The 54439-nt window shown below is 68.8% G+C and carries 54 protein-coding genes and 1 tRNA gene (2 of these 55 running past the window's edge); 26 read left to right on the top strand and 29 right to left on the bottom strand.

All coding sequences use genetic code 11. The features are described 5' to 3' along the window. Positions 1 to 334: the 3' portion of a phosphoribosyl-AMP cyclohydrolase gene (gene hisI / locus ACQE3M_RS02590; RefSeq protein WP_430503905.1), read on the top strand. 83 nt of this gene lie to the left of the window's left edge; the window shows 334 of its 417 coding nt (coding positions 84-417); its start codon lies off the left edge, out of view; it ends in the stop codon at positions 332 to 334. Between the two features lie 3 nt (positions 335 to 337). Further along, positions 338 to 1576 carry a DUF7118 family protein gene (locus ACQE3M_RS02585; protein ID WP_430503904.1) on the top strand — a complete coding sequence of 413 codons (1239 nt, stop codon included), beginning with the start codon at positions 338 to 340 and terminating at the stop codon, positions 1574 to 1576. 35 nt (positions 1577 to 1611) lie between these two features. Here ACQE3M_RS02585 and glmM read toward each other — a convergent pair whose 3' ends face one another. Continuing rightward, complete coding sequence (gene glmM / locus ACQE3M_RS02580) at positions 1612 to 2970, bottom strand: phosphoglucosamine mutase (protein WP_430503903.1); 1359 nt, start codon at positions 2968 to 2970, stop codon at positions 1612 to 1614. 115 nt (positions 2971 to 3085) lie between these two features. Here glmM and ACQE3M_RS02575 point away from each other — a divergent pair, with 115 nt between their 5' ends. The 3 genes from ACQE3M_RS02575 to ACQE3M_RS02565 all read left to right on the top strand — a co-directional run bounded on the left by ACQE3M_RS02575 (position 3086) and on the right by ACQE3M_RS02565 (position 7074). After that, entirely contained in the window at positions 3086 to 3679 is a 594-nt protein-coding gene (locus tag ACQE3M_RS02575; RefSeq protein ID WP_430503902.1) for a hypothetical protein, read from the top strand. An 898-nt stretch (positions 3680 to 4577) separates the two neighbouring features. After that, entirely contained in the window at positions 4578 to 5939 is a 1362-nt protein-coding gene (locus tag ACQE3M_RS02570) for a 5'-deoxyadenosine deaminase (protein WP_430503901.1), read from the top strand. Positions 5940 to 6114: 175 nt separating this feature from the next. Continuing rightward, positions 6115 to 7074, top strand: coding sequence for a succinylglutamate desuccinylase/aspartoacylase family protein (locus ACQE3M_RS02565; protein WP_430503900.1), 960 nt, complete (start codon positions 6115 to 6117; stop codon positions 7072 to 7074). A 586-nt stretch (positions 7075 to 7660) separates the two neighbouring features. Here ACQE3M_RS02565 and ACQE3M_RS02560 read toward each other — a convergent pair. The 3 genes from ACQE3M_RS02560 to ACQE3M_RS02550 form a co-directional block, all read right to left on the bottom strand. Then, positions 7661 to 8152 (bottom strand): Tfx family DNA-binding protein, encoded by a 492-nt coding sequence (locus tag ACQE3M_RS02560; RefSeq protein WP_430503899.1) that lies wholly within the window; start codon positions 8150 to 8152, stop codon positions 7661 to 7663. An 81-nt stretch (positions 8153 to 8233) separates the two neighbouring features. Continuing rightward, positions 8234 to 8692: a TRAM domain-containing protein gene (locus tag ACQE3M_RS02555; protein ID WP_430503898.1), complete on the bottom strand. Its 459-nt coding sequence runs from the start codon at positions 8690 to 8692 to the stop codon at positions 8234 to 8236. Between the two features lie 369 nt (positions 8693 to 9061). Next, positions 9062 to 9409 carry a hypothetical protein gene (locus ACQE3M_RS02550; RefSeq protein WP_430503897.1) on the bottom strand — a complete coding sequence of 116 codons (348 nt, stop codon included), beginning with the start codon at positions 9407 to 9409 and terminating at the stop codon, positions 9062 to 9064. Between the two features lie 171 nt (positions 9410 to 9580). Here ACQE3M_RS02550 and ACQE3M_RS02545 point away from each other — a divergent pair, with 171 nt between their 5' ends. The 4 genes from ACQE3M_RS02545 (at position 9581) to ACQE3M_RS02530 (ending at position 13647) form a co-directional block, all read left to right on the top strand. Continuing rightward, complete coding sequence (locus ACQE3M_RS02545) at positions 9581 to 10051, top strand: hypothetical protein (protein WP_430503896.1); 471 nt, start codon at positions 9581 to 9583, stop codon at positions 10049 to 10051. 45 nt (positions 10052 to 10096) lie between these two features. Continuing rightward, complete coding sequence (locus tag ACQE3M_RS02540) at positions 10097 to 11215, top strand: tRNA (guanine(26)-N(2))-dimethyltransferase (RefSeq protein ID WP_430503895.1); 1119 nt, start codon at positions 10097 to 10099, stop codon at positions 11213 to 11215. Positions 11216 to 11350: 135 nt separating this feature from the next. Continuing rightward, a complete protein-coding gene (locus ACQE3M_RS02535; RefSeq protein WP_430503894.1) occupies positions 11351 to 12703 on the top strand; it encodes a YihY/virulence factor BrkB family protein in 1353 nt (450 codons plus the stop codon). 2 nt (positions 12704 to 12705) lie between these two features. Further along, the gene (locus ACQE3M_RS02530; RefSeq protein WP_430503893.1) at positions 12706 to 13647 is read left to right on the top strand and encodes a phosphatase PAP2 family protein; all 942 of its coding nucleotides are present in this window, start codon (positions 12706 to 12708) and stop codon (positions 13645 to 13647) included. A gap of 23 nt (positions 13648 to 13670) precedes the next feature. On the opposite strand, the gene ACQE3M_RS02525 is transcribed toward ACQE3M_RS02530, so the two are convergent. Further along, positions 13671 to 14099: an SRPBCC family protein gene (locus tag ACQE3M_RS02525; protein WP_430503892.1), complete on the bottom strand. Its 429-nt coding sequence runs from the start codon at positions 14097 to 14099 to the stop codon at positions 13671 to 13673. An 865-nt stretch (positions 14100 to 14964) separates the two neighbouring features. Between ACQE3M_RS02525 and ACQE3M_RS02520 the strand changes: the two genes are divergently transcribed. Continuing rightward, positions 14965 to 15342 (top strand): hypothetical protein, encoded by a 378-nt coding sequence (locus ACQE3M_RS02520; protein WP_430503891.1) that lies wholly within the window; start codon positions 14965 to 14967, stop codon positions 15340 to 15342. Positions 15343 to 15351: 9 nt separating this feature from the next. On the opposite strand, the gene glnA is transcribed toward ACQE3M_RS02520, so the two are convergent. Next, positions 15352 to 16719 (bottom strand): type I glutamate--ammonia ligase, encoded by a 1368-nt coding sequence (gene glnA / locus ACQE3M_RS02515; RefSeq protein WP_430503890.1) that lies wholly within the window; start codon positions 16717 to 16719, stop codon positions 15352 to 15354. 126 nt (positions 16720 to 16845) lie between these two features. Between glnA and lrp the strand changes: the two genes are divergently transcribed. Then, positions 16846 to 17304 carry an HTH-type transcriptional regulator Lrp gene (gene lrp, locus ACQE3M_RS02510; RefSeq protein ID WP_430503889.1) on the top strand — a complete coding sequence of 153 codons (459 nt, stop codon included), beginning with the start codon at positions 16846 to 16848 and terminating at the stop codon, positions 17302 to 17304. 59 nt (positions 17305 to 17363) lie between these two features. Here lrp and ACQE3M_RS02505 read toward each other — a convergent pair whose 3' ends face one another. The 4 genes from ACQE3M_RS02505 to ACQE3M_RS02490 all read right to left on the bottom strand — a co-directional run bounded on the left by ACQE3M_RS02505 (position 17364) and on the right by ACQE3M_RS02490 (position 21544). Further along, a complete protein-coding gene (locus ACQE3M_RS02505) occupies positions 17364 to 17753 on the bottom strand; it encodes a TRAM domain-containing protein (RefSeq protein ID WP_430503888.1) in 390 nt (129 codons plus the stop codon). 98 nt (positions 17754 to 17851) lie between these two features. Further along, positions 17852 to 18004 carry a hypothetical protein gene (locus tag ACQE3M_RS02500; protein ID WP_430504032.1) on the bottom strand — a complete coding sequence of 51 codons (153 nt, stop codon included), beginning with the start codon at positions 18002 to 18004 and terminating at the stop codon, positions 17852 to 17854. Between the two features lie 216 nt (positions 18005 to 18220). Further along, entirely contained in the window at positions 18221 to 20314 is a 2094-nt protein-coding gene (locus tag ACQE3M_RS02495) for a hypothetical protein (protein WP_430503887.1), read from the bottom strand. Between the two features lie 150 nt (positions 20315 to 20464). Beyond that, positions 20465 to 21544: an aminopeptidase gene (locus ACQE3M_RS02490; protein ID WP_430503886.1), complete on the bottom strand. Its 1080-nt coding sequence runs from the start codon at positions 21542 to 21544 to the stop codon at positions 20465 to 20467. Between the two features lie 182 nt (positions 21545 to 21726). Between ACQE3M_RS02490 and ACQE3M_RS02485 the strand changes: the two genes are divergently transcribed. Further along, positions 21727 to 22704, top strand: coding sequence for a M48 family metallopeptidase (locus ACQE3M_RS02485; protein WP_430503885.1), 978 nt, complete (start codon positions 21727 to 21729; stop codon positions 22702 to 22704). Positions 22705 to 22756: 52 nt separating this feature from the next. On the opposite strand, the gene uppS is transcribed toward ACQE3M_RS02485, so the two are convergent. Then, positions 22757 to 23710: a polyprenyl diphosphate synthase gene (gene uppS, locus ACQE3M_RS02480; RefSeq protein ID WP_430503884.1), complete on the bottom strand. Its 954-nt coding sequence runs from the start codon at positions 23708 to 23710 to the stop codon at positions 22757 to 22759. Positions 23711 to 23815: 105 nt separating this feature from the next. Here uppS and ACQE3M_RS02475 point away from each other — a divergent pair, with 105 nt between their 5' ends. The 3 genes from ACQE3M_RS02475 (at position 23816) to ACQE3M_RS02465 (ending at position 24734) form a co-directional block, all read left to right on the top strand. Then, positions 23816 to 24091: a 4a-hydroxytetrahydrobiopterin dehydratase gene (locus ACQE3M_RS02475; protein WP_430503883.1), complete on the top strand. Its 276-nt coding sequence runs from the start codon at positions 23816 to 23818 to the stop codon at positions 24089 to 24091. Positions 24092 to 24094: 3 nt separating this feature from the next. Further along, entirely contained in the window at positions 24095 to 24460 is a 366-nt protein-coding gene (gene lwrS, locus ACQE3M_RS02470) for an LWR-salt protein (protein WP_430503882.1), read from the top strand. A gap of 130 nt (positions 24461 to 24590) precedes the next feature. Then, complete coding sequence (locus ACQE3M_RS02465) at positions 24591 to 24734, top strand: hypothetical protein (protein WP_430503881.1); 144 nt, start codon at positions 24591 to 24593, stop codon at positions 24732 to 24734. Between the two features lie 45 nt (positions 24735 to 24779). Here the strand turns inward: ACQE3M_RS02465 and ACQE3M_RS02460 are convergent, their stop codons facing one another. Further along, entirely contained in the window at positions 24780 to 25904 is a 1125-nt protein-coding gene (locus tag ACQE3M_RS02460; RefSeq protein ID WP_430503880.1) for a phosphoribosylaminoimidazolesuccinocarboxamide synthase, read from the bottom strand. A 181-nt stretch (positions 25905 to 26085) separates the two neighbouring features. Here ACQE3M_RS02460 and ACQE3M_RS02455 point away from each other — a divergent pair, with 181 nt between their 5' ends. The 5 genes from ACQE3M_RS02455 (at position 26086) to ACQE3M_RS02435 (ending at position 31344) form a co-directional block, all read left to right on the top strand. Further along, positions 26086 to 27327: an ornithine cyclodeaminase, nickel-pincer nucleotide-dependent gene (locus ACQE3M_RS02455; protein ID WP_430503879.1), complete on the top strand. Its 1242-nt coding sequence runs from the start codon at positions 26086 to 26088 to the stop codon at positions 27325 to 27327. Between the two features lie 963 nt (positions 27328 to 28290). Further along, complete coding sequence (gene purS, locus ACQE3M_RS02450; RefSeq protein ID WP_430503878.1) at positions 28291 to 28542, top strand: phosphoribosylformylglycinamidine synthase subunit PurS; 252 nt, start codon at positions 28291 to 28293, stop codon at positions 28540 to 28542. After that, positions 28539 to 29216: a phosphoribosylformylglycinamidine synthase I gene (gene purQ / locus ACQE3M_RS02445; protein WP_430503877.1), complete on the top strand. Its 678-nt coding sequence runs from the start codon at positions 28539 to 28541 to the stop codon at positions 29214 to 29216. Before purS ends, purQ begins: the two co-directional genes overlap by 4 nt. 117 nt (positions 29217 to 29333) lie before the next feature. Next, positions 29334 to 31112, top strand: a complete 1779-nt coding sequence (gene ilvD, locus ACQE3M_RS02440; RefSeq protein ID WP_430503876.1) for a dihydroxy-acid dehydratase — start codon at positions 29334 to 29336, stop codon at positions 31110 to 31112. An 85-nt stretch (positions 31113 to 31197) separates the two neighbouring features. Next, positions 31198 to 31344, top strand: a complete 147-nt coding sequence (locus tag ACQE3M_RS02435; protein WP_430503875.1) for a hypothetical protein — start codon at positions 31198 to 31200, stop codon at positions 31342 to 31344. Between the two features lie 62 nt (positions 31345 to 31406). Here the strand turns inward: ACQE3M_RS02435 and ACQE3M_RS02430 are convergent, their stop codons facing one another. After that, the gene (locus ACQE3M_RS02430; RefSeq protein WP_430503874.1) at positions 31407 to 32345 is read right to left on the bottom strand and encodes a CPBP family intramembrane glutamic endopeptidase; all 939 of its coding nucleotides are present in this window, start codon (positions 32343 to 32345) and stop codon (positions 31407 to 31409) included. Between the two features lie 121 nt (positions 32346 to 32466). Further along, the gene (locus tag ACQE3M_RS02425; protein WP_430503873.1) at positions 32467 to 33012 is read right to left on the bottom strand and encodes an NUDIX hydrolase; all 546 of its coding nucleotides are present in this window, start codon (positions 33010 to 33012) and stop codon (positions 32467 to 32469) included. Positions 33013 to 33430: 418 nt separating this feature from the next. Here ACQE3M_RS02425 and ACQE3M_RS02420 point away from each other — a divergent pair, with 418 nt between their 5' ends. Then, complete coding sequence (locus tag ACQE3M_RS02420; protein WP_430503872.1) at positions 33431 to 34444, top strand: transcription initiation factor IIB; 1014 nt, start codon at positions 33431 to 33433, stop codon at positions 34442 to 34444. A gap of 173 nt (positions 34445 to 34617) precedes the next feature. Here the strand turns inward: ACQE3M_RS02420 and ACQE3M_RS02415 are convergent, their stop codons facing one another. The 6 genes from ACQE3M_RS02415 to ACQE3M_RS02390 form a co-directional block, all read right to left on the bottom strand. Beyond that, positions 34618 to 35421, bottom strand: coding sequence for an aldo/keto reductase (locus ACQE3M_RS02415; RefSeq protein ID WP_430503871.1), 804 nt, complete (start codon positions 35419 to 35421; stop codon positions 34618 to 34620). 185 nt (positions 35422 to 35606) lie between these two features. Beyond that, positions 35607 to 36461 (bottom strand): ZIP family metal transporter, encoded by an 855-nt coding sequence (locus ACQE3M_RS02410; RefSeq protein WP_430503870.1) that lies wholly within the window; start codon positions 36459 to 36461, stop codon positions 35607 to 35609. 148 nt (positions 36462 to 36609) lie between these two features. Further along, positions 36610 to 37242: a DsbA family oxidoreductase gene (locus ACQE3M_RS02405; protein ID WP_430503869.1), complete on the bottom strand. Its 633-nt coding sequence runs from the start codon at positions 37240 to 37242 to the stop codon at positions 36610 to 36612. Positions 37243 to 37321: 79 nt separating this feature from the next. Continuing rightward, positions 37322 to 38077, bottom strand: a complete 756-nt coding sequence (locus tag ACQE3M_RS02400) for a DICT sensory domain-containing protein (RefSeq protein WP_430503868.1) — start codon at positions 38075 to 38077, stop codon at positions 37322 to 37324. A gap of 117 nt (positions 38078 to 38194) precedes the next feature. Then, entirely contained in the window at positions 38195 to 40855 is a 2661-nt protein-coding gene (locus ACQE3M_RS02395; RefSeq protein ID WP_430503867.1) for a heavy metal translocating P-type ATPase, read from the bottom strand. 132 nt (positions 40856 to 40987) lie between these two features. Then, entirely contained in the window at positions 40988 to 43603 is a 2616-nt protein-coding gene (locus ACQE3M_RS02390) for a heavy metal translocating P-type ATPase (RefSeq protein ID WP_430503866.1), read from the bottom strand. Positions 43604 to 43761: 158 nt separating this feature from the next. Between ACQE3M_RS02390 and ACQE3M_RS02385 the strand changes: the two genes are divergently transcribed. The 3 genes from ACQE3M_RS02385 (at position 43762) to ACQE3M_RS02375 (ending at position 46237) form a co-directional block, all read left to right on the top strand. Then, entirely contained in the window at positions 43762 to 44175 is a 414-nt protein-coding gene (locus ACQE3M_RS02385) for an EamA family transporter (RefSeq protein ID WP_430503865.1), read from the top strand. 201 nt (positions 44176 to 44376) lie between these two features. Continuing rightward, the gene (locus ACQE3M_RS02380; protein WP_430503864.1) at positions 44377 to 45867 is read left to right on the top strand and encodes a YegP family protein; all 1491 of its coding nucleotides are present in this window, start codon (positions 44377 to 44379) and stop codon (positions 45865 to 45867) included. Positions 45868 to 45988: 121 nt separating this feature from the next. Beyond that, entirely contained in the window at positions 45989 to 46237 is a 249-nt protein-coding gene (locus ACQE3M_RS02375; RefSeq protein WP_430503863.1) for a DUF8066 domain-containing protein, read from the top strand. Between the two features lie 157 nt (positions 46238 to 46394). Here ACQE3M_RS02375 and ACQE3M_RS02370 read toward each other — a convergent pair whose 3' ends face one another. From ACQE3M_RS02370 to trmY, 5 genes are all read right to left on the bottom strand, one after another. After that, positions 46395 to 46751 carry a hypothetical protein gene (locus ACQE3M_RS02370; RefSeq protein WP_430503862.1) on the bottom strand — a complete coding sequence of 119 codons (357 nt, stop codon included), beginning with the start codon at positions 46749 to 46751 and terminating at the stop codon, positions 46395 to 46397. A gap of 117 nt (positions 46752 to 46868) precedes the next feature. Continuing rightward, positions 46869 to 47846, bottom strand: a complete 978-nt coding sequence (locus ACQE3M_RS02365; RefSeq protein ID WP_430503861.1) for a bile acid:sodium symporter family protein — start codon at positions 47844 to 47846, stop codon at positions 46869 to 46871. A 202-nt stretch (positions 47847 to 48048) separates the two neighbouring features. After that, positions 48049 to 48121: transfer RNA gene (locus tag ACQE3M_RS02360), tRNA-Pro, on the bottom strand. A gap of 95 nt (positions 48122 to 48216) precedes the next feature. After that, positions 48217 to 48621, bottom strand: a complete 405-nt coding sequence (locus ACQE3M_RS02355; RefSeq protein WP_430503860.1) for a CHY zinc finger protein — start codon at positions 48619 to 48621, stop codon at positions 48217 to 48219. Then, positions 48621 to 49214: a tRNA (pseudouridine(54)-N(1))-methyltransferase TrmY gene (trmY, locus tag ACQE3M_RS02350; RefSeq protein WP_430503859.1), complete on the bottom strand. Its 594-nt coding sequence runs from the start codon at positions 49212 to 49214 to the stop codon at positions 48621 to 48623. Before trmY ends, ACQE3M_RS02355 begins: the two co-directional genes overlap by 1 nt. A gap of 51 nt (positions 49215 to 49265) precedes the next feature. On the opposite strand from trmY, the gene ACQE3M_RS02345 reads away from it, so the two are divergent. Next, positions 49266 to 49439: a hypothetical protein gene (locus ACQE3M_RS02345; RefSeq protein WP_430503858.1), complete on the top strand. Its 174-nt coding sequence runs from the start codon at positions 49266 to 49268 to the stop codon at positions 49437 to 49439. Positions 49440 to 49505: 66 nt separating this feature from the next. Here the strand turns inward: ACQE3M_RS02345 and pyrF are convergent, their stop codons facing one another. After that, positions 49506 to 50348, bottom strand: a complete 843-nt coding sequence (pyrF, locus tag ACQE3M_RS02340; RefSeq protein WP_430503857.1) for an orotidine-5'-phosphate decarboxylase — start codon at positions 50346 to 50348, stop codon at positions 49506 to 49508. A gap of 113 nt (positions 50349 to 50461) precedes the next feature. Between pyrF and ACQE3M_RS02335 the strand changes: the two genes are divergently transcribed. Continuing rightward, positions 50462 to 51061: an archaellin/type IV pilin N-terminal domain-containing protein gene (locus ACQE3M_RS02335; RefSeq protein ID WP_430503856.1), complete on the top strand. Its 600-nt coding sequence runs from the start codon at positions 50462 to 50464 to the stop codon at positions 51059 to 51061. Positions 51062 to 51122: 61 nt separating this feature from the next. Here the strand turns inward: ACQE3M_RS02335 and ACQE3M_RS02330 are convergent, their stop codons facing one another. The 3 genes from ACQE3M_RS02330 to ACQE3M_RS02320 all read right to left on the bottom strand — a co-directional run. Next, a complete protein-coding gene (locus ACQE3M_RS02330) occupies positions 51123 to 51971 on the bottom strand; it encodes a phosphatase PAP2 family protein (RefSeq protein WP_430503855.1) in 849 nt (282 codons plus the stop codon). Continuing rightward, positions 51968 to 53758, bottom strand: coding sequence for an ABC transporter substrate-binding protein (locus tag ACQE3M_RS02325; protein WP_430503854.1), 1791 nt, complete (start codon positions 53756 to 53758; stop codon positions 51968 to 51970). Before ACQE3M_RS02325 ends, ACQE3M_RS02330 begins: the two co-directional genes overlap by 4 nt. An 87-nt stretch (positions 53759 to 53845) precedes the next feature. Then, positions 53846 to 54439 carry the 3' portion of a DsbA family oxidoreductase gene (locus ACQE3M_RS02320; RefSeq protein ID WP_430503853.1) on the bottom strand. 42 nt of this gene lie beyond the right edge of the window, so 594 of the gene's 636 nt are visible here — the last part of the coding sequence; its start codon lies beyond the right edge, outside the window; its stop codon occupies positions 53846 to 53848.

Below are 54439 nucleotides of genomic sequence, written 5' to 3'. Positions count from 1 at the left end.
GAACGGGCTCGTCCCGGCGGTCGCCCAGGACGCCGAGACCGGCGAGGTGCTGATGCTCGCGTACGTCTCGCCCGAGGCGCTCGAGCAGTCGCGCGAGACGGGGCTGGCCCACTACTACTCCCGCTCGCGCGACGAGCTCTGGAAGAAGGGCGGCACGTCCGGCAACGTCCAGCGGATCGAGGAGATCCGGGTCGACTGCGACGCCGACAGCCTCCTCTACCTCGTCGACCAGGACGGCGGCGCCTGTCACACCGGCTTCCACTCCTGCTTCCACCGGACCATCGATGGTGAGGAGGTCGGCGAGCGCGTGTTCGACCCGGACGAGGTGTACTGACTGATGGACGACCCCGAGTCGAAGTCGGAGTCGGCGTCGGCGTCGACGTCGACTTCGGCGACCTCGCAGTCGGTGGAGTCCAAATCCGCGGACGCGGACGCTCCACCACTCCCGGAGGACGGCCCGATCCGGACGGCCCGGGACGCCGCGGCGACCCTCCGGGAGCGCTACGACGAGGTGGAGCGCATCGAAGCCCGTATCGAGCGCCTCGGCCAGGACCGCGTCGAGGCGGCGGCCGACACGTACCGGCGCGCGCATCGCGTGCTTGACCAGTACGAGGACGACGCGACCGGCACCGGCGACTTCGGCTCGTACGTCGAGTTCGAGGGCGAGTTCTCCGACGCCGTCGACGTCGACGACGACGCGCTCGCCGCCGACGCCTTCGCGGCCGCCGACGAGGCGGTCGACAAGCGCCGGCTCTCCACCGACGACTTCGACGCTGCCCGCGACGCGCTCGACCCGGCCGGGGAGTACGTCACCCTGCTCGAGCGCCGGGACGACGCCGTCGACGACTACCGGATCGCCCGTCGCGACCTGAAGAAGGCCCGCGACGACCTCGAAGACCGGATCGAGGAGCTCGAGGCAGTCGCCGAGTACGCCGACGTCGACCTCACGGTGCCACTCGAAGAGCTTCGCGAGCAGTTCGAGGGCTACAACGACGCGGTTCGCGAGGCCTTCGACGAGTTCCTGAAGACGGCGAGCGCCCGCGAGACGTTCGACTTCCTGGAGGCGACGGAGCGGTACCCCCTCGTCGACTTCGACGCGCCGCCGCGGGACCTCTCCGAGTACGTCGACGAGTACGCGGCCGGCGAGGAGCCGCTGCCCCAGCTGCTCGAGTACGCCGACTACTCGCAGTCGAAGCTCGACCACTACGTCGAGGATCCCGGGGCGCTCCGGACCGCGGTCGCCGTCCACCGGACGTGGATCGAGCGACTCGACGGCGAGCCGCTCACGCTCGGGTGGCCGCCCGAACCGGCCGACGAAATCCAGTACCGCGTGCAGGAGCTCACCTCGCTCGTCTCTCGCGTCGCCGACGAGGACGTCGTCGCGGATCTCCGCGCCATCGGCGACCGAAGCCGGAAGGACGACTACGAGACGTGCCGCCGTGCGGCAAAAGTGACCGAGGAGTTCGACGAGCGGGAGCAGGCGCTGATCGAAGCCAACGCTGCCGGGGACCGGCTCGCCGAGGCGGAGGAGACGCTGGCGCTGGTCGAGGAGATCCTGACAGAAACCGAGCGCTGAGGGGTCCTTCGCTGTCGCCTTCTCTCCTGTTCTTCCTATTCGTCGGTAGCGACGGCGTCGACGACGTCCTCGACGAGCTGGTTCGCGCGGTCGGCGTCGCGGGCCTCGGCGTAGACGCGGACCTTCGGTTCCGTGCCCGAGGGACGGACGAGCACCCACGCGTCCCCGTAGTCGAGGCGGTAGCCGTCCGTCGTGTTCGGCTCCGCGTCGGCGGAGAGGGCGTATTCCTCCGCGGCGTCGAGCATCTCGGTCAGCTCCGATTCCGAGTCGTACCCGAGGTTCCGGCGCTCGTTGTGGTACGCCTGGTACGGGGCGACGACCTCGCTGGCAGCGGTCCCGTCGGCGAGCAGCTCGAGGAACTTCGCGCCGATGTAGGCGCCGTCGCGAGTCAGGCGGTACGGCGGGAAGAAGATCCCCCCGTTGCCCTCGCCGGCGATGGGGACGCGTTTGCCCGTGCGCTGGAGCTCCCGGATGCGGGTGATGATGTTCGTCGCGCCGATGGCCGTCAGCTCGAGGTCCGCGCCGACGTCGTCACAGACGTCGACGAGGCGCTGGGAGACGTTGACCGCGGCAACCGTCGCGTCGCCGGGTTCGAGTGCCTCCGCGGCGAGGGCCGCGAGCGACGCGTCGCCCTCGATGTACTCGCCGGTTTCGTCGACGAAGACGGCGCGGTCGGCGTCGCCGTCGTGGGCGATCCCCACGTCGGCGTCCGTCGTCCGGACGAGCCGCTGGAGGTCGTCGAGGTGCTCGGGGACCGGCTCGGGCAGTCGCCCGGGGAAGTGGCCGTCGGGCTGGGCGTTGACCGTGACGACGTCACAGCCCAGCTTCCGGACGAACTCGGGGTTCGAGAGCGCACCGGCGCCGTGGCCGGGGTCGACGGCGACGGTGAGCTCCGCGGCGGCGATGGTGTCGCGGTCGACGGCGGCGAGCAGCTCGTCCACGTAGTCGTCGACCGCGTCGTCGACGCGGCGCTCGGTGCCGGCCTCGTCCCACTCGACCTCCGCGAACTCCTCGCCAAGGATGTGGTTCTCGACGCGCTCGAGGTCCTCCGTCGAGAGCTCGACGCCGTCCGGGCCGACGAGCTTGATCCCGTTGAACTCGGGCGGGTTGTGGGAGGCCGTGACGACGACGCCCGGAATCCCCTCGACTTCGCAGTAGCGGCCGGCGGCGGGCGTCGGGGCGACGCCGAGACGGTCGACGTCGCAGCCGACGGCCGCGAGGCCGGACGCCGCGGCGTTCGCGAACAGTTCGCCGGTGGTTCGGGTGTCCCGGACGACGGCGACGCGGTCGGCGTCCCAGAGCGTCCCCGCGGCCTTCGCGACGCGCAGCACGAACTCGGGCGAGAGGTCCGAGATGGCGACCCCGCGCGTCCCGCTGGAGCCGAACAGTTTCATATCGAGACCCTCGCTCGCCTCCGGGAAAGCGGTTCCGAACGCCGGCGCGACTGGGTGTGAACCTCCCGCGCGGGCGTCTCGTGAGGTTGAAACCCGCCGAGTGGCAAACGTCGCTATGCAGTGTTCTCGACGGTCGTTGCTCGCCTCGCTGGGGACCGGCGGCGTCGTCGGCACGGCCGGCTGTCTGGACTTCGCCGCGGGGGAGGGACCGCAGGGGCCGGACGGCCGCCCGACGACGCTCAGCTGTCCGAACGAGGAGTTCCGCCGGCTCGACCAGCGGTTCGCCGAGGAGGACCTCCGCTTCGTCTCCGCGCGCACGGCCGACGACGTGAAGTTCGAGGTCGCCGCGCAGGGGCGGACGAAGACGTACGGAAGCGAGCTGCGGATCGTTCTCCGGAACCTCGACCAGACCGAGACGACCATCGGGAGCAGCGAGCGCATCGCGATCCAGCGCGAGACCGGCCAGGGCTGGGTCGACGTCCGCGGCACGCCGGACGGGAGCGAGGTCTCGTACCCGGAGGAGCCGAAGACCGTCGGATCCGGCGGCGGCCACGTGTGGTCGTTCACCCTGCGCGAGGAGCCGATCGCGAACACGCTCTCGACGGCGGACCTGACCGTCTGTCCGCAGCTGGGCGCCGGCACCTACCGCTTCGTCTACTGGGGCCTCGACGGCGCCGCGATCGGGACCGAGTTCGAGATCATCGACTGAGCGCTTATTTCCGAACTTCCCCGGCTGCTCTTTATAAGCGAATTTGAACGGTTGACACGGGCTTGCTCTTGACAGCACCGCAAACACCCAGAAAGCCCTCGGCCGCTCTTGCTCATAAACTGGATGCACGGGTGCAGACGCTGTTGCGCTTGACAGCACCGCAAACACCTCGAAAGCCCTCGGCCGCTCGCGGTCGCTCCGCGACATATCCGCGGCTCTCAGCAAGGCCCGCCGCGGATAGGGGTCGACGGAGCGACTCCGTTACACCGCGACCGGCCGTCGCCCTTTCAGTCCGCCAGGACCGCAACCGCAACCGCAACCGCGACAGCACCGCAACCGCGTTCCTCAGCCCTCCCCAGCCTCGGCCGGGGCGCGCCGGCTCCGCAACGCACCGCTCGGCGCGCCCCGCCCTCCCTCGCACGCGTTGCTCGCGCGCGCCGACCGCCCCACACCGCACGCCGGCCAGCCGGCGCGAACGACGCCCGGCCACCACTCCGGGGCGGGACTGAAAGGGGCAGCCGCTGCGCGGGACGCCCTGCGAAGTAAGCACTGAGCCAGCGAACGAGCGAAGCGAGTGAGCTGGCGAGGCGCGCAGCGAGCAGCGCGACCGCTCAGCGGCTGGGGCTTTCTGGGTATGCCGAGTGGTGTCGTCAGCGACGTCATCTGAGCCCATTTACAAGCGCGAGCGCTCAGCGGCTGGGGCTTTCGAAGCATGCTGAGTGGTGTCTGCGACGTCGATAATCGATCTGACTTAAAAGAGCGAGTGCTAAGCAACGAGGAGTTTAAACGAAATGGGAAGATCACCCGATCAAAAACCCGACCTCTGAGTCCAAACGCCGTCATCGAACGCCGACACCACGCACACCCTCTTGTCGCTGGCTGGCGAGATGGACCACTAATGGGAACGCTGATAGCCGGGACCGTCGTCGCCGACCCGGAAACGGTCATCGAGGACGGCGCGGTCGTCGTCGAGGGCGACGCGATCACCGCCGTCGGCGACCGCGAAACGCTCGCCGACCGCTACCCCGATCACGAGCACCGCGAGTTCGACGTCGTCGCGCCGGGGCTCGTCGACGCCCACGTCCACTCGGTCCAGTCGCTCGGGCGCGGGCTCGCCGACGACGTCGCGCTCGACGAGTGGCTCTCGGAGTACGTCCTCCCGCTCGAAGCGGCGATGGACGCCGACGCGATGCGAGCCGCCGCCGAACTCGGCTACCTGGAGTGTCTCGAATCGGGGACGACGACGGTGCTCGATCACCTCTCAGTGCACCACGCCACGGCGGCCTTCGAGGCGGCCGCCGACCTCGGGATCCGCGGCCGGCTCGGGAAGGTGCTGATGGACCGCAACGCGCCGGACGCGCTCCGGCAGCCGACCGAGGTCGCCGTCGAGGAGTCCGAGTCGCTGCTGCGCGAGTACCACGGCGCGGCCGACGGGCGGCTGCGCTACGCCGTGACGCCGCGGTTCGCGCGGTCGTGTACGGCGGACTGCCTCCGGGCCTGTCGCGATCTGGTGGACGAGTACGCCGAAGCGAGGGGAGAGAAGGGGAACGAGCCCGGCAGCAAGTACGACGACCTGCGGATCCACACCCATGCGAGCGAGACGGCTGCGGGGGTCGCCGCCGTCGAAGCCGAAACCGGCAAGCGGCCCATCGAGTGGCTCGACGAGGTCGGACTCACCGGGCCGGACGTGACGCTCGCCCACGGCGTCCACCCCAGCGAGGCTGAGCGGGCCATTCTCGCCGACACCGACACGGTCGTCACGCACTGCCCGTCCGCGAACATGAAGCTCGCCTCCGGCGCCGCGCCGGTGGCCGACTATCTCGACCGGTCGGTTACGGTCGCCCTCGGGAACGACGGTCCACCCTGTAACAACGCGCTCGACGCGTTCACGGAGCTCCGACAGGCGAGCCTCCTCGGGAAAGTCGCCGGCGACGACCCGGCCCGGCTCCCGGCCGAGGCGGTGTTTCGGATGGCGACGGCGGGCGGCGCGAGGGCGACGGGATTCGACCGGATCGGGGCGCTCCGGGCGGGCTACCGCGCGGACCTCGTCGGGCTCTCCACGGCGACGGCCCGCGCGACGCCGGTCCACGACCCCCTCTCGCACCTCGTCTACGCGGCACACGGCGACGACGTCGCGTTCACGATGGTCGACGGCGACGTGGTGTACGACGGCGGCGAGCTGGTCGCGGCCGACGTCGACGCCGCGGCGATCCGCGAGCGAGCGGCGCGACACGCCGACCGGCTCACGGAGAGGCTGTAAGCCAGTGAGCCGCCACTCCGCGCCTCCGCCACTACGCACCTCCACCGCTCCGCGCCTCCGCCACTACGCACCTCCACCGCTCCGCGCCTCCGCCACTACGCACCTCCATCGCTCCGCGCCTCCGCCACTCGCCGGCACCCTCGTTTATAAGCGGTCGGCGGCGGATCGGTCGCGTATGCACGAGTCCGAGCGCATCACGCTCGCGCGGCTCCCCTCCGGGGTGCCGATCGAAACGACGGTCCACACGTACGGCGAGGGCGACCCGGTCGTCTACGCGCAGGCTGCCCAGCACGGGCGCGAGGTGAACGGGAGCGAGGTGCTCCGACGTCTCCACGAGGTCCTCGTCGACGCCGACGAGGAGTTCGAGGGGACGCTCGTGGCGGTGCCCGTCGCCGACCCGCTCACGTTCGACCGGGTCTCCTACACGACGCCGGAGGGGCTCGACTCGGTGAACGCGAACATGAACCGCTGCTGGCCCGGCGACCCGGACGGCACGCTCCACGAGCGCATGGCCGCCCGGCTCTGGGAGTACGCGGGCGACGCTGACGCCATCGTCGACCTCCACACGGGGTCGCCGACGATGCTCACCCACACGGTGTACATGGCGGGCGACGAGGACTGCCGCGGGCTCGCGGAGGCGTTCGGCACGGACCTGTTGCTTGCGGAAGCGGCCGGCGACGACGCGGATACGGAGTGGGCCGAGCGCGACTTCGGCGGGAAGCTCCGCGTCGCCGCGACGCGGGAGGACATCCCGACGATCACGCCCGAGCTGGCGCACAACAAGCAGGTCGTCGAGGAGGCTGTCGAGACCGGCGTCGCCGGGATGCTCGACGCGCTCCGGCACGTCGGCGTCCTCGCGGGCGAGCCCGCCGGCTGGGACGGCACCGTCGCGCGCAACCACCTCGGGCGCGTCCGCGCCGACGACTCCGGCCTCTTCGTCCCGGACACCGGCGTCGCCATCGGCGACTCGGCGACCGAGGGCGACGAACTCGGGACGCTCTACGATCCGACGACCTACGAGGAACTGCAAACTGCCGTCGCCGACCGCGACGGGATCGTCTACTCGATCGCTCGCGAAGCGACCGTCACGGCGGGGGAAACGCTCGTCGGCGTCGCGGAGATCGTCGAGCAGTAGGAACGCGAGCAAGGTTTATCATGGTCGGATTCGACGGAGTAGCTGTGCCGACCTCGCCAGTTTCGATTGGTTTTGGTCGGCCTAAACCATAACAGTTTAATGGGTTTAGGCCAACCTAAACGATATGGTCGCCCCACTCTCGGACTGGTCGACCACCGATCCGACCGAACCTCGGAGGTGGTCGCGAGGATAGGCGCAGTCAGAGGCACACTTGCGACAGCGGACCACCCTTCCGACTCGTTCGGGCTGCTGGGCGAGTCGGTTCGGCGGCACGCCGCCACGTGTCGCCGGTCGCGAGGGTTCTGTCCCCCCTCGCGGTCTCCGTCACACCGGGAACACCGTGGGCACGGACGTTCCCGTCCGATGTGCCCATCCCGGCGGTGGGGCGCACGTCCCCGCGTCGTCGGTTCCGGCGTTCCGGCCGTCACTGTCCCCGACGGCACCGGACGCCGACCCGACTGCCACCGCCGGCGGCACATCAGCCGTTTTCTCTTCGCGAACCACGTTCCGACAGTGGCCACGCTGGTCGCCGCACCCGACAGCAGCGACGCTCGTCACCGCGCTCGGCCTCGTCAGCCCGCGCCGGTCAGGGCCGTCGCACGCGGACCGTTCCGTCGCTGTCGACGGTGACGAACAGGCGCTGGCGGACCTGCCGCCCCTGGACGGCGTCGCCGGCGGCCTCGCCGACGATCCGCATCAGCTCCGGCGCCGTGTGGTTCACCTTGACGCCGGCCTCGTCGCAGGCGTCGTACACCTGCGTCGGCACGTCGTAGAGGTCGGTCGATTCGCCGATCTCGACCCGAACCGGCGCGGCGAGGGCCTCGGCGAACGCGACCGTCTCGCGGGCCTTCTCGACGTTCTCGCGGGCGCTCGCCTCGACGCTCGACACGTTCGCCCGGGAGGTGCCCAGCCGCTCGGCGATGACGGACTGCTTCAGCCCGCGCTCGCGCAGCGCGAGGACCTCGGCCTGGCGACGCGTTAACACCCCTGCGCTCGGGTCGAAGCCCGCCCGTTCGAGCACGGCGTCGACGTCGACCGCGTCGTCGGGCGACGAGTCGGCGTCGTCGTCTGCAGCCATGTCTGGACGGAAGTGATGTGGCCGGAAAAAGGTATAGTGCGGACTGTCCGAGGCGCCGGTCGACTCCGGGGGAGCGAGCCGCTAGCCCCAGAAGTTCTCGCGGCTGCCCAGCTGCTCGCGGTCCGGGCCGCGGGTCGACGACCCTTCCTCTTCATCCTCGTCTTCGGCTTCGCCTTCCTCGCCCGCCTCGCCCTCTTCCTCCTCGAGAGGCAGGCGCTCGACGATCTCCTGGGCGCGCGCGGAGTTCGACTTGACCGTGTGGATGCGGACCTTCGCGCGGGCCGGCGGGAGCAGCCCGTCGACCATCACGATGAAGCCGTCGTCGGTGCGGCCGACGCCGGCACCGCTCTCGTGGATGTCGTCGACCTCGACGACGACCTCCTCGCCCGGTTTGACGGGCTGCTGCTTCAGGTCGCTGATCGGCATATCGTAGTGCTGACACCACTCGGCCCCGCCGCGGTTGCCGTAGTGCTGACAGCCCATTCCCTCGATGCGCTCCTCGAAACTTGGGCAGTCGTCAGCCAGTGGACAGTCCGGCATACAGGAAGCTACCCGGCGGGCGCTCTAAACGTTTCCGACTACCGGTGAGGGACCGCCAGACGGCGGCGAGCCGGCGGGAAACCCCGCCCGGACCACCGCAGGGAGAGGCGGTTGCGCCCAGTTGACGGCGCCGGAAATTCCCCCACCGTGTTGGGCGGCGCGTCGCCGGCGACGTCCGGCTCCTCGCGATCGTCCTCGGGCTCGCGGAGACCGAGTCGTGGCAGTGTTGCAGCAACCGGCGCCGTTTATATGCCTCTCAACAACATGTTACATGGGAGCCACGAGTTCCGGGTGGTTCCGGGATTTCCACGGGTCTGTGTATCCGGCTCCCCGTTTTCCACGGGCAGGACGGCCACCTCGCCGGAGCTGCTACAGGAACTCGCGTACTTCCGAGTACCACATGTCGTGCTCGTCGACGCGGCCGATGCGCTCGGCGATTTCGACGGCGAGCGCGTGCCAGCACCGCTGGTCGGGGTCGTCCGTGTCGAGGTTGTAGGTCGCGTCCGCGCAGTCGCAGTCGCCCTCCTCGATGATGTACTCGTCCTCGTGGCCCACGACGACGGTGAAGTCCTTGTACTCCTTCACGCGCTCCTCGGCGACGGCCTCGATCGCGCGCTTGCCGCGGTCCCCGTGCTGGTCGACGATGGCGGCGGCTATCGGCGCCTCCAGCTCCCCGGCCTCGGCCAGGGCCGCCCGCCAGTCGTCGACCTCGCTCACAGACGCGATAGACGAGGGCGCTCCAAAACTGCGTCGGTGCAGCAGTCGAGCGTCCGACGGTGGCACAGGACGAGTTCGAGGGCGCCCGATCGCGGAGCCACCGGCTGCAGGATGCTCCGCCGTCGGCCGCGGAGCGGCACACCTTTGTGTGGGATCCCCATACCTCGGCGCATGCTCGATGGTGTTCGCCGTCGCGTCGACGGTCGGCTCGACGCGATGCGCCAGGAACTCGGCAGCCTGCCGCGCGGGGTTCGCGTCGCCGGCGCGATCTTTCTCGTCGTGATGTGGGTGCTCGGGGTCCAGTACCTCGCGGCCGACGTCGGTATCCCACTCGCGAGGGCGCTCGGCGCGTCCTCCAACGCCGCGCTGTCGGCGGCGTACCTCGCCACGTTCGGAGTTCTGCTGCTCACGCCGTTCGTCGTCCTCCTCGACTGGGAGTTCGGCAACTCCGCGCGCAGCGCGGCGGGCATCCTCCTCCTGATGGCGTGGTTCGTCGCCGCCGACCGGCTCGCGGACGGCGTGGCGGCCGCGTTTGGACTGCCCTACACGCCCGTCGTCGTGGCGGCGTTTCTCCTGCCGGTGCTCGTCGTCGGCGGGTATCGGTTCCGGAAGCTGGGCGGTGCCGGTCCGGGGGCCGGGTGACCCCTGGAACACGGCGCTTTTAGGCCGCCTCGGCGAACGCGACGTATGGACGTGGAGGAAGGCGACGTGACGGTCGAGGTTCCGGAATCGCGCGACGGCGCCAGCGAGGGCACCGGCGGCGGCGTGTTCTTCAACCCCGAGCAGGAGCTGAACCGCGACGTCACGGTGGCGACCCTGCGCGCGTACCACGACCGGGAGCCGCGCGCCGAGTCGTACCTCGACGCGATGGCCGCCTCGGGCGTCCGGGGCGTCCGCGCGGCCAACGAAGGCTACGACGTCACCTGCGCCGACGTCGACCCCGACGCCGTGGAGCTCGCGGAACGGAACCTCGCGCGCAACGACCTCCCGGGGGAGACGGTCCACCGCGACGTCAACGCGCTCATGCACGAGGAGGTGTTCGACGTCATCGACCTCGACCCCTACGGGACCCCCATCCCCTTCGTCGACGCGGCGATGGCGAACGGCCGGAACCTCGTCTGCGTCACCGCGACCGACACCGCGCCGCTCTGTGGCGCCCACCTCAACAGCGGCATTCGGAAGTACGGCGCCGTCCCCCGGAACACGGACTATCACCCGGAGATGGGGCTCCGGACCCTGCTCTCGGCACTGGTCCGGACCGCCGCCCGCTACGACAAGGCCGCCAGACCGATCCTCTCGCACGTGTCGCGCCACTACGCGCGGGCGTACCTCGAACTGGAGTCCGGCGCGCAGGCCGCCGACAGCTGCATCGACGAGCTGGGCTACCTCTACCACTGCGAGGACTGTCTCCACCGCTACACGGAGCACGGCCTCATCGCCGACCCGCCCGAGGCCTGTCCCGCCTGCGGGAGCGACCGGACGCTGACGGCGGGCCCGCTCTGGCTCGGTGCCGTCGCCGACAGCGACTTCGCCGAGGCCGTCCGCGCGAACGTCTCCGACGACATGGGCGAGGCGAAGCGCGCCCGGAAGCTGCTCGGTCGCGTCGCCGACGAGCTCGACACGCCGACGCATTACGACCAGCACCGCCTTTATAAACAGTGGAGCGAGCCCGCCATCGGCATGGACGACTTCATCGCGCAGCTCCGCGAGGCAGGCTACGACGCGACGCGCGCCCACTATCACGGGACCGCGTTCAAGACGACGGCCGACGTCGACGAGATCCGCGACGCGATCCTCGAGGAATAGCCGCCGGGTCGCAACCGACGGCCTCCCCTCTCGTGGCAGACCGACGGCCTCCCCCTCCATGGCCGACCGACGGCCTCCCCTTCCATGGCCGACCGACGGCCTACCCTTTTGTAGTCGACTTGCGAACGTACTGGCGTGCGAAGCGACATCGCGTCACTCGTCTCGACGGTTCGGCAGGTGGTCTCCCTGGTGCAGTCCGGCCGGGTGACCTTCCTCGCCGCGGGCGTCGCCTACTACGCGTTCATCTCGCTGATCCCCGCGCTCCTGCTGCTGGTCGTCGTCGCCAGCACGGTCTTCGGCGAGGCGTTCGCGGCGACCGTGCTGGCCGCGACGCGCCAGTTCCTCGCGCCGGCCGGCCAGGAGGCGATCACGACCGCCGTCGCCTCCGCCGAGGGACGCGGCGGCGCGACCGTCTTCGGCGTCATTGTCCTGCTCTGGTCGACGCTGAAGGTGTTCCGGGGGCTCGATACGGCCTTCCTGGAAGTGTACGGCGTCGAAGCCGACGTCGGCTTCCTCGCGCAGCTCCGGGACGCGACGACGGTCGCGGTCGGGCTCGGGGTCGGCCTCGCCGCCATGGTCGTGGTCGGGACGGTCGTCGCGGCCGTCGACGTCGGGCCGCTCGTCGACGTCGTCAGCATCCTCCTGTTGCCCGCGCTGCTGACGCTGGTCTTCCTCCCCATCTACTACGTCCTCCCGTATCCGCTGGTCACCCTCCGCGAGGCGTTGCCGGGCGCCGTCGTCGCCGCGGTCGGGTGGACGGCGTTGCAGGCGATCTTCCAGCTGTACGCCGCGGGCGCCGAGCAGTACCAGGTGTACGGCGTCATCGGCGGCATTCTGCTGCTCGTGACGTGGCTGTACGTCGCCGCGCTCGTCGTCATCGTCGGCGCCGTCGTCAACGTCGTCCTCTCGGAGCGGCAGGAGGTCGGTATCGAGCCCGGTGAGCCGATGGCGTCGGCGGGCCGGGGAGCAGCGAGGGCCGCAGCCGCGACCGGATCCACCGTGGAAAACGGCGTGGACCGGCAGCTACAACAACGCCCGGGGCTACCCACGGATATGGGCGAACGAGACGGATCGACTGCGACCGAGTCGGAGCGCGGGGAGCGCCCCCGCGGCGCTCCGGACGTGGCCGAGCTCGAATCGGAGGTCAGTCGGCTCCGGGCCGAGCTGGAGTCCTTCGAGGAGGACGTGGAGGAGCGGACCGTCGACCGACCGCAGCTGAAGACGGAGCTGCAGGCGTACGTGCGCGACCGCATGCGCCGCGGGCACGCTCGCGGCTGGGGGCCGTACCTCGTCCTGCTGTACGGGACCGTCATGACCCTCGGGGCGTTCTACTTCCTGCAGGGTATCTACGCCATCGCGGCGATGATCGTCCTCGGGCTCTCGACGCTCGGCCTCTACACGCTGTTCCTGGTCGTCGGCGTGGGGCTCAACGCGGCGGGTGTCCCGGGCAAAGCGTTCGACTACGTCCGCAGTCGAGGTGACGACTGACGATGCGCGGGCTCGGCGAAATCGCGATCGCGGACGCGTTACCGGAGGCCATCGTCGTCCTCTTCGCGGTCGTCACGACGCTCGCGGACACCTGGTTCGTGTTCGGCGTGCTGACGCTGGGCTACTGGTTCCTCCCGGCACGCTGGATCCCCCAGCCGCGTCGCCGGATGGCGACACTGATAGCGCTCGCGACCTGCACGCTGGCGGCGGTGACGGCGCTCAAACACGGCTTCGCCGTCCCGCGACCGGGCGGCGCCGCGACCCCCGAGTGGCTGCCCAGCCTCGCCGCGGCGTGGTTCGAGAACACGGTCAGCGCCGACGGCTTCGGGTTCCCCAGCGGCCACGCGGCCGGCGCGACGATCCTCTACGGCGGCCTCGTCTTCGTCCTCGACTGGGCTGACCGCCGGCGACGGGCCATCCTCTTCTGCACCGTCGCCGTCGCCGTCGCGTTCTCCCGGGTCGCGCTGCAGGTCCACTACCTCGTTGACATCGTCGCCGGCGCGGTTCTGGGCGTCGCCGTCCTCTTCGGCGGGCTCCGGCTCGCCGGCGCCGACGTCCGGCGGCTGCTCGCTGGCGGCGACATCTCGGACAACCTCGCCACGACCGACCCCCTGGCCGATCTGGACCCGACGCCAGTGTTCCTCGTCGCGAGCGTCATCGGCGCTGGCGGCGTCGTCGTCTCCATCGTCGGCGGCTACCACGAGGGCGTCCTCGAGGGGGCGATGGCGATCGGGACGGCACTCGGCGGCGCGGGCGCGTGGCGGCTCGTCGACAGCGACGAGCCGACCGTCCGGCCGACCGTCGCGGTCCCCGGCTTCCTCGTCGCGGGCGGCCTCTGGTTCGGCGCGCTGGGGCTGGAGCCGCCGGTCCTCGTCGCCGGGATCCTGGCGGCAGTCGGTGTCGGGGTCATCGTCGGGCTACCGGCGCTCCAGCGCCGCATCTGAGGGGGCGTCGGCGCGGCAATTCCTCACTCCAGTTGCTGCTTGAGGTTCCGGATCATCGCGTCGGTTTCACGCTCCAGCTGCCGGGAGACCACCGGCCGCGCGAGCTTACCGAGCACGCCGCTGGCGACGGGTTCGTACTCGTTGACGTACCTGAGACTCGTGCCGCCGTTCGCCGGTTCGAGCTCGTAGGTGACCCGCCCCTCCAGATTGCCCGACACCTCGTAGACGCGGCGGTTCGGCGGGTCGATCTCGACGTCCCGGAATCGCGAGTGAAGGTCGATGCCGAAGACGTCGTACGTGAGCTCCCCAGCGTGGCCGACCGCCGTCTCCTCGACGTTCTCGACGGCGACGAGGCTCGGGATGACCCTCGTGTGGTTCTCGGGCTGGCGGACGTACTCGAAGACGGCCTGTGGCGGCGCGTCGATCCGGACCTCGCGCTCGATGGTCGGCATGACTGCTCGTGGGGTCGGATTTGGTGACGATAGCCCATAAAGACAGGTTACGATCGGTCGCCTGAGATCGGTATCGGGTGTACTCGTCTATCTACGTCTGTTACGTTGCCCGGTATGCGTGGAGCTCGCCGGCCATTGTGCTGGTCGCTTATAAATAAAATTGGCTCTCAATGCAATCGACACCACTCGGCATGCCTCGAAAGCCCCAGCCGCGGAGGCGGTCGTACTTATAAGCAGAATGGGGAAACGTCGCTTGCAACACCACTCGGCATGCCTCGAAAGCCGCGGCGGCTGAGCAGTCGCACTTATAAATAAAGTCGGATATCGTCGCGGGTGCCACCACTCGGCATACCCAGAAAGCCCCAGCCGCTGAGGCGGTCGCGCTGCTCGCTGCGCTCCTCACGGCTCACTCGCTTCGCTCGTTCGCCGTTGCGGTGCTTGCGTCGCAGGGCGTCCCGCTCAGCGGCTGCCCCTTTCAGTCCCACCCGGGAATGGTGGCCGGGCGTCGCTCGCGGCGGTTGGCGGAGTTCGCGGCGCGGCTGCGGTGGCGCGCGCGAGCAACGCGTGCGAGGGAGGGCGGGGCGCGCCGCGCGTTGCGGTGCAGTGCCGGCGCGCCCCGGCCGAGGTTAGGGAGGACTGGGGGACTGCGGTTGCTCTGCGGTGTCGTCGCGGTTGCGGGGCGGTGCTGTCCTGGCGGACTGAAAGGGCGACGGCCGGTCTCGTGAACGAAGTGAACGAGAGCTTGGAAGTCGCAGCCCGGCAGCGCAGCGGAGCGAGCAGCCCGGACCGTCTTCCAGTGGTCGCGGTGTAACGGAGTCGCTGAACCGACCCCTATCCACGCCGGGCGGTGCTGAGAGGCGTGGATATGTCGTTCAGCGACCGCGAGCGGCCGAGGGCTTTCTGGGTGTTTGCGGTGCTGTCAAGCGTAGCAGCGTCTGCACCTGTGCATCCGGTTTATAAGCAAGAGCGGCCGAGGGCTTTCTGGGTGTTTGCGGTGCTGTCCAGGGCGAGACCGTATCACCTGTACATACCTGCTTATAAAAAGCGGCAGAGGGCTTTCTGGGCGTTTGCGGTGCCGTCAGGCACAGTAACGGCTGCACTTCTAAACACCATTTATAAGCAAAAGCGGGAGAGGTCGGTCGCGCTCGTCGCCAAAACGGCTCGAGGTCCGTCATCGGAGAGACAACATCGAGAAAACGAGGAGAAAACGATCGCAAAGTCGGGAAACGCAAATCGCCGCTAACCAGCCGACTTAGAACTTCTCGAGGTAGCGCTCCTCCTCCCAGGTGGAGACGGAGGTGAGGTACTCGGCGAACTCCTGATTCTTCGCCTCGGCGAACTTCTCGGAGACGTGCGGGCCGAGCGCTTCGGTCACAGCGTCGTCGGCCTCGAGGGCGTCGACGGCCTCACCGAGGTTCGACGGCAGCGTCGTGATGCCGTACTCCGCGCGCTTCTCCTCGTCGAACTCGTAGATGTCCTCGCGGACCGGGTCGCCGGGGTCGGCGCCCGTCTCCATGCCGTCGAGCCCGGACGCGATGAGCGCGGCCAGCGCGAGGTAGGGGTTACTCGACGGGTCGGGGCTGCGGACCTCGAAGCGGGCGGAGACGCCCGCGGCGTCGGGGACGCGGATGAGCGCCGAGCGGTTGACGTCGGACCACGCGATGTAGACGGGGGCCTCGTAGCCCGGGACGAGGCGCTTGTAGGAGTTGACGGTCGGGTTCGTGACGGCGGTGAAGGCGGGGGCGTGGTCGAGAATGCCGCCCATGAACTCGTAGGCCGTCTCGCTCAGGTTGAACTCGTCGTCCTCGTTCGCGAAGGCGTTGTTGCCGTCCTCGTCGAACAGCGAGATGTGCGTGTGCATGCCCGAGCCGTTGATCTCGCCGATCGGCTTCGGCATGAACGTCGCGTGGAGGTCGTGCTGCTCGGCGACGGCGCGGACGACGGCGCGGAACGTGGCGATGTTGTCCGCGGTCTCGAGCGCGTCGGCGTACTTGAAGTTGATCTCGTGCTGGCCCTCGGCGACCTCGTGGTGAGACGCCTCGATCTCGAAGCCCATGTCCTCGAGCGTGAAGATGATCTCCTTGCGGACGTCGGACGCGAGGTCCTTCGGGGCGAGGTCGAAGTAGCCGCCGTTGTCGTGCGGGATCGTCGTCGCGTCGCCGTTCTCGTCCTTCTCGAAGAGGAAGAACTCGGGCTCCGGCCCGATGGAGACGGAGTAGCCCATCTCGTCGGCGCGGTCGAGGACGGACTTCAGCACCTGGCGGGGGCCGCCGACGAACGGCTCGCCGTCGGTGTCGACGATGTCGCAGATGAGCCGCGCGGTGCCGCCCTCGCCCTCGCTGCGCCACGGGAGAATAGCGAACGTGTCCGGGTCCGGGATCAGGCGCATGTCGGACTCCTGGATCCGGACGAAGCCTTCGATGGAGGAGCCGTCGAAGTAGATCCCCTCGGTGAACGCCTTCTCGGCCTGGTGGGCCGGGACGGAGACGTTCTTCACGACGCCGAGGATGTCCGTGAACTGGAGCCGGAGGAAGTCGATGTCCTCCTCCTCGATGGTGTCGAGTACTGCCTGTTCCTTCGCCGTCAGCCCGCCGTCGGGGGTTGCGTGGTCGTCCGTCATGTTCTGGACGTTTCCATCGTATGCTCCCAGTATAAAGGCCTTGTCGATTGGTGCATGACCCGCCAGGCCTCCGCTGAAACTGGATGTTCGTAAAGTTCTAAACCCTTCATTACGTGGTCGCATGTAATGACGTACGAAAACCTCGACGCCAAGCTCGTGAACGAACTCCTCGGTAACGGTCGCGCCAGCCTCCGCAGCCTCGGCGAGGAGCTCGACGTGTCCGTCACCACCGTCTCGAACCACCTGCGCGACCTCGAGGAGGAGGGCGTCATCGAGGGCTATACCCCGACCGTCGACTACGGCAAGCTCGGCTTCGACGTGACCGCGATTCTCCAGCTCAAGGTCGAGGGCGACGCGCTCCCCGAGATCACCGAGACCCTCCGCGAGGAGAAACAGATGATCAGTGTCTACGAGGTCACCGGCGACTACGACGTCATCGCGATCGGCAAGTTCGCGGACACTGACGGGATGAACGACCAGATCAAGTCGCTGCTCACCGACGTCAACATCCGCGAGTCGAACACCTCCGTCGTCCTCAACGCCGTCGCCGAGAACGAGCAGTTCGACCTCGACATTCACGAATAGGTCGACCGACGGGTCCGCAAGTCGGGTCGACTTCCGACGGGTCCGCACGTCGGGTCGACTTACGCTTTTTCGACGAACGTCGCGTCCGCGGAGGTCCGCCCTTCGTTGAACGAGAGCACCTTCGCGCGGATGACGTCGCCGGGGCCGACGGAGCCCGGAATGTCCTCGACGAACAGGACGAACCCCTCGACCTCGCCGACGGCGACCTGGGTGCCGCTGTGATGCTCCGACAGTTCCTTGACGCCGAAGGTGTACGTCTCGCCGACGTCGACGGGCGGGGCGCGCTCCTGGGCCTCCTCGTGCGCGCGTTGTGACTCGCGAGCCTCCGCCGACGGTCCCCGAAGACGGGCGACGAGGAGGAAGAGCACGACCAGTCCGACGGCCCCAAGCAGGGCGGCGACGATGAGCGGATCGACGCCGACGAGGTCGGCGATCCGATCGAGTACCATGTCCCATCGGTGGGGAAGCTTCTATTTATAACTGAACGACCGACGGTCGACAGCCCGTTCTCTCGCGCCCTATCCGAAGAAAATCGTGGGTGTGTCGCTCAAACGAGATGTTCGGTCACGTTGTTGACGTCTGTGCGACAGAACGGACACCGATAGTGGGTGTCGAACCCGCTCGACTGTGCGACCGTCTTCGCCTCCAGCTCGTGCATGGCGATCTGACGCTCACAGTCGGGACATTGGACCTTAGGCACACCCATGACACGTGGTTACACGAATGTAAATCACTCGTTTGTCACGTCCGGATCACGTCCTCTCGGCAGGGTGAGAAGTTTGCGGGCCGTTGCTGGGCCGGATTCCGGCGAGAGCCCCCGCCGAATCGTCGTTCCGGCGACGCCGAAACACGTCGGCTGGCGACACCGTGACACGTCGAGTGGCGACGCCGACGCAGGGGGAGGCGAGCGCCCGAACTACTCGGAAACCCGCTCATTTAGCTCCGTATCCGTCGGTTCGTCGCCCGAGTCCGACCGCAACGCACGGGCGGCCGAGCGCTCGACCAGGTCTCGCGTCGGCGGGAGTGCGTCGGCGTACACCTCGCCGTTCAAAACGACGACGACGTCCTCGTCCGCCAGCAGGTCGACGACCTGTGCCGTCGAGAGGTGTTCCGCCATCTCGATCGAGGTGCCGACGAGCTGGTGTTCGTCGGGGCTGAAGTCCTGGCGGAGCCAGTGAACACTCCCTATACCGAGTGGTTTCGACGGCGTGACGACGAATTCGGCCGCATGTTCCCCCGGCGCAACCGTGTCGATCACGTAACACTCCCCGTTTTGCCCCGTGTCCCACAGCACCGCCATCTCGGTTGGCACGCCGGCGATCCGATACTCGCTGGGGTCGAAGAGGAGTTCCGCAGTCCGAGCGACGCTGTTTCCTCGGAGCAGGCACCCGACGATCCGGAGACCCGGATCGGGCGACGTGACGCCGGGTGCCTCAAGCGAGACGGTTGCTCCGGCGTCAACAACCGAGGCGACGCTCGATTCACCCGTCCGGTCGGCGTCCAGCACGACAACGTTCGGTCGGCACTCGGAAAGTGTCGAGAGTTCGAGCGGGCCGTCCGCGCACGCGACGGTCGACCCGGTGGCCGACAGATCCAACACGACTAGGTCGGCGCCGCTTTCGAACAGTCCTTCCAACTCGTCGGTCGTCGGGTCGGCGTGAACGGCTATCCGCTCCGGGTACGCACGCAGCGGTGCGTATTCGAGATGCGACCGTAGCAGTTCGGCCCTGTCGGCGTCGTCGGTCACGACCGCCACGACTGCCTCGTCGACCACGGGTAGTGTTTCGTTCAGTTCGCGTTCGAACGCCCGATCGTCGAGCGCGACCCCGCCGGAAGGTACCGTAGAGTGAGAGTACCCGACAGCAAAGGGCTTCGTTGGCCGATCCCGAACGGTCACCGGCGACGAGACGGTCCCCGGTTCCGCAACAGAAATGTGCGCCATAGAGTCGAGCAGGTAGGGGACTAGCGTTACATCCGACGGGTCGGGACGGAGTACGGCCGTGACCGGCCATCGAGGGAGCGCGTCCAACACCGGCTGCATCGGAGCCTCGAGCTGCTCCATCAGCTGGTCGCCCAGCGGTTCCGACGCCAGGGATTCAGGATAAAATGAGAGGTGTGGTGCCACTAATCCGTACTCGCGTGTCGGTATCGGGACGTACCCATCCTGCCGAGCGAGCGTGTCCAACAGAAAACAGGCCGAGATGATCCGCTCGACGGACTCCTCGAGCGTTCGATCGGGAGTCGTCAGCGACTCGGAGTACCCGTTCGGGAGATGGAGCGCCGGTTCCGTGCCCGGTTCGATCGACGCGCCGAAATAGAAGGCCAGTGGCGCAACTCGGTAGAGGTCGGCGTGGGTCTCCGGCACGGTAACGACGATACCGGTATCCGGTTTCGAGAGCACCGACGGGATCTCGAGCGCTTCCCCGCGGAGGATCCGTGGCGGGTGGCCACGCAACGTGGGCCAGGACCGCTCCGGGGAGAATTCCTTGATCGACGACCCGAGGTACGAGAATGCCTCCATTCGAGCGGCAGGATCGTCAGGGACGGTGATCGTCGCCGCCGGGAGCGAATGCGTCGACCGAGCCCCGACGGTTATCGTCCGTTCCGCGGAGAGCTTGACTCGGACTGGGCTTTCGTACATCGTCCCGACGTACTCCAGCGTCACCGCGGCGTCGGGAATCCGTACGTAGGCCTTCACCGAACCGGAGATTTCGAGGTAGTGCGTTCCGGGCGGAGACGTCCGTGACTCCTCGGCGGCCTCGAAGGTCACTTCGCCAGTTTCGTCACGCAACAGTACGCTATCGTGTTGGCCGATATTGAATTCGGCACCGTCGAACGACACCGCCCGGTCCACTGGAAAGTGAAAGAGCTCCTCGAGTGCGGGGTCGAGCACCAGTGGCGGGTCCGCCTCGAACTGCTGGATGCCACCGCCGAATTTGTCGCGGACGGATAGCGTCGACCCGTCCACTTCAAAGGAGACTAGCGATTCACTCTCCCGACCAGAATTCATCGCGTTCCTCTTTTGTGCGAACGCGGTTAATCTGTTCGATCTGTCACACGTTTTACGGAATCAAGCCCGAGCCGCTCTATCTGGATCTCGGACAGAACCCCTATGGGGATCCGACTCCGGAACGACGGCGTCTCCCCTGGGCGTGTGACTTCAGAAGTCGTCCTCGAACACGAACGTCCCGTCGCGCTGGACGACTTCGCCGTCGACCTCGATGCGTGAGTCCTCGCTCATGTCGACGATCATGTCGACGTGTTCGGCCGACTCGTTCTGCTCGTTCTCCTCGCCGACGGTCTCCCCGTACGCGGAGCCGACGGCCATGTGGACGGTGTCGCCCATCTTCTCGTCGAACAGCATGTTATTCGTAAACGTATCGATAGCTCGGTTCATCCCGATGCCGAGTTCGCCAAGGTAGCGGGAGCCCTCGTCGGTGTCGAGGATGGAGCCGAGCAGCGCCTCGTTGCGCTCGGCGGAATGGCTCACGACCTGGCCGTCCTCGAAGCGCAGGCGCGCGCCCTCGATCTGGCGGCCGTAGCGGTACAGCGGCAGGTCGAAGTACACCTCGCCCTCGACGCTCTCCGTGACCGGCGCCGTGAACACCTCGCCGCCGGGGAGGTTGGCCTCGCCGTAGTCGTTGAGCGTCTCGTTGCCGGCGACGGACATGGTCACGTCGGTCTCCTCGCCGGAGACGATCCGGACCTCGTCGGCGCCGTCGAGGATCTCGACCATGTTCGCCTGGAACTCGCGCTGGGCGTCCCAGTCGAGCGTGACGGCGTCGTAGACGAAGTTCTCGTACGCCTCCGTACTCATTCCGGCCAGCTGCGCGTGCGCGGGCGTCGGGAACTGCGTGAGACACCAGGTCTTCTCGAGGCGCTCGCGCTTGATCTCCTCGCGGGCGCGGTTGTAGGCGGCGTTGGTGTCGGCGTCGACGTCGGCGCCCTCGGAGACGTTCGGCCCGCCCCGGGCGATGACGAACACGTCGGTCTCCTCGTAGAGCGCGAGCTCGTGGTCCGGCTCCTCGAACTCGTCCGCGGCCCGCTTGAACGCGCGGTCGGCGCGGTCGGAGTAGTTGACGAACAGGGGGTTGGCGCCCCGCTCGCCGCAGATCTCGTGGAGCGCGACCGCGAGGTCCTCGGCCTGGCTCGGCAGCTGGATGACGACGTTGTCGCCCGACTCGATCTCGGTCGAGTGATTGGCGATGATCTCCGCGTGTTCGCGAATACGGGGGTCCATACCCGCCAGTTTCGCGCCCGGGAGGTAGTGGTTTCGGAGTCCGGGCGGGTTGCCGGCGACCACGGCGACGAGGGCGACGGCGCCGGCGACGCCGCTGTGCTGTTCGTCGCACGCGACGCCACCAGTCGACCCCGCGCACGCCCGCCGGAATCTGTTTCAGGGTCGCCGCCGTGCCTCGCCCTATGGGCCGACTCGGAGTGCGACTCGCGATGGCGGCGGTGGGCCTGACCCTCCTCGCCGGCTACCTCGCCGCCGCGTACCTCGGCTATCTCGGGCTCTACTGGCTCTGGACGAACCGACCGGACCTCTCGACGCTCGTCGCCATCGTCGTCGGGGTCGGTATCGTCTCCGCGTACCTCAGCTATCGACTCGGGACGAGCCAGCTCCTGGCCGCGCTCGAGACGAACCGGCTCCCCCGGAGTCGCGCGCCGGGCCTCCACCGGCGCGTCGACGAACTCGCGGCGCGGATGGACGTCGACCGCCCGGACCTGTTCCTCACGCGAGCGCACGCGCCGAACGCCGTCGCCATCGGCGGTGCCGAGCGCGGCGCGCTGGTGCTGGACCGGTCGCTGTTCCGACTGCTCCAGCCGGCCGAACTGGAGGCGATCATCGCCCACGAGCTCGCCCACCTCGAACGCAACGACGGCCTGTTGCTGGCGGTGGTGCAGGGGCTCAGTCGCACGGTCGTCGGCCTGGTGACGGTCGCGCTGGTGCCGGCGATCCTCGCGCTGTCGGGGCTCGCCCGTGGATCGGCGTGGCTGCGCGGGCGACCGTTCGACCGGTCCGGCCCCTTCGCGCGCCTCCGCCGACTCGTCCTCAGTGCGCCGATGCTCCTGGTCGTGGCGACGACGCTGCTCGTTCGCGCCCGGTCACGACGCCGCGAGTTCGCCGCCGACGACCGTGCGGCGTCGGTGACCGGCAACCCCGAGGCGCTGGCCCGGGCCCTAAAAAAGATCGAGCGCGCGCAGGAGCCCGCGTGGCCGCTCGCGCCGCTGTCCTCCCACCGCGAATCGGAGAGCCGCATCGAGCGCTGGCTCTCGACGCACCCCTCGACCGACGAGCGCATCGAGCGGTTGGCGGAGCAGGCCGAGTCCCGCGAGCAACAGCGCGAACGACGACGCGAGGGGAACGAGGGGCCGACAGTGATCCCGATCGAGTAGCCCGCGGCTACCTGCTCGGCTCGCAGCACGGTCCGTCGACCCGGCACGCGTCTCAGTCCGCCGTCTCGACGTCCGGGTCCGTTCCCGGCAGCTCCTCCGGGACCGCGTCGGCGACGACCGCGGCGTCGCTCTCGGTGCCGGACAGCTGCTCGCGAAGCCGGCTCGCGACGGCACGGGCGTCGGTGACCTCGACCTCCGCGACCGCGCGAACGAGCGCGGCGGCACGTTTCGCGCGCGTCCGCTGCCAGGACGCCGCCCGCGATTCGTAGGTCCGGACCGCCCTGAGGAAGTCGACGCGGGAGAACTCCGGCCAGTAGGGCGCACAGAAGTAGACGGCAGCCTCGTTGCCGTTGGCGTGCCACGGGAGGAAGTTCGAGGTGCGCTCGTCGCCGCCGGTCCGGACGATGAGGTCCACGTCGCGGACCGGCTGGCGATAGAGCCGGTCCTCGACCTCGGCGACGTCGACGTCCTCGGGGGCGAGCTCCCCCGCCTCGACGTCGCGGGCGACCTCGCGGGCTGCCCGGAGGAGCTCGTTGCGACCGCCGTACGCGAGCGCGACGTTGAGCCGGAACTCGTCGTGGTCGGCGGTCCGGCGCTCCGCGTACGCGACGGCGTCGCGGAGGCGGTCCGGGAGGCGGTCGATGTCGCCGATCGCGCGGATGCAGACCTCCTCCTCGTGGACGCGGTCGGCATCGGCGAACTCGCGGAGCTTCTCGGTCAGCAGGTCGAAGAGGGGTTCGAGCTCCTCGTCCGGGCGCTCGAAGTTCTCGGTCGAAAAGGCGTACAGCGTCAGCTCGTCGATCCCCAGCTCGGCACACCAGTCGAGCACCTGCTCGGTGGTCGAGGCGCCGGCCCGGTGGCCGTCGGGCGCGTCCGCGCCCTGCTTCTCGGCGTAGCGCCGGTTCCCGTCCTGAATGATGGCGACGTGGGTCGGGGCGTCGCCGATCTCCCGGCGCAGCAGTCGCTCGTAGCCGCGTTCGAAGACGTCGGTGAGTCGACCCAGCACGTCCGTCCGAACGGCGTCGGTGGATATGTGTCTTTTGCGACGCGTCCGGAACTGGGCCCGCCACTGCGGGAACACTTTTCCGGCGGGCGAACAACATCGCCAGACATGCCCGACGTGTTATCCGACGAGGAGGTCGAACGCCAGCTTCCCGAGGGCTGGGCGTACGAGGACAGCGAAATCGCGCGCACGTTCGAGTTCGACGACTACCTCGACGGCGTCGCCTTCGCGAGCACCGTCGGCGAGGTCGCCGAGGAGGAGTTCCACCACCCGGAGATCGTCATCGGCTACGAGGAGGTCGAGGTGCGCTTCCGCACCCACGAGGCCGACGGCATTACGGAGAAGGACATCCGGCTTGCGGGGCTCGTCAACGACGAGTTCTGACGGATGGACGCCGCCTACGTCTTCCACGTCGAGTTCCAGCTCACGCCGTCCGGCGTCAGCGTCTCCCCGGACCGCTTCGAGACGACGATGGAGGTGCCGGCCGTCGACCCCGGGACCACCGGCTGGCTCTTCTTCCGCAACCGCCTCTGGCGCGGGGAGCTGGGCGACCCGAGCCACTACCGCGAGGTCGCCAGCGACCGGCTCGGCGTGGACGTCGTCGCCGTCGACTTCCGCGAACTGCGGACTGACCAGGAGTACCTCGACGCGCTCCGGGAGGAGATCGCCGAGGACCTGACGCTTTTTAAGGCGGACTCCGTCGAGGAGGTCGTTCGGAAGTACCTCGGCTCCTCGATCCACGTTCGCGACTGAAGGGAACGGTTCGGAGTCAGTCGGAGACGCCGTTGCGGCCGATCAGCTACCCGCTTTAGGCCCGTAGCACCGTATCTATCGACGGGCGCGCCGCCCGGATTTAAACCAGATCGGTCCGATTATCCACGCGATGCGGGGATCCGGAGACACGACGACGTTCCTGCTGTTACTCCTGCTGTCGTTCCTCGCGCTGCTGCTGTTCCTCTACTACGTCGGCCGCGTGCTCGCGGGGTTGCCGGATCCCCTGCCGGAATTCGCGGTGCTGGTCTTATAATCGCGGTACTTACCTTATAAAAGGAGCCGCCCGTCAAAGACGCGCCTAGAGGTCCCGAACGGCGTCGACCGCGTCGTCGATGCCGGGCGCGTCGAACCAGTCGGCCCCGGTGTACGCGTTCGCACCGGCGCCGTAGAGGTCCGCGATAGCGCCGAGGACGTCCGCGGGCAACTCCGTCGGCGAGTCGTCACAGATGGTGCGCCAGTCCGCGACGTCCGGGTAGTCCTCGACGGCGTCCTTCGCCTCGGCGACGGCTTCGACCCACTCGGGGTCGTTCCGCTTGTACCACTGCCGGACGACCTCCTTCGAGACCTCCTGGCCGTCGTACGCGAACCGGTTCTCGTCGAACGTGCCGACGACGTCCGCGACGCGGACCTCGCCGTCGACGTAGAGGCACTCGATCTTCCCGTCCTCGTGGACGAACCCCTGTGCCTCGGCGCGGTCGGTGACGACCCGGTTCACGTCGCGGGCGAGGGCCTCGAGCGCGTCGACGTCGGCGGCCCCCGAGATGCGGTCGGCCTCCTCGCGGGTGAGGTAGCGGTCCTGCTCCTCGTACTTCGTGGAGAACTCGACGACCGGTTCCGGGAGGTCGACGACCTCGTCGGGCCACTCGTCGAAGTCGAGGTCGAAGTCGGCGGGCTCCCGGCGCTTCCGGAGGCTGGAGCCGACCGGGACCGTGTTCCGGAAGACGATCTCGAGGGGGACGAGGAAGTTCCCGCCCGCGGCGGCGTGGTAGGCGTCGTAGTCGTAGCCGGCGCCGTAGTCGTCGTCGGTGCCGGCGCCGTCGCCCGCGTCGCCGTCGCCCGCGTCGCCGTCGCCCGCGTCGCCGCCCTCGTAGGGGAGGTCCGGCACCTGCGTCAGCTCGATGGCCATCTCCGTCGGCGCGCCGCCAGCCTCGTCGAGGTCGACGACGGCCTCCTCGGGATCGGCGCCCGCGTCGACTGCGTCGGGGTCGACGACGCCCCGGTAGTGAGTCGGGACCCCCTCGGCTTCGAGCAGCTCGAAGTTGTACGCGCCCATCGCACAGAGGCTCGCGCCCTTGTTCGGGATGGCGTCGGGCATCTGGCCCCAGTCGAAGACGGAGTACGCGTCGGTGAAGACGAACCGTCCCCGGCCGAGAGCGTCGTCGCTCGCGGACTCCACGACGCGGAACTCCTTCACGCTCGTCATACACGATACCCTGCGGGGCTACCCCATGAATCTTTCACTTTCGTGCCCAGCGAACCCGTTTTACCCCTTTCAATATGCACGACCATGGATAAGATGGATGCACCCCCGCCGCGGGCGGCGGCGCGCTCGTAACTGCTACGGAAGGGGAAACCCACAAGCGCCGCCGGTTCGATGCTTCGATATGACTCACACGCGGACGATCGAACTCGAGGGCCACATCATCGACTCGGGGCTCATGCAGCGGGCTTTCACGATGGTGATGGAGCTGGGCGGGTCCTTCGAGGTAGAGGAGTTCGAGGTCGGGAAGCACGAGGACGAGGAATCGTACTGCCGGCTCGCGATCTCCGCCGAGGAAGAGGCGACGCTCCAGGAGATCCTCCACGAGCTCCACCAGAACGGCGCCGTGCTGGCGAACCCCTCGGACGCCACGCTCGAGCCCGCGCCGGCGGACCAGGTCGTCCCCTCCGGCTTCTATTCGACGACGAACCACCCGACCGAGATCCGGTACGAGGGCGAGTGGATCGAGGTCGAGAACATCGAGATGGACTGCGCCATCGTCGTGGAGCCGACCGGCGGCCCCGACGGCGGCCCGCGCGCGGAGACGAAGGTGCTCAACGCGGTCGAGGAGGGCGACCTCGTCGCCACCGACGAGGCCGGCATCCGCGTGCAACCGCCGGAGCGCCCCCGCGGCTCCGGCGGCCCCTTCGGCTTCATGCAGGGCGGCGTCTCCGCGGAGCGACCCTCCGAATCCCTCATCCGCGAGGTCGCCGACGAGCTCGTGGCGGCCAAGGAGAACGGCGACTCGGTGCTCGTCGTCGCCGGGCCGGCCGTGATCCACGCGGGCGCGGGCGACGACCTCGCGCGCCTCGTCCGTGAGGGGTACGTCGACGCGCTCTCGGCCGGCAACGGCTTCGCGACGCACGACCTGGAGCGCTCCGTCTACGGCACCTCGCTCGGGATGGACGTCGAGACGCTCGAGAACCCGCGGAAGGGCCACAAACACCACATCTGGACGATCAGTGAGATCATCCGCGCCGGCGGCATCGAGGAGGCGATCGACGAGGGCATCGTCGGCAGCGGCGTGATGTACGAGTGCGTTCAAAACGACGTCCCCTACGTCCTCGCGGGCTCGATCCGCGACGACGGGCCCCTCCCGGACACCATCACCGACTCCGTCGAGGCCCAGAACGCGATCCGCGAGCAGGCCCGCGAGGCCGACCTCGTCCTGATGCTCTCGACGCTGCTCCACTCCGTCGCGGTCGGGAACTGTCTCCCCTCGACGACGCCGACCGTCTGCGTCGACATCGACCCGGCCACCGTCACGCAGCTCGCCGACCGCGGCTCGGCCCAGGCCGTCGGCATCGTCACCGACATCGGGACGTTCGTGCCGACACTGGCCGAATTCGTGCTGGACGACGTGTGACCAGTTCGCGCGTTTCGCGACGAACGGTTTCGGATGCGTGGCCAGGCCCTCGAGCAGTCGCGTTTATAAATAACGCCGATTCTCGCCTCGGGCGACACCAATGGACCCGCCCGGAAAGCCCCCAGCCGCTGAGTGCTCGCACTTATAAATAGGATCAGCTATCGTCGCCTGCGACACCACTCGGTACACGTAGAAAGCCCCAGCCGCTGAGCGGTCGCGCTGCTCGCTGCGCGCCTCGCCAGCTCACTCGCTCCCTTCGGTCGCTCATTCGCTGGCTCGGTGCTTACGTCGCAGGGCGTCCCGCTCAGCGGCTGCCCCTTTCAGTCCCACCCACCGAGTGGTGGCGGGGCGTCGCTCGCGGCAGCTCTCCGGCGGTCGTCGTTCGCCAGCTGGCCGGCGGGCGGTGCGGGGCGGTCGGCGCGCGCGAGCAACGCGTGCGAGGGAGGCCGGTGGCGCGCCGCGGCGGTGCGGGGCCGGCGCGCCCCGGCCGAGGCTGGGGAGGGCTGAGGTATTGCGGTTGCCGTGCGGTGCCGTTGCTGTCGCGGTTGCTGTGGCGGTCCTGGCGGACTGAAAGGGCGACGGCCGGTCGCGCCGGAGGGGAGTCGCTGAGACAGGCCCTATCTGCGCCGGGCGGTGCGGAGAGGCGCAGATATCCTGCTCAGCGACCGCGAGCGGCCGAGGGCTTTCTGGGTGTTGTGGGGCAGTATAGCAGAGTCTGCACTTGCGCATCCAGTTTATAAGCAAGAGCGGCCGAGGGCTTTCTCGGTGATGGCGTTGCTATCGAGATCAATCCCACACCATCGCTTCAAATCAACTGCAGTCCGAGAGCCACCAGAGAGATTACCGACGGACAGTCCAGCGATCACTTATAAACAATTCAATCAAACACCGGATCCACCCACAAACGTGCATAACACGAAGTTTCCAAAACCGTTTTTGCACACGACCCCGCACTACTCATTGATGACAGCCTACACTGCGACCGTGACCGTCCGGCTGAAGCGGGGCGTGCTCGACCCCGAGGCCGAGACGACCCAGCAGGCGCTCGAACGGCTCGGGTTCGAGCTCGAGGACCTCCGGTCGGCCGACCGGTTCGAGGTCGACCTCGAGGCCGCGGACGCCGACGAGGCGGAAGCTCGTGCCGACGAGATGGCCGAGCGCCTCCTGGCGAACCCGACCATCCACGACTACGAGGTCGCGGTCGCGGAACGATGAGCGTCACCGTCGTCCAGTTCGGCGGCTCGAACTGCGACCGGGACGCCGTCCGCGCGCTCGAGCACCTCGGCGTCGACGCCGAGCGTCGCTGGCACGAGGACGGGCTCCCCGCCGACACCGACGGGATCGTCCTCCCCGGCGGCTTCTCCTACGGCGACTACCTCCGCGCGGGCGCGATGGCCGCGCGCGCGCCGATCATGGACGAGGTGCGCGAGGCGGCCGAGAACGGCGTCCCCGTCCTCGGCGTCTGCAACGGCGCCCAGATCGGCTCGGAGTCCGGGCTCACCGCGGGCGCGTTCACGACGAACGCCAGCGCGCGCTTCCAGTGTGAACCGGTCCACCTCCGCGTCGAGCGTGCGGATACCCCCTGGACCGCCGCCTACGACGAGGGCGACGTCATCGAGGTCCCCATCGCCCACGGCGAGGGGCGCTTCGAGATCGAGGCGTCGGCCCACGAGCAGCTGCTCGCGGACGACCGCGTGCTCTTCCGCTACTGCGACGCCGACGGCAACGTCACGGACGCGGCCAATCCGAACGGCTCCACCGACAACGTCGCCGGCATCCTCGGCGAGCGCGAGACGGTCGCCGTGCTGATGCCCCACCCCGAGCGCGCGACGCTGCCGGACGTGGCGTCGAGCACGGACGGCGCCGGCGTCCTGCACGGCTTCGTTTAACCCGGTAGGCAGCGGTCCTTTCGTTCGAGATACCCACACACGTTCGTCAGCCTCGGGACATTCTGCAAACCTTGACCACTCGGCGCCTTTTAACCATCCCCAGCGCAAGTGGGTGATATGAGCAAACAGGAGCGAACGTCGGAGACGGCCACCGACGTCGACGACGCTGAGAAGTTCGCGGGGACGAAAGACGAGCGTCTCCGGAGCCGCGAGGTGACGGAGGGCGCCGAGCGCGCGCCGCACCGCTCGATGTTCCGGGCGATGGGCTTCGACGACGAGGACCTCTCCTCCCCGATGGTCGGCGTCCCGAACCCCGCCGCCGACATCACGCCGTGTAACGTCCACCTCGACGACGTCGCCGACGCTGCCATCGACGGCATCGACGACGCGGGCGGGATGCCCATCGAGTTCGGCACGATCACCATCTCGGACGCCATCTCGATGGGGACGGAGGGGATGAAGGCCTCGCTCATCTCGCGGGAGGTCATCGCCGACTCCGTCGAGCTCGTCTCCTTCGGCGAGCGCATGGACGCGCTGGTCACCGTCGCGGGCTGCGACAAGAACCTCCCCGGCATGCTGATGGCGGCGATCCGGACGGACCTCCCCTCGGTCTTCCTCTACGGCGGCTCGATCATGCCCGGCCAGCACGACGGCCGCGACGTCACCATCGTCCAGGTGTTCGAGGGCGTCGGCGCCTACGCGGAAGGTGAGATGGACGACGACGAGCTCGACGAGCTGGAGCGCAACGCCTGCCCCGGCGCGGGCTCCTGCGGCGGGATGTTCACCGCGAACACGATGGCGTCCATCTCCGAGGCGCTCGGGCTGGCGCCGCTCGGCTCCGCGTCGCCGCCGGCCGAGGACGAGGAGCGCTACGCGGTCGCCGAGCGCGCCGGCGAGCTGGTCGTCGACTGCATCGAGCACGACCGCCGCCCTTCCGACCTCCTCACGCGGAAGTCCTTCGAGAACGCCATCGCGCTCCAGACGGCGATCGGCGGCTCGACGAACGCGGTCCTCCACCTGCTCGCGCTCGCCGCGGAGGCCGGCGTCGACCTCTCGATCGAGGACTTCGACGAGATCTCCCAGCGCACGCCGAAGATCGCGAACCTCCAGCCCGGCGGCATGCGCGTGATGAACGACCTCCACGAGCTCGGCGGCGTCCCGGTCGTCATCCGCCGGCTCATGGAGGCCGGCCTGTTCCACGGCGACCAGCTGACCGTCACCGGCCGCACCATCGCCGAGGAGCTGGAGCGCCTCGAGGAGCAGGGCGAGCTGCCCCCGGACGAGGAGATCGAGGCCGACTTCCTCTACCCCGTCGACGAGCCGAAACAGCCCGAGGGCGCCATCAAGATCCTCACGGGCAACCTCGCACCCGACGGCGCCGTGCTGAAGGCGACCGGGCAGGACCAGTTCTTCCACGAGGGGCCCGCGCGCGTCTTCGAGAACGAGGAGGACGCGATGGAGTACGTCCAGACCGGCAAGATCGCCTCCGGCGACGTCATCGTCATCCGCAACGAGGGCCCACAGGGCGGCCCCGGCATGCGCGAGATGCTCGGCGTCACCGCCGCCGTCGTCGGCGCGGGCCACGAGGACGACGTCGCGCTGCTAACCGACGGCCGCTTCTCCGGCGGCACCCGCGGCCCGATGATCGGCCACGTCGCGCCTGAGGCCGCCGTCGGCGGCCCGATCGGTCTCATCGAAGACGGCGACGAGGTCACCGTCGACATTCCCGCCCGCGAGCTGTCGGTCGACCTCTCCGACGAGGAGCTCGCGGAGCGGCGTGAGGCCTACGAACCGCGCGACGCGCCGTACGACGCCGGCGTCCTCGCGAAGTTCGCCCGCGACTTCGGCTCCGCAGCCAACGGCGCCATCACGAACCCCGCGCTGAAGGAGCACTAGCGGTCCGTCCGGTGGAGCTGGCAGCGGTTCTCGAACCGCCGGAACGACCGAAACCGCCTTTTTCCTGACTCGCCGAATCTCACCCATGCACGTACTCCTGCACGAGGGGCACACGGAAGCGGCGGCGACCGCGACGACCGCCGACCCGGCAACGATGGCCGTGACCGCGGTCGGGCTGGTGCTGGTCGCCGCACTGCTCGGTTACGGCGTTAAGCGGGTCGCGGGTGACTGAAACGGGGTCGCGCGTCCCTTCCGGGGCGACGAGCTCAGTGTAGGGATAATTGCGATTATTTATCAGTGAGCGCTGACCACGTCGCCGCTGACCACGTCGCTGGCGACGTCGGTTCCCTCGACGACTACGCTGGCGACGTCGACAATGTCGATGCCGCTGACGACGCCGAGGGCCGTCTCGACGGCGGGCGCGAGGAGCGCGACGTCGCCGCTGTAGGTTATCGAGACGTAGAGGAACGAGAACAGCGTCGCGTTGTAGACGCCGTGGATGAGCGCCGGGACGACGATGTTGCCGGTGTACTCGTAGCTCACGCCGAACACCAGCGCGGGGACGACCAGGACGCCGAGCGCGACGAGGTTGCCCGTCGGCGAGCCGCCCGACAGCGCGAACCAGTGGAGCCCGGCGAATACCGTGCTCGCGAGGCCGATAGCGACGGCCGGGCTGAACACCTCCCGGAGGCGTCCCTGGACGACGCCGCGGAACAGCAGCTCCTCGCCCGGCCCGATGAGGAGGATCGACGCGGGGATTAACAGCAGCAGGATCTCGGGGTTCTCCATCCCCATCTCGGCGGCCGCGTTCGTTCCCGTATCGACCTGGAACCGCGAGACGAGCAGCGATCCGGCGATGGCGCCCCCGAACGCGACGAGGTAGCCGCCGACCACGACGAGCACGTCGCGAAGCCCCGGCAGCGAGGCCCCGATCCGGAACCGGGTCGTGTCGCCCGCGAGGCCCAGCTGCCGGCGGATCGCCGGCCCGATCCGGGGGCGGAGTCGGACGTACGCGTAGGCGACGCCCGCACAGCCGACCCCCTGGACGAAGACGAGCCCCAAGACGATCTGCATCGTCCCCGTCAGCGCGATCCCGGCGACAGCGACGAGTCCGAAGCCGACGACGAACGTGAGCAGGAAGCCGAACAGAAGTCCGCCGGCTCCAAGCCCCAGCGCGGAGACGAGCGCGACGATCGGCCGCACGGCCGAGTCGTCGCCCGGTGCCGTTGACATACCCCCTCGTAGGGGCGACAGGCGGAAAACAGTTCCTTCGTCGCGGGACGGAGCGCCGGTTTGCCGGGGGACGACCCAACAACCGGTGGCAGTGGAACGCCAGCGATGCAGCAGCGCTGCGTCAGCGCTCCGTGAGCTCGTACTGCGTCACGGCCGTCACCGTCCGACCGTCCCGACGCGCGCCGTCGAGGACCGCCTCGAGGAGCGTCTCGTAGTCGACGGTGTCGACGCGGATCGACTCGTTGTGGTCGAGGTCCTGCTCGGCCGTCGGCCGACAGCCGCGAGCGACGAAGTGGTGATGGACGGAGTTGGCGATGCCGTTCGACGGTTCGACGGTGACCAGATGCTCGAACTCGTCCGCCTCGTAGCCGGTCTCCTCCGCGAGTTCCCGCGCGGCCGCGCTCTCGAGGTCGGCCGCGTCCTCGGGCTCGACGCCGCCGGCCGGGATCCCCCGGTTGACGCGGCCGACCGCCTGGCGCCACTCCTCGATGAGGACGACGTCGCCGTCGGGCGTGAACGGGAGCACGACGACGGCCGGCGGTTCGTCGACGTAGTGAAACTCCCCGTCCGTGCCGTCCGGGAAGCGCACCTCGTCCCGGCGCACGTCGAAGCCGGGACAGGTATAGTCGATCGCCGTGTCCGTCGTCTCCCACACGAGGTCGGTCATATCGACTCGTAGACGGGCGACGACCTAAAAAGGGGCACCGGTTCGACTCTTGGGAGGAGCCGCGAATCCTCCCGGCGGTCGGCGACCGTTCTCCCCGCTCGTCGCGTCGGCGAGCCGTGGTATCGCGTGCCAGCCGATCCGTAAGGGTTTATAGTGTTGAACCAGCGGCTTCGGCCCGACGAATCGGGTTGCCAGCGACGGGACGAAATCGCAAGCCGGAGCCGTGGTGTGCCGTGAACCGGCTGCAGAGAGCCTGAGAGACCGGAACGGAGGTGAAAGAATTGCGTCGTTTGGGAACAGATGGCGCGAAACATTTATATACTCAACCGCATTACTAAGAGTGAAGACAAACTGAGCGCGACCCACGAGTTATATGGGTTGCGTTCCCGGGCTTGCCGCCCTCCGACTTGTATCCAACATGAGTGAGAGACGATTCCGCGCACACCAGCGCAACGACACGGACGAGGAAACGAACGAGACCAACGAGACGGCCGAGACGGACGCGCACTCGACGCTGACCTGCCCCGAGTGTGACAGCTCCGTGAAGAGCGAAGGCGCCGAGACCGTCTGTGAGTCGTGTGGCCTCGTCGTCGACTCCGGCGAGATCGACCGCGGACCGGAATGGCGCGCGTTCGACTCCGCCGAGCGCGACGAGAAGTCCCGCGTCGGCGCCCCGACCACGAAGATGATGCACGACAAGGGGCTCTCGACGAACATCGGCTGGCAGGACAAGGACGGCTACGGCAACTCGCTGTCCTCGAGCCAGCGGCAGAAGATGCAGCGGCTCCGGACCTGGAACGAGCGCTTCCGCACGCGCGACAGCAAGGAGCGCAACCTGAAGCAGGCCCTCGGCGAGATCGAGCGGATGGCCTCCGCGCTCGGGCTGCCGGAGAACGTCCGCGAGACGGCCTCCGTCATCTACCGCCAGGCGCTCGACCAGGACCTGCTGCCGGGTCGCTCCATCGAGGGGATCGCGACCGCCAGCCTCCAGGCGGCCGCCCGCATGGAGCAGGTGCCCCGCTCGATCGACGAGATCGCGGCGGTCACCCGCGTCGACGCCGAGGAGTTCAAGCGCGCGTACCGGTACATCAACCGGGAGCTCAAGCTGGAGATCCAGCCGGCCGACCCGCTGGAGTACCTCCCGCGGTTCGCCAGCGAGCTCGACGTCCCGGACGAGACCGAGCGCCGGTCCCGCGACCTGCTCGAGCAGGGCAAAAAGCAGAACGTCCACTCGGGCAAGTCGCCGGTCGGCCTCGCGGCCGCGGCCATCTACGCGGCCGCCCAGCTCACCAACGTCGACCTGACCCAGAGCGAGGTCAGCGACGCGACGGACATGAGCGAGGTCACCATCCGGAACCGGTACCAGGAGCTCCTCCAGGCTGAGGAAGCCCGGTACCCCGGCTTCGGCGGTGGCGACTCCGCGGAAGCGTGATCGGCATTTTCTCTCTTCACTCTACTCGGTAGCGGTGCCACTGTCTCTGTGTCGACGCGGCCGCCGCTGGAAGCGACGCGGTGTTCAGTAGTCGGTTCCGCCGTTCGGCTCGAGGTTTAGTTCTCGACTCGAGGTTCAGTCCCAAACTCGGCGATCAGTCCCCGACTCGGCGATCAGTTCCCGACGTTCCACGGCGCGTCCGGGAAGTCGACGACGCGAGTTCGTCGCTCCAGTTCGTCGATTCGCTCGACGTCGCGCTCGTCGAGTGACACGCCCGTCGCGCGGAGGTTCTCCCGAATGTGCGCCGGCGTCGTCGACTTCGGGATCACGACGACCCCGTCCTTCGACAGGAGCCACGCGAGTGCGACCTGGGCCGGGGAGCTCCCGTGCTTCTCCGCGACGGCCGCCAGTTCGGGGACCTGAAAGACCGCCCCCTTCGCCAGCGGCGAGTAGGCGACCAGGTGGTGGTCGTGTTCCCGGGCGAGCCGGCGCAGCTCCGGCTGGGGCAGGAGCGGGTGACATTCGACCTCGTGGGCGAACACCGGCGCGTCGAGCACGTCCATCGCCTCACGGAGGAGGGCCGGGGTGAAATTCGAGAGGCCGACGTGGCGGATCGTCCCCCGGTCGACGAGCTCGTCGAACGCCGGGAGCGTCTCCGCCGGCTCGTAGCTGCGGATCGGCCAGTGAACGTAGAGGAGATCGATCGCGTCGACGCCGAGGCGCTCGCGACTCCGGCGCGCGTGGTCGAGGACGTCGTCGTAAGAGAGGTGCTTCGAGTGGACCTTCGTCGACACGAAGACGTCCTCCCGGGCCACGTCCGCGGCCTCGATCGCCTCGCCGACCGCGCGCTCGTTCCCGTACATCTCCGCCGTGTCGACGTGCCGGTAGCCCGCCTCCAGTGCGCACGTCACGGCCCTGCGGCAGTCCTCCGGCGAGACGTCGTAGGTGCCGATCCCGACGGGCGGCAGGTCACGCATCGGCTCCCACTCTCCCGATCCGCCCGGTCGATCGCGAATACGGTCCGTCCGGAATGACCATAGCTGCACACGCCGCGGACCGCACAAATCTGTTTCCCGAAGGAGATTTGTGTATCGTCCCCGTCATTTCGCCGGACCCACCGGATATCGCCCGAGCAGTCAGGGTGGAGTCCTGCCCGTACCACTCACAGGAGCCACCACGCGCCGAAGACGACGACCCCGCCGACGGTCGTCCCGGCGACGGCGTGGAGCCGGAGCCGGTCGAGCAGGGAGTGGGCGTGGGCGTCCGGTTCCGTCGTGACGAGCTCGTGGATCTCCCCGCCGACCTCGCACTCCGGGAGGAAGTCCATCCCGAGGTGGAGGAAGATCCCCGTCGCGAAGCCGAAGAGGACGGCCGACGAGCCCGCGGTGAGCGCGATCCCGGAAAAGCGTGCGGCGAGCGCGGCGACGCCCATCGCCGCCGCGGGCAGCGCCAGCGGCCAGATGGGACGGCCGTTCAGCGAGAGCCGGCGGCCGGCCGCGTAGCCGACGGGGCCCTTGTGGGAGGCGATCGCGAGCCCGAGAACGACGCCGAGCTGTGGGTCCGCGGCGTAGAGCGCGCCGAGGACGATGCCGGCGGCGACGGCGTGGGCCGTGATCTGCGCGGTCGTCTGGTCGATGGGGAGCGAGACGTGCGAGAGGCGGTGGCCGATGGCGTGGCTGCCGTAGCCGGAGACGAGCCCGAGCGCGATGCCCGCGCCGCCCAGCTTCGGGTCGTAGCCGATGGCCTTCGGAACGAGGAAGATGGCCGCGCTCGTGATCATCGCCCCGCCGGCGAGGCCGTACCCCCAGACGAAGCCGAAGGGGTTCCGGCTCTGCTGGCCGGCGCCGAGCACGATACCGACGCTCATCGCGAGGAACGCCGCCCAGCTGACGACGACGACCGTGAACCCACGGCCGACGGCGACGGCGTACGCGGACAGCGCGACGAGCGCGGCGACGCTCACCGCGGCGAGAATCATCGAGCGCCGCTGGACCGCGCCCGCTGTCGTCTCAGTCATGTCGAATCGGAGGACGAGGACGCTTGAAAAACGCACGGCTCGCGGCCGAGTGCGTGGGTTCCACAGCCACGCCGGACCGGAGACTGGTGGCTGTTCACTCGCGGGGCGGTACTTAAAAAGAACCGCGTCGTCCGAGGGGAAACCCGCGTCAGACGCCCTCGATCAGGCGCTCGAACTGCTCCGGGGGGATGGCACCGCGGGCGGCGTGCTCGTCGTAGACGAACGTCGGGATACCGGTGATGCCTAGCTCCTGGGCCTGCTCGAAACGCTCCTCGAGCTCGGCGTCCAGCCCGTCGTCGTCGACGGCGCTGCGGACCTCGCTCTCCGGGACGCCGGCCTCGCCGGCGACGTCGACGAGGACCTCGACGTCACCGATGTCGCGGCCGTCCTGCCAGAGCGCCTCGAAGGTGCGCTCGTGGAAGTCGAGGAACGTCTCGTCGTCGTAGGACCCCTTGACGTACAGCGCGACCTTCTGGGCGTTCCAGGAGTCGACCTCCAGCGAGTAGTCGAGCGTCATGTCGACGTCGTACTCCGCCTTCAGCTTCTCGACGTTCTCGCGGACTTCAGCGAAGTAGTCGTCGTCCTTCCCGTCGTCGACGTCGTGGTCGATCGTGCCGTCCTCGTTGCGCTTGTAGCCGCGGAGGTCGAAGACGCGCCACTCGACCGCCGGCGGATCCTCGGCCTCCTCGCGGTACTGCTGCATCGCGGCACGGCCGAGATAGCAGAACGGGCAGACGTAATCCGAGAACACCGTCAGCTTGTCGGGTGAAACCTGGCTCACGTCGATTTATACGGTTTCGAGCTGGATAAGCGGATCAGTTCGGTGGGTCGGTGCGGCGGCGTCGACCGCCGAATCAGGGTCACAGGTTCCGTTGAACGTACTTGTTGATCGCGACCACGCGCTCCTCGTCGTACGTCCAGAAGCCGTCCCAGCGTCGCGGCCCCGTTTCGACCGCCACCAGCGCCGCGTGCGGACTCGTGCCGTCCTCCGGGACGTAGACGACGAACCAGGCGTCCTGGAACTCCTCGGACCAGCCGCCGTGCATCGTCACGTCGAACTCCGGTTCCGGCTGCCAGTCCGGGACGCCGTAGACGTGCGTGTCGGTGTCGCTGTTCGCCAGCCGCTCGTACACGCTCCGCGTCCCTTGCTCGTCGTCGGTCCGGGAGAGCCGCTGAAAGGAGGCACGATGGCGACCACCCTCGTGTTCGAGCGCGAGCCGCTCGATGTACCGCGAGACCGTGATCAACAGGAGCTTCTCCTTGTTCGACTCCGGATAGCCACGGAGGTTGAAGCGAGTGTCAGTGAGTCCGTCGATCACCGCGGGCATCTCCAGGTTCTTCATCCCGCCCGACCCGGTGACGTACAGGTCCGAGTTGATGAGCAGGATGGCGTCCCGCAGCTCGGCCAGCGTCGAGGAGGCGACGACCTCCTCGCCGTCGAGCAGGTAGACCATGTTCGTCGCCTCCCGTTCGAGCTCCCGCTCGTCGACGTCGACGGGCTGGTCAGCGAAGAGGTCCTCGAACATGGTCCGGATCGGGTCCGGGGCCTCGTAGTTGACTAGCACCAGCGACAGGGAGGACGACTCGGTGGTCTCGATGAATTCCCGGAGATTCATTGGTCGATCCGTTAGGCCAATTTCGGCACTGACCAAAAACCCTGGCGTCCGGACCGGTACGCTGCGTCCCGACTCGCCGTGGCATTCTCCCTGGACACCCCCAGGCACCCCTATCAGTCACCCATCGAGCAGGTCGCGAGAGCTGTTGAGGCCGACGAGGCCGCCGCTGATGGCCACGGCGAGAGCCGCCGTCAGCGGGTTGAACAGCCCGAGGAGCGCCGCGGGGATGGCGATCGCGTTGTAGGTCAGTCCCAGCGCGAGGTTCCGGACCACGTGCCGGCGCGCCGCGGCGGCGAGGTCGAAGGCGGTCTCGACCGCCCCGAGGTCGTCGTCGACGATGGCCACGTCGGCGGCGTCGGCCGCGAGCGCCGTCCCGCTCCCGAGTGAGACCCCGAGGTCGGCCTGTGCGAGCGCCGGGGCGTCGTTCGTCCCGTCCCCGACCATCGCCACGCGCCCGCTCCGCTGGAAGCGCCGAACCGTCGCCGTCTTCCCCGCGGGCGGGACTCCCGCGAAGACGTGGTCCACCGCGTCCTGTCGGTCGAAAAAGGCCGTCGCCTCCGGGTCGTCACCGGTCAGCACGGCGACGTCGACGCCGCGCTCGGCCAGGCTCGTGAGCGTTGTCTCCCAGCCGTCCCGCGGTTCGTCGCCCACGACGACCACGCCCTCGGCCTTCCCGTCGCGGCCGACGACGACCGGGAGTCGGCCGAAGCCCCGGGCCTCTTGGGCCCGCTCCGCGACGTCGTCCGCGACCGTCCACCCCTGCTCGTCGAACAGGGCGAGACTGCCGACGAGGAGGTCCTCGTCGGCGACCACGCCCCCGACGCCGTTCGTGTAGGTGGCGAACTCGCGGATCGTCGGCTCGGATTCCGCGGAATCGGCGTCGGTGGCGTCGGTGGTGTCGCCGCCGTCGCCGCCGTCGGGTCGCTTCTCGCCGTCGCCGCCGTCGGGTCGCGTCTCGCCGTCGACCGCTGACGCCCCCGCCGTCGCCGGAGCGAACGCGTCCACGATGGCGGCGGCGGCCGGGTGCGCCGCGCGCCGCTCCAGTGTTGCGGCGGCGACGAGCAGGTCCTCGGGGGCGTCGGCCGCGACGACGTGCATCTCGCCGGTCGTGAGCGTACCCGTCTTGTCGAAGACGACGACGTCGACGTCGCGGAGGCGCTCGAAGATGGTCTCGTCGAAGACGACGATCCCGCGGTCCATCGCCGAGCGGATGCTGCTCGCGACGGAGAGCGGCGTCGCCAGCCCGAGCGTCCACGGACACGCCACGAACAGCGCGAGCAACGCCCCGAGGACGGCCTGGCCGGGCGCGCCGCCCGTCGTGAGGACGGTGCCGGCGACGCCGACGGCGAGGAGGGCGAGCAACGGGGCGACGTAGCCCGTGACCCGATCCGCGCGCCGCTGGACTCCGTGGTCCGCGCTCTGGATGGTCCACAGCGCCTCCGTGATCCGGTCGATGCTGCTCGTGACCGGGTCGCCGACGGTCACGACGGCCGCGCCGTCGGTAACGACGGAGCCGCCGATCACCGCGTCGCCCTCGCGTTTCACCACCGGCAGCGCCTCGCCGGTGACGACCGCCTCCTCGACCGTGCAGACGTCCTCGTCGAGCGTCCCGTCGACCGGCACGCGCTCGCCCTCGCGGACGAGCACGCGGTCGCCCGGGTCGAGAGCCTCGACCGGAACCTCCTCGGTGGTGCCGTCGGGCTCGTAGCGACGGGCGTCGTCGACCTGCGAGACGGTGAGCTCCGTAAGCCGGGCCAGCGCGCGCTGCTTGATCGCGGTCTCGTAGAAGGCGGCGCCGGTGACGACGGCGGCGACGACGATCGTCAGGTCGTAGTAGATGTCGTTCTGCCCGACGAGGACGGCGCCGGTTCCGTACCAGAACGCGCTCATCGCCGTGATGGCGACCAGCAGGTCGGTGTTGGGCCGGCGCATCTTCAGGCTCGTGTAGGCCCCGCGGAGGACGGGTTTCCCGGTGAATACGAGGACGATCCCGGTCAGCACGAAGTAGATGCGCAGGAAAAGGAAGCCGCTGGCCCCGCTCAACTCGAAGGCGCCTTTATACGTCGCGAGGGCCGGGTGGTCGACGACGGTGGCGAGGTGTGCGGGGTACAGCACCGCGACGTACGGGATCAGCAGGAAGGCGCCGAAGACGATCCCCGCGGCGTAGCGGAGTCCGAGGATCTCGTCGCTCCGGCGCTTCCGGACCCCCTCGACCTCCCGGGAGCGACGCGTCCCGCCGGTCGCGGCGTCGTCGACTTCGGCCGTCTCCGTCCGGAGGTGGGCGGTATAGCCGGTCGTCGAAAGCGCGTCCCGCAGGTCGCGCGCCGAGGTCGCCTCGGGGTCGTGGTCGACCCGGATCGTCTCCGTGACGTAGCTCGCCTCCGCGGCGACGACGCCGGGCTGTGATTCGGCGACCGATTCGAGATACGCCTCACACGTTGCGGCGTGCATCCCGTCGACGCGGAGGAAGCTGCGGTCGGTTGCCGAGTCGCCGGCGTGGTCGTCCGCGGGTGGGCCGACGTCCGCCTCGGCAGCAGCGCCGGCCGTGGCATCGGCTCGGTCGGCGTTGCCGGCCGGATCCGGCTCGTCGCCGTCGAGCGTGCGAGCGACGTCCCGACAGCCGGGCGAGCAGAAGGTAGAATCGCCGTCGTCCGCCTCGCGACCGTCCGCCTCGCGACCGTCCCCCTCGCGGCCGTCGCCCTCGTCCACCTCATCGCCGTCGAACGCGACGCTCCCACTGCCGGTTTCGGTCCCACAGAGGTCACAGGTGTCGGGCATACTCGGGATGGTCGAACGGCCAGTACCGGTAACTGGCGGGCGCGAGGGCAAAGTCCCTGCGCTCGGGGGAGCGACGCCGGGGTACGGTCCATCGCCGCGACGCGGGGTGCAGTCCGCCGCCGTCGACGGTGGCTACTCGGCCGGTTGGTCCGCGGTCTCGAACTCGTCGGGGGCGATCCGGGACAGCCGCATCGCGTTGGCCGTCACGGCGGTCGTCATGCCGGCGTCGCCGGCGAGCACGGCGAGCCAGATGGGGACGTAGCCGAAGGGGACGGCGAGCGCCAGGCCGGCCTTGACCGCGAGGCTCGCGTAGATGTTCCCGCGGATGACGTCGTTGGCGTCGTGGGCGAGCTCGTAGAGGTACGGGAGTCGCGTGAGGTCGTCGCCCATCAGCGCGATGTCGGCCGTCTCGAGGGCGGTGTCGGTCCCGGCGGCGCCCATCGCGACCCCGACCGTCGCCGTCGCGAGGGCGGGGGCGTCGTTGACGCCGTCGCCGACCATCGCGACGCCGTCGTACTCGTCGGTGAGCGCCTCGATGGCCGCGACCTTGTCCTCGGGCAGCAGCTCCGCGCGGACGTCGTCGACGCCGAGCTCGTCGGCGATGGCCCGGGCCGTCCGCTCGTTGTCGCCCGTGAGCATCACGACGTGCTCGACGCCGAGGGCGTGGAGGCGGTCGACGGCGTACTTCGATTCGGGTCGGACCTCGTCGGCGATGGCGATGACCCCCTCCAGCGCCTCGTCGGTGCCGACGAGGACGACCGTCTTCCCCTGGGCCTGCAGCTCCGGGACCAGGTCCTCGAGCAGGTCGAGACACCGGTTCCGTTCGCAGAGCTGCCGGGTCTTTTTCGTGACGACGCCACCGTCCGTCGCGGCGTGGACGTGCGAGAGGTCGAAGCCGAGGTCCGCGAAGAAAGCGGGCTTGCCGGCGTAGTGGGTGGTGCCGTCGAGGTCGGCGCGGACGCCCTTGCCGGTGATGCTCTCGAAGTTCGACACCTCGCGGGTGCCGACCGCCGCCTCGGCCGCGCGCTCGACGATGGCGTCCCCGATGGGGTGCTCGCTCCGCGATTCGAGGCCGCGCGCGCAGCGCAGGACGTCTTCCTCGGTGTTGTCGCCGAGCGGGACGACGTCGGTGACGGTCAGTTCGCCGAGCGTGAGCGTGCCGGTCTTGTCGAGGGCGACGGCGTCGACCTCGCCCATCGCCTCCAGGTGGTTGCCGCCCTTTATCAGGACCCCGTTCTTCGCCGCGCTCGTGATGCCGGAGACGACGGAGACGGGCGTCGAGATGACGAACGCACAGGGGCAGGCGAGCACGAGCAGCGTCAGCCCGTAGACGAACGACTGCGTCCAGGTGACGCCGAGCAACGAGGGCGTCGCGAGGGTGGTCAGGACCGCGAACGCGACGACGACGGGCGTGTAGTAGCCAGCGAAGCGGTCGACGAACTGCTCGCGCTCGGTCCGGTTCCCCTGTGCGTCCTCGACCATCTCGATGATCCGGGACAGGGTGTTCTCGCCGGCCTCGGAGGTGACCCGCACCTCGAGGTACCCCTGCTCGTTGATCGTCCCGGCGAACACCTCGTCGCCCGCGACCTTGTCGACGGGAACGCTCTCGCCGGTGATCGGCGCCTGGTTGACGGCGCTTTCGCCCTCGATCACCTCGCCGTCCATCGGGATCTTCTTGCCCGGCTTGACGACGACGACGTCGCCGACGCGGACTTCGTCGACCGGAACTGTCCGCTCCTCGCCGTCGCGCCGGACCGTCGCCTCGTCCGGCGAGAGGTCCATCAGCTCCTGCAGGGAGTTGCGCGCCTTGTCCATCGAGTAGCGTTCGAGGAGCTCGGCCACGCTGAAGAGGAACGCGAGCGTCGCGGCCTCCATGTACAGCGCTTCGCCGAAGCCGAGACTGACGGTCACGGCGCCGAGGATCGCCAGCGACATCAGGAGGTCGATGTCGAGGTTCCGGTTGCGGACGGAGAAGTAGCCGCCGCGGACGATCTCCTGGCCACCGGCGACGACGGCCGCGAGGAACAGCAGGTCGGCGACCGCGAGTTCGGCCGGGCCCGCCGAGAGAACGCCGACGTTCAGTCCGGTGAGGACGAACTCGACGAGGAGCCCGGCGATCGCGAAGACGCCGCTGATCCACGTCTTGATCGCTCGCGTGCTTCGCCAGACGCTCTCGGGTTCGGGGACGCCCGCCGACTCGCCTTCCGTCGTCGCCGTCGTGTCGACGACCTCGTAGCCGGCACGCTCGACGGCGCTCGTCAGTTCCGCGGCCGACGTGCGGGACTGGTCGTACGTGACGACGACCTTCCCGGTCGTCGGCTCGGGGCGCTGCGCGACGACGCCGACGACGTCGGCGAGCGCGGTCTCGACCTTGTCCGCACAGGACGGGCAGTCCATGTCGGGCACGGAGAACGTCTCCGTGACCTCGCCGACGCCGGACGCGACCGTGTAGCCCGCGCTCTCGACGCGATCCGCGACCGCCTCGACGTTCGCACCGTCCGGGTCGTACCGGACCGTCAGCGTCCCAGTCGTGATCTCGGGGTCGACGGTCTCGACGGCGTCGAGCTCCTGGACGCTGTTGCGGACCTTCCCCGCACAGGAGGGGCAGTCCATGTCGGGGACCGACAGCTGGACCGTCGACTCCCGACCCAGGTCACCGCCGCCGTCTCGGTCGGACTCGACGTCGCCACCGGCAGGCGTCCCCGGCCCGGACGAGTCGTCCGGCGGCGAATCGGCAGGATCGCTCATTGTCCGGACCTAACTCCCCCACGGATATTAATCCAGCTATCAAATACCGCCGTCTATACACTAATAGTTGGTAAATAGTAGACCATATATTAATAACTCGGGCGGCGCGTCGCTTCCGAGAGCGTGGAATCTATCCCGCCGGACGAGGAGAACCATGCATGGCGAGTACTGCGATCCTGTTCGCGCTCGGCGCGCTGGTGCTGTACGGTGGCTGGGCCGTCGCGGCGGGCGTCGCGACGAGGTCCCTGTCGCCGATAAACGCCGTCCTGCTCTCGTACGTAGCGAGTCTGGTCATCGTCGGCAGCTACGTCCTCGCGAGCCGGCAACCGATCTCGGGGAGCCGAATGGACGTCGGGTTCGCGCTCCTCTCCGGTGGGTTCCTCGCGGTCGCGACGATCAGCTTCTATACCGGACTGAACCACGGCAACATGGCCATCGTCTCGGCCATCGCCGCGCTGTACTTCATCATCCCGGCGGTCGTGGGGGTCCTCTACTTCGACGCACAGCTCAGCACGACCAACGTCGCCGGCCTCGGGCTCGCCGTCGTCGCCGTCGCGCTCGTCGCCTCCTGATCGGCCGACCGACGCATCGCGGCCGAAGCGCGTCCGCGACCGGGAAGCCCGGCGGTCAACGGCGTGAACTCCCCATCTGATTTATATAATATACTCGCATATATAAACATGAAATGCTTCAGCTATCAGGATGCGGAAAAATTTCGAAGCACGGGCTGACGACCGCGATCCGTCGGCCGGGCCGGACCGGAGGTGTCAGCGATGGCCGCTGACGCCGAGGGCGGACTTGTCGGGTGGTACGAAGACCGGATCGGGGAACCCGAAACCCGCGACGAAGCAGTCGGCTACTGGGTCTTCGCGGTCGGGCTCGTCGCCGGTGCCGTTGGGATCCTCCTCGCGGTCTCGGCCGGGCCGGCGTCGACGCTCCGGGAACTCGCCGTCGTGTTCGGGGCGGCCGGGATCGTCCTGCTGGTCGCCGGGCCGATCGTCCGACTGCCGCTACAGCGACGGGCGACACTCCTGACCTACCTCGGGGTCGCTCTCGCGGCGGTCGCCATCCTCTGGTTCATCGTCGCGTTCCCGGACAACTGGAGCGTCGACACCGGCAACCCGTCGATCATCGGCCTGTACGGGCTCGGGATCGCCCTCATCGCGATCGCGGGCGTCTTCATCCCGCTGTTGACGGGCGGCACCACGAGCAAGGAGGCAACCGCCGCGGCGAAAGCGGAGACCGCGGAAGCGTCGCGTGCGCTCGTCGAGGCCCGCGCGGCGCTGGCGGACGCCACGGCCGACGAGGCCGACCTCGCCGCCGAGCTCCGGTCGCTGCACGACAGCCAGGCGCAGTTCGAGACGTACCAGGACGCCGCCGACGAGTGGCGCTGGCGGCTCCACCACCGCAACGGCAACGTCATCGCCGACGGCGGCGAGGGGTACACGCAGCTGCACAACGCCCAGAAGGGGCTCCAGAGCGTCAGGCGCAACGCGCTGGGCGCGCCGGTCGTCCAGACCGAACGCGAGGCGGACCTGCCCGACGAGGGCGAGTCGTTCGACCCGCTTCCGGAGGAGCCGAGCCAGGCGACCTTCGAGGTGTTCGAGGACGACGCCGGCGAGTACCGCTGGCGGCTCGTCCACGACAACGGCAACGTCCTCGCGGACAGCGGCGAGGGCTACGTGACGAAGCACAACGCGGAGCGCGCGCTCGAGGGCGTCACGGCGACCGTCGGTCCCGCCGACTACCTCTGGTTCGACCCCGCCGGCTTCGAGACGTACCGCGACACGGGCGGCCAGTGGCGCTGGCGGCTCGTTCACCGCAACGGCAACGTCCTCGCCGACGGCGGCGAGGGCTACGCCAGCCACGGCAACGCGCGGCGGGCCGTGCGGAACCTCCGGGACCGCATCGACGAACTGGAGTTCGACGTCTACGAGGACAGCGCCGGGGACCACCGCTGGCGGCTCGTCGCCGAGAACGACGAGATCGTTGCCGACAGCGGCGAGGGGTACAGCTCCCGCGACGCCGTCGAGGACGCCGTCGACCGCGTCGAGCGGCTGGTGCCCGAGGCCGACACCCTCGAAGTCGGCATGGCCGCCTTCGAGATCTACGAGGACGAAAGCGAGACCTACCGCTGGCGGCTCCGCCACCGCAACGGCAACGTCCTCGCCGACAGCGGCGAGGGGTACGCCGACCGGAGCAACGTCCGCGACGCGATCGAGAGCGTGAAGCGGAACGCGCCCGGGGCGGACGTGGAAGGGTAGATAACCCACTCGTCTTCCCGATCGCAGGGTAATCGCGTCCCGGTATCTTTTCTCGGCTTTCCGCTATCGGTCCCTCCGAGTCCCGACCAAGACTTATCAATACCCGACGGAACGGTTCGGTATGGCAGAATGGACCCCTCCAACGATGCAACCGACGACGAAAATCGGTATCGGCGCTCTGGTGCTCCTGCTTACTGCGTACGCCATCCTCATCGCCGGCCAGCTGTTGCTAGTCGTGCAGGTCATCGCGATGGGCGCCACCGTCTACGTCGCCTGGCGAGCCCTGCTCGCCGTCGAGGCCATCGCCGAGGCACAGCAGCGCATCGCCGCGGCGGAGGAGCGGAACGAGGAGGGCCACCTGACCGACTGACTCGTCTCCCGGGGGCCGACGCCCCCCTCCAGATCGCTTCGGCACGTCGTTCGGGAACGGTGAGTGCTCGGCGTTGAACGCGATAGCCGCGACGCTTCCGACGGAACTCGGGAGTACTCGTGACGGGTTGTGGAGATACGCCGACGATCGCCGCGAACTACTCCGTCCGGAGTTCGACCCGTTCCTGAACCGACGGGCTCTCCGGCCCCTCGGAGAGCCTGAAGATCTCCCCGTCGGTCGTCTCGCCGATGGTGACGATCCGCTCCCGGTCAACGAGGAGGCGGGCGAGCGTCTCGAACCCCTCTTCCTGCAGCGGACTGAAGACCGGCGACCGTTCGATCCCGTGGACGTCCCGGACCATGACGGTCTTCTCCTCGCCGCCATTCCGGTGGTAGAGCGCGGTGAACTGATCCGGCATGTCGTCGCCCGCTCTCCCCGCCTTGATCCTGGCGAGCTGGTCGTTAGTCGCGAAGCTGAACTCCGAGAGATCGGCCAGCGAGAGCTGCGTCGGCATAGTACCGTAGCGAAGGCGACGGACACGTTTGAATCCTCGATATTATCTCGATCGGGGCGTGGGGGACCTGAACGGGTGGGCAGTTTATCGTCGGTAAATTCGGGCTACGGGGCGGCGTCAGTCCGCAGCCGCGACGGCGTCGGCCGTCTTGCTGTCCTGCCAGGTGAAGTAGCTCGCGAGGGCGGGGCCGCTGACGTTGTGCCAGACGCTGAACAGCGCCGGGATGAGCGCGGCTGCGGGCTCGAACAGCGACGCCGCGAGCGCGACCGCGAGCCCGCTGTTCTGGAGGCCGACCTCGAAGACGGTGGTACGCACGCGGTCCTCGGACATCCCGAATGCGCGCCCGACGCCGTAGCCCGCGCCGAGCCCGATGCTGTTGTGGATGACGACCGCGGCCACCACGAGGGCGCCCGCCGTGAGGATGTTGTCGACGTTCGCGCCGACGACGCCCGCGACGATGGCGACGATGGCGGTGACGCTGATCACGGGGAACACGTCGACGCCGACCGCCGCGGCGCCGGGTGCGTACCGGTCGAGAACGTACCGAAGTCCGAACCCGAGCACGACGGGGATGATGACGATCTTGACGATGCTCGTGAACATCTCCAGGAAAGTCACGTCGATCCCCTCGCCGAGGATGAACAGCGTCCACGCGGGCATCACGATCGGTGCGGCGAGCGTCGTCAGGGTCGTGATGGCGACCGAGAGCGCGACGTCGCCCCGGCCGAGGTACGCCATCACGTTCGACGCCGTGCCGCCGGGCGCCGTGCCGACGAGGATGAGCCCGACGCCGACCGCATCCGGGAGGTCGAACGCGAGGTAGAGCCCGTACGCCGCCAGGGGCATCACGAGCCACTGCGTGACCGCGCCGATGCCGACGTCGACGGGGCGCTCGAGCAGCCGCCTGAAGTCCTCGGGTAGCAGTGTTAACCCCATCCCGAGCATGATGATCCCCAGGAGTGGATTGACGTAGTTCAGCACGGGGACGAAGGTGTCCGGGGACGCGAGCGCCAGCGCCGACGCGGCGATCACCCAGACGACGAAGTACTTGCTCGCGACCGTCGCGGTTCGGGAAATGCCGCCAGTAATACTCATACTCCACCGGCGACGGTCCGCGGAAAGAACTCTTCGCTTATCGGCAGTATTGGGTCCCGCGAGGAGTCCGGCGGGGTAGATTGGGCTATCGTGCCGGGAATCAGCGTCGCCTCCGCGATCCGCGGCCACGTGGCTATCCGTGACGGAACTATCGAAAAGCGAACGACGGGCTGTCGCTTGTCGGAATGAAATGCGGGAGAAGTGGGCCGGCGCGAATTCGAATCGCGGTTACGGCCACCCGAAGGCCGAAGGATACCAAGCTACCCCACCGGCCCGCATGCGAAGGAAGGGTGGTTATTCCTTTAACGCTTCCGAATCGGCGTAATCGACCGCCGTGGTGCCGGCCGACACACCCACGCCCGCCCCGAGTTCACAGTTCGAAGTACCGGTCACGGTGCTTGCGACAGCCGGGGTTGAACGCGGCCCCACAGTGCGGACAGACGTCCTCGCAGTCGAGGTACTCGCGAGCCGTCAGCGTCGACCGGCAGGCCCCGCACAGCACTGCCGGCTCGTCGAAGCGCTCCCTGGGCCACACCTCGGGCTCGTGGGTCGTCGTCTCGGCGTGACAGTGGAAACAGGGATAAAACGTCTCACAGCAGCAGAATCGGAGCGCGACCACGTCGACGTCGTCGTCCCAGTGGGCACACCGCGTCTCGCCGTCGACGGCGACGCCACGCAGCGGGACCGGAAACCGGTCGTCGAGCGCGGGGGCCTCCGTCGACCTCCGGGCCCCTGAGTCGTCCTCTCCGTCGGGGGCGTTCGGTCCGTCGCCCATCAGTAGTCGCTGTAGCCGTCGGTGTCGAGCCAGTTGTGCGTGACGGTGATGGTGTGGTCGGCGTGGAGCAGCTCCGGCCCGACGCGGACACGGCGGTCGGCGGCCTCGTCGAGCAGGTCGGCCTCCGACTCCCGGAAGTCGTGATGGTCCGAGAGGACGAAGATCGGGTCCGTCGGCGGCTCGGCGTCGACGAGCGGGTCGCCGTCCTCGTGGAGCTGGACGACGGTGCCGTCGCGGGCGAGCGCCTCGAGCGTCGCCTCGAAGCCCATTCGATAGATCTCCACGCCGGGAGAGACCTCGGCGGGCATGTGGCCGATGGCGCCGCCGCGCTCCTCGAGCGCCCCGCGGACCCGGCTGGCGACGTTGCGCTCGTCGGGATGGAGGTGCCGGAGGTCGGCGGCGTCGAAGCGGACGGTGTACTCGTCGCTCAGGACGAGGTGGATCCGAACGTCCTCGCGGATGCCGTGCGAGAGGAAGACAGCGGCGCTCACGCAGCGGCACAGCAGGTCGAGGCGGCCGGCGCCCGGGATGTCGTCGAGGCTGAACTCGGGCGTCGTGGGCGCGTCGTGGCCGAGGACGACGAACTGGCGCATGGCGGCGAATCGGCCCCCAAAGTCAAAAGCCGCCCGACCCTCGTCTCGGACATGAGCACCAGCGGCGTCTGTCAGATCTGTGAGGCAGCCGAGGGGAAGTTCACCTGTGACCGCTGCGGCGCGTTCGTCTGCGAGGACCACTACGACCCGGACGAGCACGCCTGCCTGGACTGCGCGGAGGTCGCCGACGACCCCGACCAGCCGTCCGGTTTCCAGGTCGACTGAGGGGGAGGGGAGAGGTGGGAAGGGTTTAAAATCCGTCGCGCGACGGCGTCGGTGTGTCGTCGCCGACTACCGGAACTGGTTCAGCCGCTTCTTGAGCTGCTTCGCGGCGTCGCCAGCGGCGCCGAAGTACGCCTGCTCGTCGTCGCGGCGGGCGGCGTCCTCGCCGGCGAAGATGATCCCCCGCGAGGAGTTGACGACGCCGACGTCGACGTCGTAGCCGTCCCGCGGCGCGAGGCCGTACTCGACCGCCGCCTCCGCGTCGCCGCCCTGGGCGCCGACGCCGGGCACGAGGAACGGGACGTCGGGCACCTGCTCGCGGAGCGCCTCGAGCTCCTCAGGGGCGGTCGCGCCGACGACCAGGCCGACGTTATCGTGTTCGTTCCAGACGTCCGCCAGCGCCGCGATTCGCTCGTAGACCTGCTCGCCCGAGGCGAGTTCGAGGTCCTGCAGGTCCGCCCCGCCCGGGTTCGAGGTTCGGCAGAGCACGACGACGCCCTTCGCTTCCTGGTCGAGGAACGGCTGGAGCGAGTCGCGACCCATGTACGGGTTCACCGTCATCGCGTCGACGTTCAGGCCGTCCTCGCCGAGCGCCTCTGCGTACTGCCGCGTCGTGTTGCCGATGTCGGCGCGCTTGGCGTCCAGCAGCACCGGGACGCCCTTCCCGTGTGCGTACGCGACCGTCTCGCGGAGCGCGCGCCACCCGTCCGGGTCCTCGTAGAAGGCGGCGTTCGGTTTAAAACAGGCCGCGTGCTCGTGGGTCGCGTCGATGACGCGCCGGTTGAACGCCCAGCGCGGGAGGTCGGCGTCCGCGAGGAAGTCGGGGATCCGGTCCGGGTCCGGGTCGAGGCCGACGGAGACGACGCTGTCGACTTCGGCGATGCGCTCCGCGAGTCGGTCGAAGAAGCTCATTACCGGTCAGTGCTCGGCCGGCCCGAGTAAGCGTTTCCGTCCGCCCCGCTCCCTGATGACCCAGTTGACACGAGACCGAAGGCTGATTGCCCTGTCGGTCGGAATGACACGAAATGGGAACCGGCCCGGACGATCGAGCCATCAGTCCCGTCGTCGGCACGATCCTGATGGTGGTAATCACCATCCTGTTAGCCAGTACGCTGACGTTCGTCGTGCAGTTCGACACCAACGACGAGATGGCGGACGACGTCGTCGAGGGCGACCTCGGCACGGCGACGCCGGAAGGCGACGGCCTCCAGAGCGACCTCGTCGTCGCCGAAAACACGACGCCGGGCGCCAGCGACGTCGTTCACTCGACGGTGATCGAGGTCGACGAGGCGGCCGGGGTCGAGCTGGACGAGATAACTATCGACTACCCGACGGAGGTTGACCTCGAAACGAGCCAGCAGGAGGACGTCCTCTCGTTCGGGATCGACACTGATGCTGACGGCGAACTCGAAGAATCGTTTAGCGCGAACAACATGGGAATCAACACCAACGACGGCGACAGTAGGCTGACCATCACCAAGACGACGGAGTACACGCTGTCGGAGGGTGATCGAGTGGTGCTCAGGGTCGATAGCGCTGACAACCCGGACAGCGCGGGCGAGTACAACGTGACGGTCACGCTCAACAGCGACCAGACGGAGGACGGCACGCTCGTCGTCGGATAGCTGGGTCGCCGTCGGATAGCTGGGTCGATAGCTGGGTCGCCGTCGGCTCTCACGGGCACCATCAGTCGTCAGCGGACGGGAACCCGGACGAGCCGGCCAGGGCCCCGTCCTCTTCCGACTCCGGCAGCAGCCGGATGGCCATCGCGACGCAGGCGAGGCCGAAGACGGTGCCGGCGACGACGTCGACGAGCCAGTGGATGGCGAGGTACATCGTCGCCAGCATCACGGACGTCGCGAGCCACGTCGCGAGCGCGGTCCAGGCCGGATACGCCTCCCGGGTACGCCACGCGAACGCCGCGACGGTCACCGACAGCGACGTGTGCAGCGACGGGAAGACGTTCGTGTTCTCGTTGACGTGGGAGGCCAGCTCCATGAACTCCGGATTGAACGTGAACAACAGCGGCTCGACGAGGTCCGGTATCACGTTCCGGGGGCCGTGCGCGAAGACGAGCGTGTACAGCACGAGCCCGAGCCCGTAGTTGAGCGCGTAGGCGGTCAGCAGTCGCTTCAGCGGCGCCGACCTCGGCAGGAGCCCGTAGAGGATGAACGGGAACACCAGCAGGAAGACGTAGCCGTAGATGTAGATCGCCGAGAAGTACAGCGTCGCAGCCGGGCTCGCGAGCGCGGACTGGATCAGGGCGACGATGGCCCCCTCGAACGCGAGGATGAACGGGGTCAGCTCCCAGCCGTACAGCTCCGAGACCGTCTGGAGCGACCCTCGAAGCGTCCCGCTCGCGACCACGACCACGAGAAGAACGCCGACCTGCAAGCGGGCCTCGCGAACCCGCGGGAGCGCGTCCCGTCGCAGCCGGCGGAGCTCGTCGGTCCCGACGATGGCCACGCCCGCGACGAGACACATCGCCGCGACCACCGCGAGCAACACGGCCAGAACGCCGAGGACGACGATCATTGGACGTCACCGAGCAGCTTTCCGTCGTCGCTGTACCGGTACCCGATGTCGCGGAACGCCTTCTTGGCCGCCGCCGGGTCGGCCGTCCCGTTCTCGCCCAGGAAGGGAGTAACCGGGTCGGTGCCGTTCCACGCGAGCTCGTCGGCGGCCCACCGGTCCGAGATCGCGAGCGGCGAGGCCGCGGGTATGGCGTAGCCGTCGAACGTCTCCGCGGCCAGCCACGCCTTGTCGACGAGCCGAGCGACCGTCTGGCGGAAGTGGGGGTTCGACAGCGGCTCGTCGCGGGCGTTGAACCCGACGTGATAGAACGCGGCCGACCGCTCGCTGACCAGGCGGACGTCGGACTCGCGGCCGACCCGGGGGACGGCGTTCGGGCCGAGGCTCGACGCCGTTGCGTCCGCGTAGCCGTCGCCGACCTGCTGGACCGCCGCGACGTCCGACGGAACGATCTCGATCTCGAGGCGGTCGAACGACGGCTTCCCCGCGAGCGAGTCCGGGACCCCCGGCGCTCCGGTCGCTATCGGGTGCTCGTCGTTGCGCTCGAGAGCGACGTTGCTCTCCGGCTCCGCCTCGACGAACGCGAGCGGCCCCGTCCCGACCGGCGCCGGATTGGCCCAGACGAGCGCCTCCGTCGTCTGCTGGTTCACCTCGACGCCGGCGATCGACGCGGGGTCCGTTCGCTCGCTCCAGACGTGTTTCGGGAGGATCGGGACTCGCAGCGCACGCTCCGCGACGCCCCGGCTCACGTCGCCGAACTCGATCTCGACCTCGTCGGCGGCGACGGCCGTCGCCCGCTCGACGAGCGACACCTGCCCGCGGAACCGCGAGGTCGGAATGGGCGACTCCGCGTCGCCCATCGACGTGTCCGCGAGGAACGCGTACGTGAACGCGACGTCCTCGGCCGTAAACGGCTCGCCGTCGTGCCAGGAGACGTCACGGAGGGACAACCGCACCGCGTCGTCCGACCACGTCACGTCCCGCGCGAGACACGGGAAGGTCTCCCCATCGAAGCCACGAACGAGCGGGTCGTACAGGAGCCCCGTGTACGTGCCGTTGCGACGATACTCGACCGCGATGGGATTCCGGTTCTTCGTGAACCCCGCGTCCGTCGACAGCAATCGGAGGACGACGGGCTGCTCGTCCCCGTCGTCCTCCGCCGTCGACTCCGCCGGGGCCGCGTGCTCCAGCGCCACGAGGCCCGTCTCCGCGGCGGGCTGGGTCGCGCGCCAGCCCTCGAACCTGGCGTCCCGGACCGCCGTCAGTTCGTCGGGGAACGCGACGGTAACGAAGGGTTTCTGGCGGGCGATCTCGACCTGCAGGTCGTTCACGACGTCGATCCGCTCCGACCCGGTAACGTGACGCTGTCGGTCGAGCTGCTCGTCGATGGTGAGGTCCGTCAGGCCGAACGGGTTCTGCCAGCCCGGCTCCGTCGTGAACGAGGAGTGACAAAAGGGGTAGAGGAGGTCCGGGTCGAAGGGGTCGGGCTCGGGAAACTGCCCCACGTACAGGTCGAAGTCCTGGTTGACGAGCACCTGCCGGTAGAGCTCCGTCTCCGAGGTCGTGTTCAGGCGGGGCTCGATGCCGGCCCGCTTGAGGTTCTCGGCGAGGTGGCGGGCGATCCGGATCCCGTGTGGGTCGCTGTCGGCCGGCATCGTCCGGATCCGGAGGGTGACCGGAGCGGGGCCGTCACGGCCGGCGATGTTCCGAACGCGACCCAGACACCCCGTGGAAGCGAGGCTGGCGGCGGTACCCGCAAGCGCCGCCCGGCGGGTCACGTCGGGAGCCATTTCGATAAAAATCAGCGGGCCTCGTATAACTATTCTGCGATCAGGGAGACGCGAGCGGGGTCGGCGTGCCGCTTCGGGGGCGGTCGTCTAGTCGCTCTCGACGAGTCGCTCCAGCTGCTCCGGCGGGAGCGCGCCGCTCGCCGCGCGGCCGTCGTAGATGAACGTCGGCACGCCGCTGATCCCGCCCCGTTTCGCCTCCGCGAAGAGGGTCTCGACGCGCTCGCGCATGGCGTCGTCGTCGACGGCGCTCCGGACCTCGTCGCCGTCGAGCCCGACGTCCTCGGCGATCGCCGCGAGGACGTCGACGTCGCCGATGTCGCGCTCGTCCTGCCAGAGCGCGTCGAAGACGGCCTCGTCGAACTCGAGCCACTCCGCCTGGGAGTAGTGTTCCTTCACGTACAGCGACGCGATCTGGGCGTTCAGCGAGTCGACGTCGTCGACGAGCTCCATCGCCATGTCGACGTCGTACTCCTCCTGCAGCCGCCGGACGTTCTGGCGGGCCTGCTCGTAGTACTGCTCGTCCTTCCCGTCGTCGACGTCCTCCTTGATCTCCCCGTCCTGGGTGCGCTTCCCGGCCCGGAGGTCGAACGGGTGCCAGTTGATCTCGAGCTCCTCCTCGCGCTCGTCCTGGTAGTCCTCGAGCGACTGTCGCCCGAGGTAACAGAAGGGGCAGACGTAGTC

The sequence above is a fragment of the Halosubterraneus shenae genome (genome assembly GCF_050510935.1).
Taxonomy (GTDB): domain Archaea; phylum Halobacteriota; class Halobacteria; order Halobacteriales; family Haloferacaceae; genus JBDGPU01.
Note: the sequence above shows the minus strand (reverse complement) of the source record. Positions and strands in the feature narration are given on the sequence as shown.

What these genes read in the sequence shown, in the direction of transcription:
- ACQE3M_RS02585 (WP_430503904.1), top strand. Translation starts at nt 338, where the DNA reads ATGGACGACCCCGAGTCGAAGTCGGAGTCGGCGTCGGCGTCGACGTCG.
- glmM (WP_430503903.1), bottom strand. Translation starts at nt 2,970, where the DNA reads ATGAAACTGTTCGGCTCCAGCGGGACGCGCGGGGTCGCCATCTCGGAC.
- ACQE3M_RS02575 (WP_430503902.1), top strand. Translation starts at nt 3,086, where the DNA reads ATGCAGTGTTCTCGACGGTCGTTGCTCGCCTCGCTGGGGACCGGCGGC.
- ACQE3M_RS02570 (WP_430503901.1), top strand. Translation starts at nt 4,578, where the DNA reads ATGGGAACGCTGATAGCCGGGACCGTCGTCGCCGACCCGGAAACGGTC.
- ACQE3M_RS02565 (WP_430503900.1), top strand. Translation starts at nt 6,115, where the DNA reads ATGCACGAGTCCGAGCGCATCACGCTCGCGCGGCTCCCCTCCGGGGTG.
- ACQE3M_RS02560 (WP_430503899.1), bottom strand. Translation starts at nt 8,152, where the DNA reads ATGGCTGCAGACGACGACGCCGACTCGTCGCCCGACGACGCGGTCGAC.
- ACQE3M_RS02555 (WP_430503898.1), bottom strand. Translation starts at nt 8,692, where the DNA reads ATGCCGGACTGTCCACTGGCTGACGACTGCCCAAGTTTCGAGGAGCGC.
- ACQE3M_RS02545 (WP_430503896.1), top strand. Translation starts at nt 9,581, where the DNA reads ATGCTCGATGGTGTTCGCCGTCGCGTCGACGGTCGGCTCGACGCGATG.
- ACQE3M_RS02540 (WP_430503895.1), top strand. Translation starts at nt 10,097, where the DNA reads ATGGACGTGGAGGAAGGCGACGTGACGGTCGAGGTTCCGGAATCGCGC.
- ACQE3M_RS02530 (WP_430503893.1), top strand. Translation starts at nt 12,706, where the DNA reads ATGCGCGGGCTCGGCGAAATCGCGATCGCGGACGCGTTACCGGAGGCC.
- ACQE3M_RS02525 (WP_430503892.1), bottom strand. Translation starts at nt 14,099, where the DNA reads ATGCCGACCATCGAGCGCGAGGTCCGGATCGACGCGCCGCCACAGGCC.
- ACQE3M_RS02520 (WP_430503891.1), top strand. Translation starts at nt 14,965, where the DNA reads ATGTCGTTCAGCGACCGCGAGCGGCCGAGGGCTTTCTGGGTGTTTGCG.
- glnA (WP_430503890.1), bottom strand. Translation starts at nt 16,719, where the DNA reads ATGACGGACGACCACGCAACCCCCGACGGCGGGCTGACGGCGAAGGAA.
- lrp (WP_430503889.1), top strand. Translation starts at nt 16,846, where the DNA reads ATGACGTACGAAAACCTCGACGCCAAGCTCGTGAACGAACTCCTCGGT.
- ACQE3M_RS02505 (WP_430503888.1), bottom strand. Translation starts at nt 17,753, where the DNA reads ATGGTACTCGATCGGATCGCCGACCTCGTCGGCGTCGATCCGCTCATC.
- ACQE3M_RS02495 (WP_430503887.1), bottom strand. Translation starts at nt 20,314, where the DNA reads ATGAATTCTGGTCGGGAGAGTGAATCGCTAGTCTCCTTTGAAGTGGAC.
- ACQE3M_RS02490 (WP_430503886.1), bottom strand. Translation starts at nt 21,544, where the DNA reads ATGGACCCCCGTATTCGCGAACACGCGGAGATCATCGCCAATCACTCG.
- ACQE3M_RS02485 (WP_430503885.1), top strand. Translation starts at nt 21,727, where the DNA reads ATGGGCCGACTCGGAGTGCGACTCGCGATGGCGGCGGTGGGCCTGACC.
- ACQE3M_RS02475 (WP_430503883.1), top strand. Translation starts at nt 23,816, where the DNA reads ATGCCCGACGTGTTATCCGACGAGGAGGTCGAACGCCAGCTTCCCGAG.
- lwrS (WP_430503882.1), top strand. Translation starts at nt 24,095, where the DNA reads ATGGACGCCGCCTACGTCTTCCACGTCGAGTTCCAGCTCACGCCGTCC.
- ACQE3M_RS02465 (WP_430503881.1), top strand. Translation starts at nt 24,591, where the DNA reads ATGCGGGGATCCGGAGACACGACGACGTTCCTGCTGTTACTCCTGCTG.
- ACQE3M_RS02460 (WP_430503880.1), bottom strand. Translation starts at nt 25,904, where the DNA reads ATGACGAGCGTGAAGGAGTTCCGCGTCGTGGAGTCCGCGAGCGACGAC.
- ACQE3M_RS02455 (WP_430503879.1), top strand. Translation starts at nt 26,086, where the DNA reads ATGACTCACACGCGGACGATCGAACTCGAGGGCCACATCATCGACTCG.
- purS (WP_430503878.1), top strand. Translation starts at nt 28,291, where the DNA reads ATGACAGCCTACACTGCGACCGTGACCGTCCGGCTGAAGCGGGGCGTG.
- purQ (WP_430503877.1), top strand. Translation starts at nt 28,539, where the DNA reads ATGAGCGTCACCGTCGTCCAGTTCGGCGGCTCGAACTGCGACCGGGAC.
- ilvD (WP_430503876.1), top strand. Translation starts at nt 29,334, where the DNA reads ATGAGCAAACAGGAGCGAACGTCGGAGACGGCCACCGACGTCGACGAC.
- ACQE3M_RS02435 (WP_430503875.1), top strand. Translation starts at nt 31,198, where the DNA reads ATGCACGTACTCCTGCACGAGGGGCACACGGAAGCGGCGGCGACCGCG.
- ACQE3M_RS02430 (WP_430503874.1), bottom strand. Translation starts at nt 32,345, where the DNA reads ATGTCAACGGCACCGGGCGACGACTCGGCCGTGCGGCCGATCGTCGCG.
- ACQE3M_RS02425 (WP_430503873.1), bottom strand. Translation starts at nt 33,012, where the DNA reads ATGACCGACCTCGTGTGGGAGACGACGGACACGGCGATCGACTATACC.
- ACQE3M_RS02420 (WP_430503872.1), top strand. Translation starts at nt 33,431, where the DNA reads ATGAGTGAGAGACGATTCCGCGCACACCAGCGCAACGACACGGACGAG.
- ACQE3M_RS02415 (WP_430503871.1), bottom strand. Translation starts at nt 35,421, where the DNA reads ATGCGTGACCTGCCGCCCGTCGGGATCGGCACCTACGACGTCTCGCCG.
- ACQE3M_RS02410 (WP_430503870.1), bottom strand. Translation starts at nt 36,461, where the DNA reads ATGACTGAGACGACAGCGGGCGCGGTCCAGCGGCGCTCGATGATTCTC.
- ACQE3M_RS02400 (WP_430503868.1), bottom strand. Translation starts at nt 38,077, where the DNA reads ATGAATCTCCGGGAATTCATCGAGACCACCGAGTCGTCCTCCCTGTCG.
- ACQE3M_RS02395 (WP_430503867.1), bottom strand. Translation starts at nt 40,855, where the DNA reads ATGCCCGACACCTGTGACCTCTGTGGGACCGAAACCGGCAGTGGGAGC.
- ACQE3M_RS02390 (WP_430503866.1), bottom strand. Translation starts at nt 43,603, where the DNA reads ATGAGCGATCCTGCCGATTCGCCGCCGGACGACTCGTCCGGGCCGGGG.
- ACQE3M_RS02385 (WP_430503865.1), top strand. Translation starts at nt 43,762, where the DNA reads ATGGCGAGTACTGCGATCCTGTTCGCGCTCGGCGCGCTGGTGCTGTAC.
- ACQE3M_RS02380 (WP_430503864.1), top strand. Translation starts at nt 44,377, where the DNA reads ATGGCCGCTGACGCCGAGGGCGGACTTGTCGGGTGGTACGAAGACCGG.
- ACQE3M_RS02375 (WP_430503863.1), top strand. Translation starts at nt 45,989, where the DNA reads ATGGCAGAATGGACCCCTCCAACGATGCAACCGACGACGAAAATCGGT.
- ACQE3M_RS02370 (WP_430503862.1), bottom strand. Translation starts at nt 46,751, where the DNA reads ATGCCGACGCAGCTCTCGCTGGCCGATCTCTCGGAGTTCAGCTTCGCG.
- ACQE3M_RS02365 (WP_430503861.1), bottom strand. Translation starts at nt 47,846, where the DNA reads ATGAGTATTACTGGCGGCATTTCCCGAACCGCGACGGTCGCGAGCAAG.
- ACQE3M_RS02355 (WP_430503860.1), bottom strand. Translation starts at nt 48,621, where the DNA reads ATGGGCGACGGACCGAACGCCCCCGACGGAGAGGACGACTCAGGGGCC.
- trmY (WP_430503859.1), bottom strand. Translation starts at nt 49,214, where the DNA reads ATGCGCCAGTTCGTCGTCCTCGGCCACGACGCGCCCACGACGCCCGAG.
- ACQE3M_RS02345 (WP_430503858.1), top strand. Translation starts at nt 49,266, where the DNA reads ATGAGCACCAGCGGCGTCTGTCAGATCTGTGAGGCAGCCGAGGGGAAG.
- pyrF (WP_430503857.1), bottom strand. Translation starts at nt 50,348, where the DNA reads ATGAGCTTCTTCGACCGACTCGCGGAGCGCATCGCCGAAGTCGACAGC.
- ACQE3M_RS02335 (WP_430503856.1), top strand. Translation starts at nt 50,462, where the DNA reads ATGGGAACCGGCCCGGACGATCGAGCCATCAGTCCCGTCGTCGGCACG.
- ACQE3M_RS02330 (WP_430503855.1), bottom strand. Translation starts at nt 51,971, where the DNA reads ATGATCGTCGTCCTCGGCGTTCTGGCCGTGTTGCTCGCGGTGGTCGCG.
- ACQE3M_RS02325 (WP_430503854.1), bottom strand. Translation starts at nt 53,758, where the DNA reads ATGGCTCCCGACGTGACCCGCCGGGCGGCGCTTGCGGGTACCGCCGCC.